The sequence below is a fragment of the Paenibacillus sp. MMS18-CY102 genome, from assembly GCF_009789195.1.
GTDB lineage: Bacteria > Bacillota > Bacilli > Paenibacillales > Paenibacillaceae > Paenibacillus_T.
In genome coordinates this window covers 1-46,775 of the sequence record NZ_WSTC01000042.1, presented here as the reverse complement: position 1 = coordinate 46,775, position 46,775 = coordinate 1, and the positions used below count along the sequence as shown (strand labels likewise).

40 protein-coding genes and 2 pseudogenes are annotated in these 46,775 nt (G+C 48.2%); 15 read left to right on the top strand and 27 right to left on the bottom strand.

Going from position 1 to position 46,775, the window contains the following annotated elements; translation table 11 throughout:
• Window positions 1–185 precede the first annotated feature (185 nt).
• The 3 genes from GON22_RS22930 to GON22_RS22920 all read right to left on the bottom strand — a co-directional run bounded on the left by GON22_RS22930 (window position 186) and on the right by GON22_RS22920 (window position 1,849).
• Complete coding sequence (locus tag GON22_RS22930) at window positions 186–1,106, bottom strand: NAD(P)-dependent alcohol dehydrogenase (protein WP_160398437.1); 921 nt, start codon at window positions 1,104–1,106, stop codon at window positions 186–188.
• A 76-nt stretch (window positions 1,107–1,182) separates the two neighbouring features.
• The gene (locus GON22_RS22925; protein ID WP_160398436.1) at window positions 1,183–1,401 is read right to left on the bottom strand and encodes a helix-turn-helix transcriptional regulator; all 219 of its coding nucleotides are present in this window, start codon (window positions 1,399–1,401) and stop codon (window positions 1,183–1,185) included.
• Window position 1,402: 1 nt separating this feature from the next.
• Entirely contained in the window at window positions 1,403–1,849 is a 447-nt protein-coding gene (locus GON22_RS22920; protein ID WP_160398435.1) for a hypothetical protein, read from the bottom strand.
• A gap of 447 nt (window positions 1,850–2,296) precedes the next feature.
• Here GON22_RS22920 and GON22_RS22915 point away from each other — a divergent pair, with 447 nt between their 5' ends.
• Both GON22_RS22915 and pgmB read left to right on the top strand, forming a co-directional pair.
• On the top strand, window positions 2,297–4,603 hold the full coding sequence (locus GON22_RS22915) for a glycosyl hydrolase family 65 protein (RefSeq protein WP_160398434.1): 2,307 nt from the start codon (window positions 2,297–2,299) through the stop codon (window positions 4,601–4,603).
• A gap of 26 nt (window positions 4,604–4,629) precedes the next feature.
• A complete protein-coding gene (gene pgmB, locus GON22_RS22910) occupies window positions 4,630–5,265 on the top strand; it encodes a beta-phosphoglucomutase (RefSeq protein ID WP_160398433.1) in 636 nt (211 codons plus the stop codon).
• A 50-nt stretch (window positions 5,266–5,315) separates the two neighbouring features.
• On the opposite strand, the gene GON22_RS22905 is transcribed toward pgmB, so the two are convergent.
• The 3 genes from GON22_RS22905 to GON22_RS22895 all read right to left on the bottom strand — a co-directional run bounded on the left by GON22_RS22905 (window position 5,316) and on the right by GON22_RS22895 (window position 9,337).
• On the bottom strand, window positions 5,316–6,314 hold the full coding sequence (locus GON22_RS22905; protein ID WP_160398432.1) for a DUF4179 domain-containing protein: 999 nt from the start codon (window positions 6,312–6,314) through the stop codon (window positions 5,316–5,318).
• Window positions 6,278–6,832, bottom strand: a complete 555-nt coding sequence (locus tag GON22_RS22900; protein ID WP_160398431.1) for a sigma-70 family RNA polymerase sigma factor — start codon at window positions 6,830–6,832, stop codon at window positions 6,278–6,280. Before GON22_RS22900 ends, GON22_RS22905 begins: the two co-directional genes overlap by 37 nt.
• 195 nt (window positions 6,833–7,027) lie before the next feature.
• Entirely contained in the window at window positions 7,028–9,337 is a 2,310-nt protein-coding gene (locus tag GON22_RS22895) for a glycoside hydrolase family 65 protein (RefSeq protein WP_160398430.1), read from the bottom strand.
• Between the two features lie 171 nt (window positions 9,338–9,508).
• Here GON22_RS22895 and GON22_RS22890 point away from each other — a divergent pair, with 171 nt between their 5' ends.
• Window positions 9,509–10,090: a TetR/AcrR family transcriptional regulator gene (locus tag GON22_RS22890; RefSeq protein ID WP_160398429.1), complete on the top strand. Its 582-nt coding sequence runs from the start codon at window positions 9,509–9,511 to the stop codon at window positions 10,088–10,090.
• Window positions 10,091–10,241: 151 nt separating this feature from the next.
• Entirely contained in the window at window positions 10,242–11,090 is an 849-nt protein-coding gene (locus tag GON22_RS22885) for an SDR family NAD(P)-dependent oxidoreductase (protein ID WP_160398428.1), read from the top strand.
• Between the two features lie 76 nt (window positions 11,091–11,166).
• Here GON22_RS22885 and GON22_RS22880 read toward each other — a convergent pair whose 3' ends face one another.
• Entirely contained in the window at window positions 11,167–12,633 is a 1,467-nt protein-coding gene (locus GON22_RS22880; RefSeq protein ID WP_160398427.1) for an MFS transporter, read from the bottom strand.
• Between the two features lie 162 nt (window positions 12,634–12,795).
• Between GON22_RS22880 and GON22_RS22875 the strand changes: the two genes are divergently transcribed.
• From GON22_RS22875 to GON22_RS22860, 4 genes are all read left to right on the top strand, one after another.
• Window positions 12,796–13,686 carry a LysR family transcriptional regulator gene (locus GON22_RS22875; RefSeq protein WP_160398426.1) on the top strand — a complete coding sequence of 297 codons (891 nt, stop codon included), beginning with the start codon at window positions 12,796–12,798 and terminating at the stop codon, window positions 13,684–13,686.
• 167 nt (window positions 13,687–13,853) lie between these two features.
• Window positions 13,854–14,552, top strand: coding sequence for a response regulator transcription factor (locus tag GON22_RS22870; protein ID WP_160398425.1), 699 nt, complete (start codon window positions 13,854–13,856; stop codon window positions 14,550–14,552).
• A complete protein-coding gene (locus tag GON22_RS22865; protein ID WP_160398424.1) occupies window positions 14,545–16,056 on the top strand; it encodes an ATP-binding protein in 1,512 nt (503 codons plus the stop codon). Before GON22_RS22870 ends, GON22_RS22865 begins: the two co-directional genes overlap by 8 nt.
• A gap of 64 nt (window positions 16,057–16,120) precedes the next feature.
• Window positions 16,121–17,299, top strand: coding sequence for a hypothetical protein (locus GON22_RS22860; RefSeq protein WP_160398423.1), 1,179 nt, complete (start codon window positions 16,121–16,123; stop codon window positions 17,297–17,299).
• Between the two features lie 230 nt (window positions 17,300–17,529).
• Here the strand turns inward: GON22_RS22860 and GON22_RS22855 are convergent, their stop codons facing one another.
• The 6 genes from GON22_RS22855 to GON22_RS22830 all read right to left on the bottom strand — a co-directional run bounded on the left by GON22_RS22855 (window position 17,530) and on the right by GON22_RS22830 (window position 22,006).
• Window positions 17,530–18,033 (bottom strand): hypothetical protein, encoded by a 504-nt coding sequence (locus tag GON22_RS22855; RefSeq protein WP_160398422.1) that lies wholly within the window; start codon window positions 18,031–18,033, stop codon window positions 17,530–17,532.
• Between the two features lie 44 nt (window positions 18,034–18,077).
• Window positions 18,078–19,814: an SGNH/GDSL hydrolase family protein gene (locus tag GON22_RS22850; protein WP_160398421.1), complete on the bottom strand. Its 1,737-nt coding sequence runs from the start codon at window positions 19,812–19,814 to the stop codon at window positions 18,078–18,080.
• A gap of 193 nt (window positions 19,815–20,007) precedes the next feature.
• Window positions 20,008–20,232 carry a hypothetical protein gene (locus GON22_RS22845; RefSeq protein WP_160398420.1) on the bottom strand — a complete coding sequence of 75 codons (225 nt, stop codon included), beginning with the start codon at window positions 20,230–20,232 and terminating at the stop codon, window positions 20,008–20,010.
• A gap of 50 nt (window positions 20,233–20,282) precedes the next feature.
• The gene (locus GON22_RS22840; protein ID WP_160398419.1) at window positions 20,283–20,642 is read right to left on the bottom strand and encodes a DUF3139 domain-containing protein; all 360 of its coding nucleotides are present in this window, start codon (window positions 20,640–20,642) and stop codon (window positions 20,283–20,285) included.
• A gap of 82 nt (window positions 20,643–20,724) precedes the next feature.
• Window positions 20,725–21,417 (bottom strand): YjjG family noncanonical pyrimidine nucleotidase, encoded by a 693-nt coding sequence (locus GON22_RS22835; RefSeq protein ID WP_160398418.1) that lies wholly within the window; start codon window positions 21,415–21,417, stop codon window positions 20,725–20,727.
• Between the two features lie 244 nt (window positions 21,418–21,661).
• On the bottom strand, window positions 21,662–22,006 hold the full coding sequence (locus tag GON22_RS22830; protein WP_202113459.1) for a n-acetylglutamate synthase: 345 nt from the start codon (window positions 22,004–22,006) through the stop codon (window positions 21,662–21,664).
• A gap of 181 nt (window positions 22,007–22,187) precedes the next feature.
• Between GON22_RS22830 and GON22_RS22825 the strand changes: the two genes are divergently transcribed.
• Window positions 22,188–22,556, top strand: a complete 369-nt coding sequence (locus GON22_RS22825) for a hypothetical protein (protein ID WP_160398417.1) — start codon at window positions 22,188–22,190, stop codon at window positions 22,554–22,556.
• A 105-nt stretch (window positions 22,557–22,661) separates the two neighbouring features.
• Here the strand turns inward: GON22_RS22825 and GON22_RS26815 are convergent, their stop codons facing one another.
• From GON22_RS26815 to GON22_RS22785, 9 genes and pseudogenes are all read right to left on the bottom strand, one after another.
• On the bottom strand, window positions 22,662–22,760 hold the full coding sequence (locus tag GON22_RS26815; protein ID WP_442954399.1) for a GNAT family N-acetyltransferase: 99 nt from the start codon (window positions 22,758–22,760) through the stop codon (window positions 22,662–22,664).
• Complete coding sequence (locus tag GON22_RS25840) at window positions 22,757–22,951, bottom strand: hypothetical protein (RefSeq protein WP_202113458.1); 195 nt, start codon at window positions 22,949–22,951, stop codon at window positions 22,757–22,759. Before GON22_RS25840 ends, GON22_RS26815 begins: the two co-directional genes overlap by 4 nt.
• Window positions 22,952–22,955: 4 nt before the next feature.
• Entirely contained in the window at window positions 22,956–23,474 is a 519-nt protein-coding gene (locus GON22_RS22815; protein WP_160398416.1) for a hypothetical protein, read from the bottom strand.
• A gap of 63 nt (window positions 23,475–23,537) precedes the next feature.
• On the bottom strand, window positions 23,538–23,717 hold the full coding sequence (locus tag GON22_RS22810) for a hypothetical protein (protein WP_160398415.1): 180 nt from the start codon (window positions 23,715–23,717) through the stop codon (window positions 23,538–23,540).
• Window positions 23,718–23,778: 61 nt separating this feature from the next.
• Window positions 23,779–24,258, bottom strand: a complete 480-nt coding sequence (locus GON22_RS22805) for a hypothetical protein (protein ID WP_160398414.1) — start codon at window positions 24,256–24,258, stop codon at window positions 23,779–23,781.
• A gap of 37 nt (window positions 24,259–24,295) precedes the next feature.
• On the bottom strand, window positions 24,296–24,709 hold the full coding sequence (locus GON22_RS22800; protein ID WP_160398413.1) for a hypothetical protein: 414 nt from the start codon (window positions 24,707–24,709) through the stop codon (window positions 24,296–24,298).
• 636 nt (window positions 24,710–25,345) lie between these two features.
• A pseudogene (locus GON22_RS22795) lies at window positions 25,346–26,705 on the bottom strand (ABC transporter permease); the annotation flags it as partial.
• A 581-nt stretch (window positions 26,706–27,286) separates the two neighbouring features.
• Window positions 27,287–28,666 (bottom strand): S41 family peptidase, encoded by a 1,380-nt coding sequence (locus GON22_RS22790; RefSeq protein ID WP_160398412.1) that lies wholly within the window; start codon window positions 28,664–28,666, stop codon window positions 27,287–27,289.
• A 44-nt stretch (window positions 28,667–28,710) separates the two neighbouring features.
• On the bottom strand, window positions 28,711–30,516 hold the full coding sequence (locus GON22_RS22785) for a serine hydrolase domain-containing protein (protein WP_160398411.1): 1,806 nt from the start codon (window positions 30,514–30,516) through the stop codon (window positions 28,711–28,713).
• Window positions 30,517–30,671: 155 nt separating this feature from the next.
• Between GON22_RS22785 and GON22_RS22780 the strand changes: the two genes are divergently transcribed.
• Complete coding sequence (locus tag GON22_RS22780) at window positions 30,672–31,379, top strand: response regulator transcription factor (protein WP_160398410.1); 708 nt, start codon at window positions 30,672–30,674, stop codon at window positions 31,377–31,379.
• A gap of 1 nt (window position 31,380) precedes the next feature.
• Window positions 31,381–32,718 carry a HAMP domain-containing sensor histidine kinase gene (locus tag GON22_RS22775; protein ID WP_160398409.1) on the top strand — a complete coding sequence of 446 codons (1,338 nt, stop codon included), beginning with the start codon at window positions 31,381–31,383 and terminating at the stop codon, window positions 32,716–32,718.
• A 63-nt stretch (window positions 32,719–32,781) separates the two neighbouring features.
• On the opposite strand, the gene GON22_RS22770 is transcribed toward GON22_RS22775, so the two are convergent.
• Window positions 32,782–37,809, bottom strand: a complete 5,028-nt coding sequence (locus tag GON22_RS22770; protein WP_160398408.1) for a carbohydrate binding domain-containing protein — start codon at window positions 37,807–37,809, stop codon at window positions 32,782–32,784.
• Between the two features lie 341 nt (window positions 37,810–38,150).
• On the opposite strand from GON22_RS22770, the gene GON22_RS22765 reads away from it, so the two are divergent.
• Window positions 38,151–38,852: a response regulator transcription factor gene (locus tag GON22_RS22765; protein ID WP_160398407.1), complete on the top strand. Its 702-nt coding sequence runs from the start codon at window positions 38,151–38,153 to the stop codon at window positions 38,850–38,852.
• 79 nt (window positions 38,853–38,931) lie between these two features.
• On the opposite strand, the gene GON22_RS22760 is transcribed toward GON22_RS22765, so the two are convergent.
• Both GON22_RS22760 and GON22_RS22755 read right to left on the bottom strand, forming a co-directional pair.
• Window positions 38,932–40,014, bottom strand: a complete 1,083-nt coding sequence (locus GON22_RS22760) for a sensor histidine kinase (protein WP_160398406.1) — start codon at window positions 40,012–40,014, stop codon at window positions 38,932–38,934.
• A 1-nt stretch (window position 40,015) separates the two neighbouring features.
• Window positions 40,016–40,711: a response regulator gene (locus tag GON22_RS22755; RefSeq protein WP_160398405.1), complete on the bottom strand. Its 696-nt coding sequence runs from the start codon at window positions 40,709–40,711 to the stop codon at window positions 40,016–40,018.
• Window positions 40,712–40,919: 208 nt separating this feature from the next.
• Between GON22_RS22755 and GON22_RS22750 the strand changes: the two genes are divergently transcribed.
• Window positions 40,920–41,933, top strand: a complete 1,014-nt coding sequence (locus GON22_RS22750) for a DJ-1/PfpI family protein (RefSeq protein WP_160398404.1) — start codon at window positions 40,920–40,922, stop codon at window positions 41,931–41,933.
• Window positions 41,933–42,562, top strand: a complete 630-nt coding sequence (locus tag GON22_RS22745) for a DUF2306 domain-containing protein (protein WP_160398403.1) — start codon at window positions 41,933–41,935, stop codon at window positions 42,560–42,562. The genes GON22_RS22750 and GON22_RS22745 overlap by 1 nt, the downstream gene beginning before the upstream one ends.
• Window positions 42,563–43,276: 714 nt before the next feature.
• On the opposite strand, the gene GON22_RS22740 is transcribed toward GON22_RS22745, so the two are convergent.
• On the bottom strand, window positions 43,277–43,645 hold the full coding sequence (locus GON22_RS22740) for a DoxX family protein (protein ID WP_160398402.1): 369 nt from the start codon (window positions 43,643–43,645) through the stop codon (window positions 43,277–43,279).
• A gap of 176 nt (window positions 43,646–43,821) precedes the next feature.
• Here GON22_RS22740 and GON22_RS22735 point away from each other — a divergent pair, with 176 nt between their 5' ends.
• The gene (locus GON22_RS22735) at window positions 43,822–45,621 is read left to right on the top strand and encodes a diguanylate cyclase (RefSeq protein ID WP_160398401.1); all 1,800 of its coding nucleotides are present in this window, start codon (window positions 43,822–43,824) and stop codon (window positions 45,619–45,621) included.
• Between the two features lie 67 nt (window positions 45,622–45,688).
• Here the strand turns inward: GON22_RS22735 and GON22_RS22730 are convergent.
• A pseudogene (locus GON22_RS22730) lies at window positions 45,689–46,649 on the bottom strand (alpha/beta fold hydrolase).
• Window positions 46,650–46,775: the final 126 nt, after the last annotated feature.

Here is a 46,775-nt window from a genome sequence, read left to right as displayed (position 1 = left end):
CTGGCCGTTGGCCGCAAGGCGCTGGCCGTTGGCCGCAAGGCGCTGGCCGTTGGCCGCAAGGCGCTGGCCGTTGGCCGCAAGGCGCTGGCCGTTGGCCGCAAGGCGCTGGCCGTTGGCCGCAAGGCGCTGGCCGTTGGCCGCAAGGCGCCGGCCGGCAGCCTTCGCGCGTCATGCGCTAGCCTTCGTTACAGGCCTTGCTCCACCATAACAACCACGTTTCCCTTCTTATGCCCCTGCTCCACATACGCATGAGCTTCAACAATTTGCTCCAATGTATAAGTTCTATCGATGACGGACCGGACTTTCCCTGCTTCAATGAGCGAATGGAGCTGAGCGAGGTGTTCGTGCTTGAATGGCATCGAGGATCTAACCGTTACATACTTGCCCTGATTCTTAAGTACGGATTTACAACGTGAATAAGATAGTTTGCCAACCGCGTCGAAAATCAAATCAAACGTCTGGCCACCATTCACAAAATCTTCCTTCGTATAGTCTACAACTCGATCCGCACCGAGCGACTTCACCATTTCGATATTCCCAGTGCTGCACACGCCAGTAACGTCTGCCCCGCAGGACTTGGCGATCTGTACAGCATAGGTGCCTACACTTCCAGAAGCGCCATAGACCAACACCCTCTGCCCTTGTGCGATGCCGCCTTTTCGCAGAAACCCCATTGCAGTCAGTCCCCCGACTGGGACGGTCGCCGCTTCCCCATACGCCATATTAGCGGGCTTCATCGCCACGATTCCTTCTTTGGCCCTCACCCCATCTGCCAACAGGCATACATACTCGGCGTAAGCACCGAAGCCTAGGCCCGTGTAGGCAAAAACGGAGTCTCCCTGCTTGAAACGTGTCACGCCTTCACCCACTTCATCGACTACTCCAGCTAGCTCGAACCCCAATGTCTTGACGCGCTTGGGACGGAAGAGCCCATTAAAAAGCCTTGCAAGAAACGGGTCCGCTTTCCGGATACGCCAATCCGCAGCCGAGACGGACGTCGCATGAACTTTAATTCGAATTTCGCCACGCTTCGGCGCTGGCTTAGCCATTTCGCTCATCGCAAGGACATTCGGCGGCCCGTATCGTTCATACACGATTGCTCTCATGAAATCCCTCCTCATGTTCCTAGCAGAGGCATAAGCTACTCGCCTTCTGCTTCCATCGGCAAATCACGCCTTCGTTCTAGCCTTCTTCCCCATACGTAAAGACGCTCTCGAGCGGCTGATTAAACACCCGTGCAATTCGAAACGCCAACTCCAAGGAAGGCGAATATTTCCCCTTCTCAATGGCTACAATCGTTTGCCTTGTCACCCCAACGAGGTCGGCGAGCTGCTGTTGGGTCATTTCGTTATGGTTGAACCGTAAGCTGCGGATACTATTGTTTATGTGACTTTGGCCCATCTTAAACTCCTTTTCGATAAAGATATAAACGCGTCCCGATGCTGGCTGCCTCAGATAGAAAACCCGAGAGAATTAATGTGGCGAACATGACCGAAACGTTCATTTCCAGCACCAAAGATGCCATCGCAAGCAAAAATCCGAGTATAAAAACAAAATAGGACACACGCATCGCTCTCAATTCAATTTGCTTATCGAACTCATCAGCGAAAGAAGGCTCCACTTCCTTCGTTGCGATCCGGTTAATAATGATGAACACGATCTCGATAACGATTTTAGCTACAATTGTTACCGGAATAAGGATTAAAATGACTGCCCCCCAGAAACGAAATAGCTCCGTCCCCTCCATAATGGCATCTTTATACTTCATATAAACATACAAGCAGTAGGACCCAAAAATCATGATCGAGCTGATGAGCGAAACGATATTTTTCTTCTCCTGATAGGACATGGCAAGGCTCCTTCGGTTTTGGTTTATTTCAAGAATGTAACATTTAACATACATAGTGTCAAACAAATTTGACACATCACCCTCCCAATGCAAATAACCTGCCACCTAATTTCCAGCGACAGGAATGTATGTACAAGCAGGTTCATGCCCCGCGGTGCTTGGCATGTTTGCTTGGCAACCAAGAGCAGATCCAAATGAAATAACAGGTTACCGTTAGTACGGCTGACAAGTAAAATGCCATTTCCCAAAATGCAAAGGTGTGATATTCGATCAATACGAATAAATAGCTTTTCAAAAATAACAAAATGACGGCTAAGCTCCAAACCCGAAACTCGGTATAAATGCACATACATTCATTAGAGTTGAACATTTGTTCCGCGCAGCGATTGCACTAATCTGGATAGGTACTGTATTAGGGGACTCAAATCACTAAAGGAGTGGACTGGCGTGGCAAAAATAGCAGACAAGTATCTCGTCGTAGATACATGGAAGGTCGTTGAGAAGGGCTTCGATCCCGCGCGGAACCGCGTTTCGGAGTCGATCTTCTCCCTAGGCAATGAGTATATGGGCGTGCGCGCTTACCCGGAAGAAGGCTATAGCGGCGATTCCTTGATCGGCAGCTACTTTAACGGCCTCTTCGAAGAAAGCAAAGTTTCCGCTCATTATAAAGGCATCATTCGTTTCCTTCGTTTCATGGTAAACGCAGTCGATTGGCTGCATACCCGCATCAGCGTGAACGGCGAAAAGCTTGACTTGGCAACAAGCCGGTTCAGCGAGTTCAGCCGCGAGCTCGACTTCAAGCGCGGCACCTATCTGCGCAGCTTCATCTGGCAATTGTCCGATGGCAAACGGCTCAAATTAACATTCGAGCGGTTTGTCAGCATGAACGTTTCTAATCTGGGCTGCCAGCGCATCACTTTTGAACCCACTAATTTCTCTGGCGAAGTCGCAGTCCGAACAGGGCTAGATTTCTCCGTCATTCATGAAGATCAAGGCCGCAACTTCTGGCAAAGCATACAGCATGGCCAAGCGAATGGCGTAACAGCGATGATCGGCGAAACGGTCAACACGAAAAACCGCCTCTTCTCCGGCTTTACGACCGACGTACCGAACGCCGTGCAAACGAAACTCGTAGAAGCAGACCGCTTCATCGGCCAAGATATTACGATTAAGCTCGTTCAGGGCGAAGCAACGACCTTCGATAAATTCGTGTACAACTACGCTGAGAAAGAGCTTTCCACGACGACTGAGCAACTGTGGAACAACGCGCTAGAACAGGCGCAAGCGTATGTCGGCGCAAGCTATGACGAGCTGGCGCAGCAGCAAGCGGACTATTGGGACAACGTATGGAAAGAATCTGACATTGTCATTGAAGGCGATCCAGACAACCAACAGGGCATCCGTTTCTGTATTTTCAATTTGTACCAAACGTATCATGGCGACAATCCGGGCTTCAACATCGGCGCTAAAGGGCTTACGGGCGAAGCGTATCGCGGCCTTGCTTTCTGGGACACCGAGTCCTACTGCCTGCCGTTCTATATTTTCAACAACCCGAAAGCTGCCAAAAGCTTGCTCGAGTTCCGTTACAAATCGTTGGACTATGCCCTCGAACGCGCGAAGGATCTGGACTGCGAAGGCGCATTCTATCCAATCGCAACGATCGATGGCACGGAAAGCTGTGACCTATGGCAGCACTCCAACCTCCAGCTTCACGTAGGCACAGCGGTCGCTTACGGCATTCGCCACTACGTGAACATTTCGGGCGACAAGGACTTCCTGTATGACAAAGGGCTGGAAATGCTCATCCAAATTAGCCGCTTCTATGCGACGCGTGGGCAATACGGCCAACAAACCGGCCTGTACGGCTATTTCGGCGTTATGGGACCAGATGAATTCCAGCTCATGGTCAACAACAACTGCTATATCAACCTTATGGCGAAGAAGCTATTTGAATACACGCTTGAAGTGATCGGCGACATGTCTGAACATTCGAGCGAAACGTTCCAAGCGTTAGCGGCGCGGCTCAACTTGACAACTGAGGAGCAAGCCGACTGGGAGAAAAAAGCGGAGCTTATGAAAATTCCGAAGGACGAGAAAACAGGCATCTATGAAGAGCATGACGGCTTCTTCGATATGCCGCATCTCGACATTCATTCGATCCCGGTAACGGAATTCCCGCTCTATTCGCACTGGTCGTACGACCGCCTGTACCGCTACGACATGATCAAGCAGCCAGACGTGCTTATGTTCATGTTCTTGTACAGCGGTGACTATTCGCTTGCTGAGAAAGCAGCCAACTACGAGTACTACGAATCGCGCTGCATTCATGAATCGTCGCTCTCGCCTTCCGTCCACTCCATCTTCGCTGCGGAGATCGGCAAGGAAGAAGAAGCGTACCAATTCTTCGAATTCGCAACGCGCCTGGACTTGGACAACTACAACCGCAATACGCGCGAAGGCTTGCACACAACCTCCATTGCGGCAGCATGGCTGAACATCGTCTATGGCTTCGGCGGCATGCGCTCCGACGGAGATAAGCTCGTCCTCCAACCGACGATTCCAGCACGCTGGGACAGCTACAGCTTCCCGATTTCTTACAAAGAATCGAAGCTGCATGTTGAAGTGAACAAGCAAAGCGCATCCATTAAGGTCGTATCCGGCGAAGCCGTCGAGCTTACGATCTATGGCCAAGCCTACACAGTAGACGCCGCTGGCGTTATGATCAGTCTCGCGAAAGTCGGCATGTCCGTTTAATTTGGAACAATAAAGGAGAATCACACATGTTAGAAAATATGAAAGGCGCCATCTTCGATCTGGACGGCGTCATCGTCGATACGGCTAAATACCACTATCTCGCATGGAAAGCATTAGCGGACCGGCTAGGCTTTGAATTCACCGAAGCGCATAACGAACGGCTCAAAGGCGTTAGCCGCGTGGAATCGCTTCGCATTTTACTCGAAATCGGAGGCGTCGAAGTCGACGAGGCTGCCTTTAATGAAATGGCAGAAAGCAAAAACAACGAGTACGTTGCATCCATAGCGAAGCTTCAGCCAGAAGAGATTTTGCCTGGCGCGCGGGCGTACTTGCAGCAGCTTAGAAGCAAAGGCGTTAAGATCGCGCTCGGGTCTGCAAGCAAAAACGCCGAATTTATTTTGTCCAAGCTGGAAATTACCGACTTGTTCGACGCCGTGATCGATGGCAACAAAGTTTCGAAGGCGAAGCCTGATCCCGAAGTATTCGTATCGGCGAGCGTCGCGCTTGGCCTCGATCCGAAGGATTGCGTCGTATTCGAGGATGCGGAAGCTGGCGTTCAAGCCGGCAAAGCTGCTGGCTCCAAGGTTGTCGGCATTGGCAGCCCGGACATTTTGAAAGAAGCTGACCTCGTAATTTCGGGTCTTGATGTACTAGCTGGATAATAAATAAAACGCTCCCTGCTCACTTTCGTTGAGTACGGGAGCGTTTCTTTCTACGGGTTTATTCGAATCCGAGGGCTGTACGCTCCATCGGTTGGCACGATCTCATACTTCTCTGTGCGCCAATTGATCGCTGGATAACGATAGACCGAGCCCTCAGCCGATGAGCGCCGCTCATCAAAAGGATTGATGATAGCGCCGGATTCGCTAACAAGCAAGAACGAACCAACAGCCCCTTCTGTCCCGTCAAAATAAAGCACAGTAGACACCGGTGTCGCTACCAGTTTCGCAAAATGAATCGATTCCCCGTTACTATTGTGAACAATTCGATCGATAGACACCGTTAAACTGTCTTGCACCAGCCGTTTCGTCGACACGTTAATATCAACCGCCCACGGGGCGTTCGTTGTATCGTCCTTCTCAAAGCTGAACGCGGCACGAAATGAAACAGGTTCGGTCATCTGGGAGGCGTCGATTGGCACCTCATACAAAATAGTAACAGGATCATGCAAAGTTACCGTATACATGGCTAAACCCAACAGGCTGATTTCCTTCCCATTCATCCATACTTCCGCCAATTGCGGAACCTGATAAAATGATGGGCGGGCCTTGGCTGCCACATAAGTAGCACTAAGCAACAATTGGCCGTCATCGATTATCGCCTCATCCAATGTGAACGTACCGTATTTGTCCTTCATTGCCGTTCCGATGGACGTCTTATACGGCGTTAAATCCCCTGCTTTATGGCCAAATAATGCAAGCGACCGCTCGATGACGTTGCCAATAATCGGCACATTAGCAAACGCCATATGGCTAGAGCTTATGGTTATGCCAATAGCAACCATCACAACCGCAGCAGCCCCTGCATATTTCATCCTGCGGGCTGGTTTCTGCGCCTTTAATTTGCTAGCCATTCGCTTCTCCCATTGTTTGCGTTGTGCGCGCGTAAGCTCCTCTTCCGCATATTCGCCCAGATCAATAGGAACGCCATTAAGCTCCCGATAGATTGACATCGCTACACGCCCTTTCCGCCGCCATTGTAATCGATCCATATTTTCCTCAGCTTCTTCCGCCCTCGGGATAGCTTATTATGGACCCACGATTCCTTCGAGTTATATTGCTTCGCAATTTCGCTAGATGGTGTTCCGATTAAATAATAGTTTTCAAAAATGGTGCGTTCTTGCGCAGTAAGCGCCTCTAGCAATTCATCAACCGTTAACGCGGTCTCTCTCAATCCTCCTGCCATCGCCATCGAATCATCAATATCCGCCACCGTCAGCTCCTTCGTTCGGACCCTAATCCGTTTCCTTAGGCAATCAATCGCCTTATATTTGGCAATTGCCGCTAGCCATTGCTTAAACTCGTTAATCTCGGGATTAAAATCATCAATGTGATGCCAAACCGCAAGCAATACATCATCCAAGCATTCCTCGTAATCCTGATGCTCGTGATTCACATGGCGCTTAATAATGGCAGCAATTAACCCGCCATATTGCTGGATGATGAAAGCAATGGCTTTCTCGTTTCGTTGTTGCAGCTCGCTCACAACATTGTCCTCCGTTATGGTCAAATGCGTTCCTCCTTCCCGAATAGCAGCGTCTGCCTTATTATTCGAATGAAATGCGATAAACCTATCATAGCGCAAAAAAATATAAAACCCGAATGATAGGCATGACTCACAATGCCCCATCTTTCGGGTTTCCTGTACACTAATTGAATCAATTCATCTAGCCGCACACAACGCGGTTAGCCATATCTTACTTGTTTATCCAGCAAGGCCGCCACCGCTATTCGCTTCGACCAAGCGAACCGCCAACTGGCTGCCCGGCTCTGCTAGCAGCGTTTCCCCACCGATCTTGAACGGCTGCACCAAGCTGTTGCTGCTGCTTGAATCAATTACCACCTCGTTAGGCGTGATGTGCAGCGAGAACTGCTGGCCCTTAATTAACACGGGAACCGTGATGGAATTCCAGCCTTGCGGCAGCGAAGGCTTCACGGCGATCTCTCCGCCTGTCAGGCGAATGCCTGCGAAGCCGAGAATAGCCGCCATCCAAGCGCCGCCGTTCGCGGCAGGATGCGTTCCGCCAATATACAGCGTGCCAACATACTGCTTGGATTCCCCTGTCAAATCAATCGTCGCCGTCTTCATGAAATACTTATATGCCCAATCCGGCGATCCGATATCTGACGCGACCAACGCGTAAATGCAGGAGCTTAAGCTCGAACCATGCTCCGTGCGCGGCTCGTAATACTGCCAGTTCGCCTTCTTCACTTCCTCCGAATAGCGGTCCTTCAGCAGGTGAAGCATCAGCACGACATCAGCTTGCTTAAGAATTCGCGTCGTCGTCGCCAGGCCGTTGCCCCCGCCCAGATACTCATTTTTGTTCAGAATCCGCGACTTCAATGTTGGCAGGTCAACATCTTCAAGCTTCATATAGCCGTCGAATTGCTCGATGAGCAGTGTCTCTGGATCCGGCTGCGGCACGTACAGCTCTCGATGCATATCGCGCAGATGCTCCAGATCGCCTTCGAACTCCAGCTTAGCCAACAATTCGCTGCAGAACGCCGGATGCTTCGCCTTCAGCAGCTCCACCGTTTCCAGTGCGATCTCAAGCGTCAGGCTAACCATTGCATTCGTAAACGCATTGTTGTTTACACGTTCATGGTATTCGTCCGGTCCGGTTACATCCAACAGCTCATAACGGTTTTTATCTACTTTATAGTAGGAGTAGGAATGGAGGAATCTCGCACACTCCAAAATCACCTCGGCTCCACCTTCCAGCAGCGCGCTTTCGTCGCCAGTGAACCGGTAATACTCCCAAATGCCGTAAGCAGCGTCTGCACTAATATGAATCTGCTTGTCGCGGAAATACGTCCGCATCGGGCGGTTCGTGAACACATCCGTCACGTTGAACAGCGTACAAGCATCGTCGCCGGTTTCTTGGCTTTCCCAAGCAAAATAAGCTCCGCGATAGCCGTACTCCGCCGCTTTTCTCCGTGCGCCATCGAGCGTATGTACCCGGTACATGACGAGATTGCGCGCGATGTCAGGCTGGCTGTACAGGAAAAATGGCAGCATGAACATTTCGGTGTCCCAGAACACCGCTCCCTTATACACCTGGCCGGACAAGCCACGCGCTGGAATCGATACTTGCTCCGAATGCGTCGGCGCAATGATATGCAGCTGGTAAAGGCTATAGCGCAATGCGAACTGCGCTTCGCCGTCGCCGTCGATCTGAACGTCCGACGCTGCCCACTTGCGTTCCCACTCCCGTTCATGATCACTTAACAGCCTTTCGTAACCCGCTTCCATCGCTTCCTTCACGCTGTTTATCGCCGCTTCGGCCGTCTCGGCCTGGTCTTCGCCGAATTGAACGGACACATACTTCGTGAACGAATACGTCCATCCCGCCTGGCAGTGGAACGACACTTTGCGGTAAGCGCTATTCGCCTGCCGAACTGACATCTCTGTGCTATCGATCCCAGACCACACAACGCCTTCCGCTACGCAAACCGTTTGGCGAAGCTCATGCGTGAGCGCCGACAATGCAACAATGCCTGATTGATCCACAGTGGCAAAATCCTCAAGATGAGGGCCGTTAATGTCCCAAACATCCCCATCGATGCCTGTTTCAACCGTTAGCTCGCCGTCTTCCGAGCAGCGAACTTCCACCTGCATGACGATCAGGTCAAGCTTGCGCATACTAATGAACCGGCTCGAGCTTACCTCTACCTTTTTGCCGCCTGACGCCACAAATGTCGTTGCCCGATTGAAGGTCGCGTTGCGCATATTGAGCGTTTGCACATGCGATTCATGCTTTGCCGTTAACAGCCCTAGCTGCTCTCCATCACAGAACCACCGCGTCGACAGCCCGTTCGGCGCATTAATCGGCTCCCTCCATTGGTCGCCGACCTTATCATACAGCCCCGCAGGCGTGCATGCCGTCAATTGTTCTTTTGTAAATTCCTCCAACGTTCCCCTGTAACCGAGAGCACCGTTGCCTTGCATAAATTTGTTGCCATTTATCGTAATTTTGTCCGGATCAAATCCGGATTGTTCCACGATCCAACTCATTGTCATTCCCCTACCTTTGGTTTCGAATATCCTTCCATTGTAAGGGGCGATAAATGTGTGCCGACAGGCGTGATCTTATCATAATGATAGTTGTTTTTATGGTGTTGCACCATTTCATATTTGAACTTTCGTTCCAGAATAGCTATACTACTGGCAAGGAGGCTGAAGGCAATGGTTCGTACTAAAGAATTTGAACCTTCCGCTGCTTTGGAGAAAGCGATGCAGCTATTCTGGCGCAAAGGCTACGAGCGAACATCAATTAACGATCTCGTGTTGGCAATGGGAATAAACCGGGGCAGCATCTACGACACTTTCGGCGATAAACACTCCCTGTACCTCCAATGCCTTGCACGTTATTCAGACATTTATATCTCGCAGACGCTTGCCATTCTTGCTCGGCAATTGCCGGTTTATGCGACGCTAGATCGCTTGTTCTCCAACGTGGTGGAGCTCGTTCACGAAGATGGATGCAATTGGGGCTGCTTCATGACGAATACCTCAACCGAATTAGCCTTGCATGACGAGAAAGTGGCGGAACTGGTTACCCTTAATTTTGAACGGCTGGAGCACGGTTTCACGCAATTTATCGAACACGGGATCCACTCTGGTGAACTCCGTTCAGAGCTTAACCCACAGGCTCTTGGCCGATACTTCACGAACGCTTTCTCGGGGCTTGCTACACTAGCCAAAACAAACCTCCCGCCCCCCTTCTTCAAAGATGCCATTCAAAGCACGTTGTCCATTCTTAAATAGATGGCCTGTCTTCTTCGACAGGTCTCTCTTTTAACCTTTATTTGAATGATCATTCCAATAAGGAGGTGATGCGATCGACAATAAAAACGTTGCACCCGTTATGTCACTATGTCGCCCTCTGCCACAAACGAAATGAGAGGAAGGGATTACGATGTCTAACCATAATCAACAAATCGCCGTTATTACGGCGTCCTACTCTGGCCTTGGCACGGAGCTGTGCAAGCTGCTTGCCCAAGATAGCTATAAGCTCGTCCTCCTAAATAGGGATAAGCTTCGAACGGAGAACCAATTGGATAGCTTACGCCAAGCGTTTCCCGGTCTTGCCGCTGTATCGGTCATTGCCGACTTGTCCGACCATAACGCGATTCGGGAGGCAGCGATGCAAGTTGCTGAACAACATCCCCGTATCGACAAAGTGTTTCACAATGCAGGCATTCTCCAAAACCATTTGGCCTATTCCCCGCAAGGCAACGAAATCCATTTTGAAGTAAATACCGTCGCTCCGGTTCTGCTGACCCATCTGCTCAAGCCTCAACTTGCTGCGTCAGGAAATGCAATCGTGACAGCAGTCGGATCAAGTGCGATGCGAATGGCACGCCAACTCCATCTGGGCAAGCTGCAGAAGCCAATAAAATTCAAAAAGTTCAGCCCTTACGCGCAGAGCAAGCTTGCCACTGCAGCAGCGTTCATCGCGCTGTCCGAATCGTTCGCCAAAGATAATATCCTGCTGCGAGTCGTTGATCCCGGACCGAATAAAACAGCGATGTCCGCAAGCAGCGGCCTGCCTGGCTGGTTTAAGCTGCTTCGTCCATTCTTCAATTCTCCCGATGTTGGAGCAAAGCGGATTTACGAGGCTGCACATGCCGCTGCGTTCAACGGCCAAACGGGCATTTATATCGAGAAGGGCAAAGTTGCTCAGCCTCCCCGCATTGCCCTGAACAGCAAGCTCCAAAACGAGCTGCTGCTGCTATTGCAGGAGATTACGAATTCTACAGCATAAGGCATGCATGAAGGCAGGCTGCCGAGAACTCTCCGGGCAGCCTGCCTGATCATGATGGCTAATGCCAATCTGTTGCTTACTGCCCCACAGCCCTCGCCTGCAAAGCCTTTCGCTTATGCCGGTGAGCTACCGATGCCAGCATGGCAAAAGCAACAACAGCGGCGAAGAAGCATGCGATTGCAGCGAGGAGGAACGTGTCGTACATGCCGCCGGTAAACAAGCTGGCCACACGGCTATCGTGAACCCCAGCTGACAGGCCAGCTTCGGCATGGCGCAGCCGTTCCGATACGAAAGTGCCTGACAACGCGACGCCAAGCACAGCGCTAACTTGCCGGGCTGTATTGGAGACGCCTGATGCCGTTCCCGCCAATTGCAACGGGACAGACGACATGAGCGCAACCGTAGCGGAGGTGCCAGCGAACGAGACGCCGACGCCAATGCCTGCAAGTGCCCATGCATATTGGGAATATGGCGTATCTGGCGCAATCATCATGAGCCAGAGCAAGCTGGCTCCCATAGCCATAAGCCCAACCGGGATCATAATCATCGGCCGGACGCGGCTGGCAAGCGAGCTGCCGACGAAAGAGGCGACCATGATGCTCACATTCAGGGATAAGAACCGTACGCCCGCTTCCGTAGGCGACAATCCATTAATATTTTGAAAATATAAGGCCATTAGAAAGACGACAGCAAACAAGCCGAAAAAGCCGAGGAAATTAACGAGACATGCGACTGCAAAGGCTGGAATCTTGAACAATTGCAGCGGAAGAAGCGGCTCTTTCACCCGTGATTCCCATGCCAAGAAGCCGAGCAGCAACAAGCCGGATGCAGTAAAGCATCCAACAATCGGGAATGAGTTCCATCCTAAAGCATGGCCTTGAATGAGCGCATACGCCAATGTGCCAATTGCAAGAATGAACAGGATTTGCCCCGGAACATCCAATACGCGTTTCGTATTTCGTGCCGTCTCTCTTGTTGATGCAATCATCATAATGGTGACGGCCACACCGATCGGCACGTTAATCCAGAACACGCTCTCCCATTGGAATGTCTCCACCAGCCAACCGCCTGCTAATGGGCCTATCGCCAAAGCTAGCCCGCCAAGCCCTGCCCAAATCCCGATCGCTTTGGCCCGCGCGGCAGGCTCTTCGTATAGATGACGGATAAACGCAAGGGATGAGGGAATCAATAACGCCCCGAAGGTGCCTTGGAGAAACCGGCTAGCAATTAACCATTCCACTGTTTCTGACATCCCGCAACATATTGAAAAGACCGTGAAGCCAGCCATGCCGATTGTAAACATTCGCTTATGCCCCACGATGTCCCCGATTGTTCCGGCTGAAAGCAATAGACAGGCGAATGCAATCGCGTACCCGTCTACCACCCACTGCAAGCCCTCCATTCCGATCCCAAATGACCGTTGCAGCTCCGGGAGCGCAACATTCACAATCGTCGAATCCATATAAACAACAAACACGCCAAGGCACAAGATCGCAAAAAACCACCCTCGCTTGATCCTCTGGTTAGGGACCGTTTCCCTCATATTCTCTCCACTCCATTCTCTCTCCGCTCTAATCTGTCGGATGTTCTATTCCCTACGCCACAATTGTATAATTTGACAATACATAACGTCTAATCTATTGTTTTCATATATATCATAAATATGATTCATGTATTAACCGAAGGAAACGGAGGGAGAAGGCGCATGGAGTTAAACCAGCTAGAGTACTTTTTGACCGTGGCCAGCTTACAGCATGTCACCAAAGCTGCAGAAACATTGTCGATTACGCAACCGGCTTTAAGCCATTCGATCGCTAAGCTAGAGGAGGAATTAGGGGTTCCGTTGTTCGAACGAACGGGGCGAACGGTGCAATTGAACCGATACGGGCACCTCTTTGCCTCACGGGTTACAGATGCGCTTCGCGAAATTCGTATCGCCAAGGAGGAATTGGCTGAGCTGACCGCACCGGAATCAGGCGTCGTATCACTCGCTTTCGGCACGATTTTGGGCACGCATTTTGTCCCCGAGCTTATACAAAAGTTTCATGCCATCTATCCGAACATCCGCTTCGAATTGTTTCAAGGCTCCTGCGCCTACACGCTGCAACTGTTGGAAAGCGGCCAGTGTGATCTCTGCATTACGTCCCCTGCCAGCAGCAAGTCCGGGATTGTCAGGGAATCGCTGCTTACGGCCGAACTATACGCTGTCGTCCCGGCTTCGCACCGATTGGCCCAGTCGGAATCCATATATCTAGAGCAACTGGTGAATGAACCCTTCATTGAAGTGAATCGCACATGCGGGCTTCGGGAAACAATCGACACGGTCTTCCAGTCATCGGGCTTTCATCCTAACGTCAAATATACGGCGGAAGATTTGCACACGGTTGCCGGTTTTGTCGCAGCTGGCCTGGGTGTTTCCCTCTTGCCCCAATCCCGCGGGCTGCGGCTTGAAGGGACGCACTGGATCAAGGTAAATGATCCGGGGTGCACATGCGAGGTCGGCATCGAATGGAAGGAAAAGCATTATCTTACTCCCTCTGCCCGCCTGTTCCGAGCGTTCGCGCAAGAAGTGAGCCAGCAGCGCGATTATATGTAAAATATTAGGAATGCAGAAGCGCGCGAGCCCTCGGCGTGCTTTTACCCGTGCGCGGATGCTTGCGGGGCTGGAATTACGACGCTTTTGTTAATAGGTTGGCAATAACTTTTTTGTATAATGATAGAATCGTTATTTCTCACTTATTACCGACCAGAAGAGGGGTTCCAATGCAGGTACAGAAAAAGCTGCTAATTATAGAGGACGACGAATCAATTCGAGAGATCATAGCATATGCCATGCGGGATGAAGGCTATCTGGTGTTTGAGGCGGATACTGGCAAGCGAGGCTTGCAGCTGCTTGAGCAGGTTGGGCCAGATGCGCTCATCTTGGATGTGAAGCTGCCGGATAGGAACGGATTTGATATATGCAAAGAAGTCTACTCCCGCTTCCCCGTCTCCATCCTCATGCTGACAGCCCGAAGCGATTTTACGGACAAAATGATCGGGTTTGAGCTGGGCGCGGACGACTACTTAACCAAACCGTTCGAGCTGCGCGAGGTGTCCGCCCGAATAAAAGCCCTGCTGCGGCGGAAGGAAAAAGCGGATCACCGCTTGGCAGGCGCTCACGTTACGATCGCCGATGGCGTGGAATTGGACAGAAGCAGGCGGGCTGTGTATAAGGATAATGCAGAAATCAAATTAAAGCCCAAAGAATACGAATTGCTGCTGTTGTTCTGGGAACATCCTGGGCGCGTGTTTTCAAGAGAGGAAATCGTCGATTACGTGTGGGAAATGGACTATGAAGGCGATTTGCGGACGGTCGACGTGCATGTCCAGCGCATTCGCAAGAAGCTTGCCACCGGCTTGATTGAAACGGTATTTAGCATCGGGTATCGCCTTGGCGAAAGGCGGCAGAACGGTGATTAAGAGGTCCATTTACCGGAAGTTTATGGTGGGGTTTATGGCCTTATTTATTGTGGCGGCAGGCTGCTTATACGCCTATATGGATTATATTTTGAACAAACAAGCGATTCAGGCTGTGAAAGAAGACATGAAAAAGCTGCAAATGACGTCTTATGGCTATATTCAGCAATATTTTTTGTTCAACGATACAGATGTTGGCGATTTGAAGGTGCATATCCAACCGCTCCTATTAAGCCTCAGCCGAACAGGCGGGCATCCGACTGCCTTTTACAACAAGGATGGACGATTTATGGGCGAGGCTTATTTGCTAGTGAACGGCAATGCCTTTTTCGAAAAACAGGAATCGGGCCTTTTGCAACAAATCAATCAAGTGCATGCGGCGATTACGCAAAATAACGGCTCCGCCGTTACGATTACCAATGAATACGGCAAGCGCCTTGCACTCATGTCTTTCCCGTTCTACTTTAAGGATTCCTATGCCGGTGTCTTCTGTATTTCCAGCGATTATACGGCTAGATTCAAGCAAAACTCGGCGATTTTGCAAAGCTTCGGGTGGTTTTCAGCCGGCCTTATCCTCGTCGTTTCGTTGTTTGTACACGTCCTAACGAATAAAATATCCCGCCCATTAGCTGCCCTGTCCCATGCCTTACGGGAATTCGGAGCTGGACGAAATGCTGCGAAGGCTGTGCCAGCAATTCGCCGCGAGGATGAAATCGGGCAGTTGGCCGGCAGTTTCCAGCAAATGAAGGACCAGATTGAAGAGCATATGCATCGCATAGCGGCGGAACAAACCAAAGTTGTCGCATTGGAACAGAGCAGGCGCCGTTTCTATCAACATATCACGCACGAATTGAAAACGCCGATTGCCACCATCTCGGGTTATGCGCAGATTATTAGCAAACGGGATTTCAACGATGCTGTGTTTCTAGGCAAAGCAGCTGGAAAAATCAAGCTGGAAAGTGACCGGCTGCATGAGATGATTACGCAAGCGCTAGAGCTGGCCCAGCAGGACGAGGGAGTTCGGGAGCAGGACGCCGAGCCTCTCGATCTTGCAGCGGAAATCGAGGATTGTTGCGAGGATATGGCGATCAAAGCAGCCCGATACGGCATGAAGCTGGAACTGGCGGGAAGTCCGGCAGATTGGACCGTATTCGGCCAACGGGCCGAGCTGCGCAAAGTTTGGATTAATTTGCTAGACAACGGCATCAAATACGGTGCAGTAGGAACGGCCATTCATATTCAAATCCAGCGCCAGGGCAATAATGCAGCCATCCAGTTTAGCAATGAGTTGGACGATGAAACGGCAGTGGACAGCCAGCTCGTATTCGAGCCGTTCTACCAGCATCGTGGAACCGCGCCCAGCGAGAGGGGCAGTATTGGGCTAGGGCTCGCCATATGCAAATCCATTGCGGAGCATCATGGCGGCACGATCACATTTTGCCAAGAGGGCCGCTACGTTAAGGTACGAGTCAAGCTCCCCCTCCGGCCATATGCCGGCAACATCTGACGCGAAGTTGCACATAACTTTTCGTTATACTCCTCGTAACCCGAACGAAAGGAATGATATTGATATGAATCGCAGCCTATTACAACGGACGCTGGCTCGCGCAAGCTGGAATAGGAAACTTCAGGCGCTAGCGCTTATGCTGCTTGCCACCGGGCTCGTCGTTACAGGAGGATGCGGGAACCCAGTAGCCCAAGCGGACACAATGGTATTAAGCAGTGATGTCCGAGCAGACATTCACAGCATGGAGCAGCCCGTGATGACAGGCGCTAAGCTTCCTCTGCCCGAGGGCTTAGTCTACGGTGACATTTTGTGGATTCAGAATGACACTATGCTTTTTAATCGTAAGGATGGCTTGTATACGGCTTCGTTGCAGGAGGAAGGCCGTATGCGCCGATTGCTGGATACACCGGCAGTGGATGTCTCTGCTAATGGCAAGCTAGCGTTGTATAATCGGGGGAAAGTTACGTACCTATACGATACGGAAACAGGCAAGAGCCAAGCGGTGCTGGACAAAGGCCAGAAAGCTTATAAAAAGCTCTTGTGGGATGGCAATAAGGAGCTATTCGCGGATTCAGAAGGACAATATGTTGTATTTACCGGAGAGATTGGCGTTTTGTATGTTGCCGACACGGCTTCTGGGGAACTGTTGACGGTCAAGCTGCACGATTATTTTGAGCTAGACCAAACTTCCTATAGTTATGATGAGGAGATTCAGATTCACGACGATGGGCTATACATTCGGATTGGCGGAACTAAAGTCAAGACAGGTCTCTACAAAATCACTATTCAGGACAAGCTGCCTAAAGCGAAGTTATTAATTGATTCGGAAGGAATCGGGCTCTATCACCCATTACCGAATGGCAGGTTAATTTTTGACGGCGAGTATGATCATAAGAGCGGAATTTTCATCTATAACGAGGCTACCGCGCAGTTCACCACTTTAATTAGCAAACCGGTAGACGAGCAAAATCCAGTAAGAGTAGGCTATTCCTACAGTTTATCCCCGGATGAGCAGCAGCTTCTTGTGCATGATGTCGAACACGAGACGATTAGCCATTGGGAGTTGGAAAGCACTCAGCTGGCGAACCAGAAAATAATCCTGCAAGGATATCCATTATACGCGATCATCCCACAGCTTACGTTTTGGAACAACGATTCTAAAATATTTTATATCCAGCTCATTTACAATAATGGAACCGACACGACTAACGCTGTTCGGGGGTTATCAAAGTATCAATTGTAACGGACCGAGCAGCCCTTATTTTGATCACAATCTGGATTCTTTACATTCTAACGGACCGTACAGCCGCTATTTGACCAATACTGGCCTCCTAAGTCAGCAAAATGGCTAAATAGCGGCCGTGGAGTCCGTTACGTTTGCAAAAGGCACTTTTGGAGGGTTTTAGCGGCTCTGAGGTCCGTTAGACTTGCTCATTTAACGGAACCACAACGTTACAGTGCATCCTTTAGGCATTAAGCATAGCCATGAATCATCAGGTCAAAGTAACGTTCCTTCTTGACATAAAATCTAATCGAGAAGTATCGCGGTCCACCATCCATCACCAGAACCAGATCGTTCTTCCAGTCACTATTATTGTTATCGTCTATTAGCAGGTTGCAATAAACAACCTTTTCCCCTGACTCGATTACGCCAACGTACTGCCGTTTGTATGCATTGAAATGATCGAGAATATAGGTGAAGTTTTCGGCGCTATGGGACGTTGCTTCCAAACCCTCTGCTTCCTTCGATTGTGAGACTAGATACTCCCGAAATCCCTTTTCAAATTGCGCAATATCATCCTCACTCGGCGTCCATTCGCTCATATCGGAATCGGACAAAATAACTCCTTCATACTCCTCGGTATTGTTCATGATTGGAGCGGTGCTCGGTTGCTGAACACCCGCCTCCTCACTCGAAGGATGGCTTGAACAGCCTGCAGACAATATCGCAATTGCCGCCACACAGATGATTAACATACTTCTGCTTATGAAAATATTATCATCTCCATATCAACTAGTATCTACCTTACATAACCGAATCCTAAAATCGTAAACCGCTTGTCTTCTTGGCCGGATTGCATCCTGATTTCAATCGTATGCGCTTGGGCGAATGGCTCATTTAACAAAATCATAGCATTACAATGTGTCCAATTGTTCAAATGCGGGTCCGCGACCTTCGCAAGTTGCCCATCTACTCGAATTTCCGCACTGCCAAAATCTCTGCTCCCAGAATCCTTATATACCAGTATAAGGATTTTACACCGGATCGTCATTATAAAGCTGTCCGTTCCGGATACATGCATCCAGTTATTCGGGAACTGTGGCGTTCCATGCGGTTGGGCATCCATCTCCACCATTTGCAGATCAGCATCGGTCTCACTGAAGCTGCCCGAAGTTATCGTAGCTATGCCTGCAGCGTTGTTGCGATCGAGCAAAAGCGTATCGATAAAATCATTGCCGATAACCGGCGGCCTAGCGAGTGAGATGTCCTCCTGATCCGGCAGGGATCGGTCGGTTTCACGGAATAAATAACCGAGGCAATCCGCCATGACCGTGTGCCCCGCATTCGTCGGATGGTAAATATCGTAGAAATACTGCCTTTTGGAAATGATATTCCCTTCATCCTTCGTTAAGCGAAACTGCTCCACTACGGCATCCTTGACGCTAACCATCGGCAGATCGTAACGCGAGCCTACGGGTGATAGCCGGTCCTGCAGATTCCAATCGTTTATGAACACACTGAATAGCAAAATCACGGCAGGCTCGTTATCTGCGGCGAGGGCTTTCAAAACTAAGCTCTCATAACAGTTGCCTTTCGTTTCATCACCCTCGTCATTGACGGCAAATTCCACGATTACGATATCCGGTTCTGCCGCTCCGTCCCGTAGAACGTCCCTTTCATAACGAATGATTCCGAGCTCCGACGGCGTACCGCCTACGCCGGCTTTGATGAGATGAATATGGCCATTGCTGTCTTGCCCGAACAATTGCTTGAACAGCGCATACGACTGGTAAGCATAACATGCCGAATGGATCGGCTTGGCGCCTGCGCCTTGGGTGATGGAGCCGCCAATGTAGGCAATCGTGACATCCTCGCCCCGCTTTGCTTTCTCGATGGCCGCTTTCAATCGCTTATTGTTGCCACGGCTTACGAGCGATTTCTTAATCATCTCATGGTACGCTGCCGACTCATAGTCAACCGGAGGCTCCGCCGAAATCTCGGGCGCTTGATAACCTTCACGCAGATACAACATAATGCTTGCTGTCGCAAGCGTTCCCGCTCGCTCGAATTCGATAGAAAATTTGCCTGGCATATCATCATCCACGGACCATTCATAGTCATCTAGTGTCAGGAGCGTCTCTGATCCGTCAGCTGGACATGGGATGCCCAGCTTCGTCCCCGTCTCGTATTTGCTCGTTTTCCCCCAATTTTCAAATGTGAAATAAAGTTTCTCATCTGCTTGATCCTGCACTTTCACGGATATCCCGATGCTGTGTACCAACTGCCGAAATCCGTTGGAGCTCCGCAGAAGCCCCAGTATTCTCTCATCCGTGACCCCACCCGTTAGTCTGGCTTTCTCTACGAGCCGTTCCCCTTCCAAGTAAACCTCTTGCGAGAAGCATCCGTCCAGGCGTGCTGTCGCTTCGATAATCGATTCAAACAAAATAAAAAAACCACTGCGTTTTTCCACTGGATCTCGCGGCGCCGCAGGGCCTTCGCTGAAGGAACCTTTTACAAATGAGTGATTGTTGGTCATTGGGAATCCACCTCTTTCGCTAAATTGTCGCGTATCTTCTTTGATTGTAGGGAAGTTAGCGCCGGGACGCATTAGAGAAAGTATAGGGGGGATGGTAGATAGTAAAGTCCATACGGAGAAACAAAAAAACACGCCGATTCGGCGCGTTCATATTGCCATAAAAGCAGATGCGGTTTAAGATCATTTCCTGTATTCACTTCACCCTAATCTTATAATACCTCGTCGCCATTTCATACAACACAGCATCCGCCGCTGCAGTAACATCGATAGCTTCGCCAGTCTCTGCTTCATATCTGTCACAAAGCATTTTCAACAGATTATCTTCTGCTAGTGCATTCGACTCCATCCACTCCATTTCGCCCTCATAAGCGGCACAAAGCTCTTTATCAGTCAACTTAGCGAAGAATTCCAAATCCATGCGTTCATTCCTCCTTAATGCAAAGCAGAGGTTACACCGGACGCAGCCTCCTACTCTGCATGCTTAAAGTTCTTATCTTCCTTTCCTCCCGGAGCGACACCATTCTGATAAACGCCCATGGTTTCTGATTTGTAATCATACTTGTAGTAATACTTCACATCAGGTTCGTCATGGAATTGAACGCTAATCACATATGGATCATAACCAAACAGCTTACTCTTCCAGTGATACTCCACATTAATTTGATAGTCAGTTGCTTTCATTTTTTTATTTGTAAGATGCTCTTCTACTTTGCTTCTTACTGCATCTAAATCTTCATGATTATTCAATTGATTATATGGATAAACGACACCAACTATTAAAACCGTAATAATTAAAAGGATTATTGAGAAAAGACGCTTCTTTTTCAATACCTTTGGCCTCCCATGCATGCATGCTTACTTGCTTGCTACTTTCAATCCTCACACTCCAATTTGCATTAACTCTATCCCGTTATACAAACTGCAATAGCTCTTGTAACTGGTTTATTATGTACTTCGGTTGATGTTCATTGGACAAGGATTGGCCGTTACTATTATAAAAACAAAAGTCCACCGCTGCATTACGAGCGCCGTGATAATCATCAGCCAACGAATCACCAATGAATAGCACTTCATCGTTGGACAGCCCCAGTTCATTTAATGAAATATCGAATATTTCTTTTCGGGGCTTTCTAACACCCGCTTCGTCGGATACAACAATTGAATCAAATAGGCCAAGAATATTCCCCGCATCTAATCTTTTTGTTTGTGCCTTATGAAGGCCATTCGAAATGATGCCAAGCTTATATTGTGGTTTCAAATATTGCAAAACTTCTTCTGCTCCATCCTCAAAAATGCAAGTATTGCAGAAGTACTCCCAATACGTGTTAGATAACAGCTCATGCTGAGAATGATTTGAGTTAAGGGAGTCTCGAAAGGAATGAATTAATACTTCTTCAATCGAATGATGTGATCCCGTCTTATTTACAAAATTCATCCAATGCCTATAATTATGCTGTGTATATGACTTCCAAAACTCTTTCCACTTCTCATCTTCACCAACAAAAACATGATGGTCCTGGAGCGTTCTCTTCATTGAACTGATTTCACTTAGCGAATAATTTAACAACGTATTATCTAAATCAAATAGAATCGCTTTATACACAGGAGTTACCTTCTTTCGCTTAAGAGCATTATTTTAATATGAAATGAAGGAGGCCAGGATCTGCTCGGACGAACGAGAACATAAGTACCGCATCACTACACGTATAACCGATATTCCAGGCTTTCCCCTGCCTACGTGGGAGGATGTTAAGGCTCGGCAGTACGATAAATGGGACCGTACTCCTATCATAATCGACACCGCCCATCAAACCGTGGGCGAAAGCTTGGGGATGTTACGTGATCGGTTATACCTCCTCAATGATGGAACATCCTCTTGAGCGGTCTTTGCACGTCCATTGCCATTCTTCATGCATTTTCAATTTACCGTTTGCTAATACTTCCGGTTTAGACAAACAATTGCCCGTCATTACTTCATTGTTTTCATTGATATGATGATAGCTCATTTCGAGGTTTCCAACTTCATTAATTATGGCTATTAAATGCCCAACAACGATCCCGCCCCCACAATAATCTGCCCAAACCCTATTTTCTTTCTGAAAATATTTAAAAATCGTTTCTTGGTTCACCTCACCATTAGCTGTGTTTTGCACGGTTCTAAATATTCTTCCATTGTAATTAATTGAATGCAATTTCGGGTCTCCTTAACTATTAAATTCCATTACGCATTATTTTCCATTTCCTAGAATTGTACCATCTCTAAACCATTTCATCTAGATAAATGGTGTTCCGAGCTGCCAATTGACAGCGAAGCTAGCTGTGCCTTATCATACTCACCAAAACAACTAAGGATAAACGAAGGAGCGATTGTACATGTCTACAATGGATACCATTCAACAAGCGAATGCGCAAATTGCTGCGCTTAACGCATTAGTAGCCCAGCTTCGGGCAATCTGTCCAGCTGATAGCAATGATGTAGTAGCAGTGCCGCAAGACATTCAAGTTCAGGTGCAGGCAGCGGGCATCACCATCGATACAACGCAAGATATTACGGGAAATATCATCAAATTGTGGATCGAACAACTGAATAACCAAATCGATTCCCTGAACAGTAGCCAACAATTAAATATGATCAAACTTCAGAGTGAAATGAATAAACAAAATGAAGCTTACGAGCTCCTCTCGAATCAAATGAAACAAATGCAAAATGCAACCCAATCGATTATTAACAATATGAGATAAGCGAGAAATCAAACAAAAACCGCACTGCCTCTAATGGCAATGCGGTTTTGGGCTTATTGGGCAATCAACCTTCTTTACACAAATAAATCAATGTGAGCCTCCCATTCACTTCGATTTCCTTAAATTTCTCATAACCCAATCTAATATAAAAATAGCCATCATTAATTGCTTCCCGATTCCTCGGTTTTGAAATGCTGGCTTCACGATAAGCTTGCCGATTGTGCGTCAAACTCTTGCTCCAATTCACTCAAGCTTTGCTTCAGTGGCGGAATCATTACTTGATAAATTTCTGCTTCACTCTGATAAGCCTCGTACTGCAACTTGAGGATATGGGGCAAATCTGCTCTTTCTGCTTTTGCATACGTGATACCTTGTTCATCAAATGACCGAATCAAATGATCACCGCCGGATTTTTTTCATTAATTTCTTTATCGTAAAACCTAACCAAATGAAGAATATAGGCGATAAGTTGATAACAAACGTTATGGAAGAAATTGAAATGCTATATTTATTTAATACGTCCAAAAGTTCTAATCTATTAAAGATAATATACGCAGCGAATAAAAATGATTGATACACCCCATATAGAACCCATATCATTTCGGGCGGAAGGAAAGAGTAATCACTTTTTTCAGTATCAGTAATATCGTAGCTAGCATCATTAAAAGAATCAACAAAACACAAAGCCCAAACGATAATGCCGATCAAGCTAATGACCAAATAGCTCATTGCCCTTCGCGCCGTTGAGTCTTCTTCATTCACGTATTTGTACCCTAGCCCTATATAAACGAGTGGTACGGCAACCAATACAAAGCCAATAAAGTACAAATCCGAATATCGATCGAGTACAAAATAAATAAAGATCGCTATCACACATAATGCGCAATGCACTAAAAATATTTTAATTGTATTGCTCATTTCTTCCCCCAGTTTTATAGGCGTAGATATAAAATAAAGCCGCTTAATCGCGGCTTTTCAATCCTACAGGTCTAACCAGATCAGCTCTGCAACAGCGAGGCATGCTCCCACCGCATTCGCAACGATGAAAAACCACTTCCGTGCCGTTTTGCTTATTGGCTCCAATGATGTAATCAACTGCCATGCTACAATACCATTCAGTACAACGAAAATAATGATCGCTAACCACCAATTTGCTGCCATCTTGATGTCACCCCCGAACCCCATTTTACGCAGTAACGCTATAACTGTCTATCATTGGAAACTAATTTACGATGAATGTATAGGGTTCACTAACGATTTGTTCCGCTTTATTTCCTTCATTCTCTAAACGAAATTCCACTTTCGTTTTGACGGTGTAACGGCCAGGCTTTGCAATCACATATTCATAATATTCTTTACTTCTTTGGCCCTTCCCATTGTTTCGATAGACTTCATCTGGCTGCAATTCCCTCAAATATCCAATATCGTTTCTAGCAAGTATATGATTTTGTGGCGGGATAAGCGTTCCTTCCGCATCAAAGATTTCATAAGTAAATATGTCTGACCCATGGGAAATCTTCACAGTGTGCTTGGAGCTATTTTTCAGAAAACCAATTATTTCAAAGGTTTCGTTAGCTTGAATATCCGAAAGTGTATCAATTCCAACTTCAAAATTATTTTCATGCTGTTGGGCCTCGCTTGCACACCCGAATAAAGCCGCAAATATAAATAGTGAACAAATGATTACGATTACTTTCTTCATTAAGATCCCACACTCCTGATCTGCCAGGATTCCATAACTAATAGCTCTTCCTGCGCAATTTCAAAGTTATTAATTCGATCAAACTAAACACCAATCCACTCATGGCTCCAATGCCATAAAAACTCATCATGTCTTCCGATACAAACATTTCGATAGAATGGTCTGGTTCAGAAACGAACATAAAAATAATGGTAACAACCAAGCCCCCAAGCATGTGAACAAAAACATAACTGCATGTATTCCATAACGTTCTTCTATTCGGATTTATATACTTCGAAATAATCAGTGATACAGGAATGCCGCCTAATAAATACAAAAAACAAAACATGATCGCCCCAAACAGCACCATCCCTATTATTTCGTCAGGGAAAAATACGATAACACATAAGAAAGACATCAGAAACATTGAAATAAACGCTGATAACAGCTTAACTAAAATACTCTCTTTCAAAATTATTCGTCCTTTCCATTACGCCATTCGAGGTTATTAAAACTTTTTCGAAACTCTATAATCAATCTTCGAATGGTTTCTGCCACCAATAAGGAAAAAGTACCAATTGTGATATAGAAAGGAATTGTAAATTCCCATATTCCAAAATCCCAAGAATATAGCCAACTATCCCCTTTTAAATATTGATCATGTATACTAACCACACCAGGCCACGTTGACGCAATAATAAAAACGAGGCTCAACATATAAAACTTCCACCCGGCCATTTTATTCAAATATTTGATCGAGTAGTAGACGGGAACGCAGACAATGAGTTTAAAAGCTATAGTTATACAATTATAGATTGTTTCAGCAGGAATGAATAATACAGGGGGAGCAATACTATAGTAATTACTTACAATGAAATAAATTGAAAGTATTAAGATTATGCTAATTAGTCCCTTCATTTTGCTCACCCCAACCTCAGCAGTTTATCGCAATCACCTTTCAACCTCCAAATTATACCATCAGCAAAACATTTCATCCATATCCAATGCATTGCAGTAAATCTCTTATTATTCATTAACCAAAAGAAAGAAGGCAGCGTCCACGAACACTGCCTTCTTCATCCCTCTGCTTTTTATTTGCTATCCCGCGCTATTCCACACTTTTTAACGACGCAATCATATTAATTTTGGACACTTTCCCCCTAAGCAGCAGGTTTGACAAAATCGTAAGGAAATAGGCAAGTACAGCGGCAGCCATCATAACACCAATATGGATGTGATCCGGAATTTGCTGATGCGTGCTCGATAATGCCTTAATAATCCACGCAAAAACATAGCCGCTTATCGGGAATGCGACAATGACTGCAAATGTGGTAATTACGATATTTTCAAAAAAGATGAACCGGTTTATTTTTTGTTTCGGATAACCCAACACTTTAAGCGTTGCAAGCTCACGGCTTTTCGCTCATAAATATTAATAGAGGAGATCGTATAGATAGCACCAAACGATAGGATGGCTGCACATATCATAAACATAATGAAGACAAAGCTATTCTGCTTCAAAATATATTGCGCGGACTTCTTAAGGTCGTTCTTGTCCGCAATCGTATCCACATGCTGCTCCTGTTCAAAGAAGTGACGAACATCGCTAAGCTGTGCCGAGCTATCCGCTTTAATTACAAGTGAGCTAGGGCTGTAGGCGATCCCCAAGCGCTCTAAATAAGCCGGCGTGCAATAAAATGAAGGATTCGAATATTGCGAGGATATTGTTGAAACCTTCATCTCGACTGTTTTATTGTTCAGCTCCGGCGCTGTAAACGTTAATTGGACGACATCCCCCTCTGTTATGCCGTATTCGTCAGCATAAGATTGTGGCACAAGCACCCCTTCATCTGCGAGCTGTATTCGATTGTCATTATCGTAGAAGAAATGAATGAGATTGTTGTCTTTTTCAGTAACGATTAAAGTGGCCTTTTCATGCTTATCTGCCTTTATGAATTCGACGGGAAAGTCAGATAACGAATAGCTTTGTTTAATGCCAGAGGGAAGCTTGGCCAAATTCGAAGAAGATGTTCCTGCCGCATAGTTTAGCAGGGACGTTTGCGTACCGAATGCCGTTATCAATAAAACTGTGCTTACAACAACACCGACTGAGCTTGCGAACGCTTTTTGTTTATTTAACAAGATATTTCTCACGATGAGTTTGTGCCGGTACGGAATACGGCCCCAAATTCGTAATCGCTCGATACACAGCTGTTTTATCTTCTTCGGCTTCCATTGTTTTGGATCGTCTCATTTATTTTCGAATAATTGAACGACCGCTCCTTCCTTGCTTGCCCCAACATAGTGAGCGATTTGGAATTTTCTTTAATCGATTGGCCTATTTTGTCCATATCGTAGCCTGCAGCTGCATCGACCATGATTTCGTTATAATAAAATCCGCCTAAGATTGCTGGTATTGACGCGTCGTTAACTTACGCTACCCCATAGGATTTATGGTCTTGGATGTCGTATAATCCATCTGATTATCCCAGTTATGATTCGGATTCAGCATCCCTCTGCAGGCTGCACGCATGCTAGACTAAAAGCCTGGCTGAATCTATACAAAAAAAGCCCAGGACATCCGTCCCGGGCTAGTTGTGCTTATTCAAATTATCCCTTATTTCCCGCAAAACCGTATCTATTCCTTCCATTCGCTTAATGATGGAATATTGATTTCCGATTACCCCATACAATCCAATGAAAAGAATAATAATAATTAAGATCTCCATATTCGCCTCCATAATTAAATTGATTAGATAACGAATAGTTTACCATTATTTCTTTTATATTAAAATAATGGTCATAGTAAGGTGTTCGATCTCTTTCAAGACAGCGTTGAAGGAGAAGCTTGCCCTAATCCACAAGAAAGGCATTGTCCCCATGCTCACGAACACGGAATGTGAATGCAGCACACAGCAAAATGTTCGAATGTTTCACTACACCAAGCCGCAGGCGCTGACGATTACGTTAGGCTGGTAATAGAGCTACATCCCTTACCCTTGCGCGCCGCAAGAGTAAGGGGTGTTTTTGGCATGCCGAAATATCTGCTTTACTGTTGCAGAAGCTTAATCGCCCGCTCTAAAACCGGGTCTGTGCGGCTTTCTATATCTTGCGTGCCAATGGCAATCGCCTCATCCGGCGCAAGCCCTTGCTGCTCGTACGAGACGCCATCTGCCGACGTATACCATTCCGCACTCAGGGTGACAATCCAGCCGTTCGGCAGCATATTAAACAACATGTCGGAGAATACGCCATACGTTTTCTCCCCTAAGAACACAGCATCCCCTATCCCCCGCAAGGCCATAGCAGCCGTTTCTCCCGCGCTTGCGGTGTAGGGGCTAGTCAAAACAATCAGCTTCTGCGCCCTTATGCTCGTTGAGGCAGGCACGACATAGATGGGTGCCGGCTCAGACAGCTCCCGGGACACCCCGGTTCGCACTTGTTTGTAATATGCCAATGAACGCGCCTCGGCAAGCCGGCTTGCTGCAGCAATGCCGAAGGCATCCGACCCGCCGCCGTTAAATCGCAAGTCTACGACAATTGCCGAACAGCCGGATAGCTTCCTAACGGCTTCATCCAGTGCCTTCGAATACTGCTCCTTCTCATAACGGTCAAACCCGTTCAGCGCAAGATAGCCCATGCCATCCCGAAGCCTCCCGGCCTGAATTAGCCCATCCATGCTGCTATGCTTCTCCCCTTGGATGTAGGATAAGGCATTCTTCATCAGCCGTTTCCGGTTATCCATATAGAAATGAAGCCGCTGCGGCTCATCTTCCATCGGTTTGGACGGAATGCTAGATAAGCCCATTCCCTTCAAAATTTGCGTATGCCCATCATGAAGAAGCTCGATCATCTCTTGCATCACCTTTTGCAGCTCTTTATTCGACGTATCGGAAGAAATTTTGGCCCTTTCTTTGGAATACAACGCTTGCCAGTCTGTCTTCGTAAGCCCGAATAAAACATAATTTTCGTTGAAAATTTGCCAGAAGGCCTCGAAGTTAGCGACCGGATCATCCGTGAATTTGCTAATCTTCACCTCAGGCAATGCATCGATTTGGGTAAAAAACTTCTGGTACCCGATATCATCCGTGAGCGTACCTTGTTCAAACTTGCCCATCGGAAGCCGTTTCCACAGCATGGCGTTCAGCAAAGCATGGCCGTGCAGCTTATCGATATACAAGTTATGGTCCTTCTCGATATGCCCGTACGCGAGCGGAATCAGGCTATCTTTAGTGTAATTATAAAACACAACAGCTTCCCCGTCGGTCTCGATTACATAGTTGTAAGCATCCGATTTCCAGTAGGCTGTTTTGTCAGGATCCAGATGCGGGCGAACGCCCTTGTGGAGCTGAAGATACACCAGTCCGGCAATTAAGCCGGCAAGAGCTAGAAGGCTAGCCAGAATCGCTATTTTCTTTACTCTCCTCATCTTATTCCCTCCTCCTCGTTATTCGCCTCACATTCACATGCACGCTAGATCTGGAAGAAATCCCACGCATAGAGGTAGGCAACATAAGCCACAGAAGCAGCCGTGAACACGTATTGCAGCCAAGCCACCTTCCGTTTGTTTATAAGCATAATGCCTATTCCGGCCACTTGGGCAAATACAAATAAGTAGGGCAGATGCATAGCCCAGCCCGCCCACCACGGGATAGCGTTGATGAACAATTCAACAGTAGACGCAATAAAAACAAAGTATCCGATAAACGCTAAGGATACGAGCGCGTCGAGCCATTGAAACCCGCCCGGCTTGCGCCTCATTTTTCGGATCAACCAACCGATGGCTGCAAGGAATAGCCGTGCAGGATAAACAAGCGCCAGCACCAAGAAGAGGGCAAGGTGCAAGAGCGGGCTGTACAACGGAGAGTTTTGGCGTTCATACATCATCGTAGGAATGGCACTCCTTGCTAAAACACGATGCTCAGTATCGATAAACAGCCGCTGGCCTTTATCGCTCTCCTTATAAAAGTAATTCGGGGCAATCGCCTTATACCGGTCGTTACCTACCATTAGAACCCCATCTGCAACGGCCTTCACGTGAATGGCTGACAAGTTTTGGGTAAAGTTGAGCGATCCCTTCATATGTGCCCGATTCGGGATATAATAGCCTTGCAATTTCATGAGATCCTCAAGAGATGGAACCGCCCCTTTGCCTTCAATTTCATGCTGCTTGGGATAAAATCGTTTCAGATACTCGTTAATCAATTGCTCGGCCGCATCCGTTCCCCCGCTAGCATTAGTTGCGATGAAGAGCCCTGTATTTTCCGAAGGAATGAGATACATATAGGCCGCAAAATTATCAATGCCCCCATCATGCTCAATTAACCTAAGCCCATTCTGATAACGTTCGAAGAACCCATACGCCATTCCTGGCATTCGCTTATCGACCGTAAACTGTGTCGCGTGCATCAATCGCGCCGTTTTCTCTGACAAAATGCGGCTGCCTTCGAAACTGCCCAGTTGCAGGTGGGCGATCATATAATGAGCCATATCCACTGCCGTTGCATTCATTGCCCCAGCAGGCAGATGATGAATATACGAATAAGGGGCAGCCGTATATTCCCCCTTTGAATACGAATAGCTCTTGGCTAAATTGGGATCTGCCTCAACCAAATGAAAGCTTGAACTCACCATCTTAAGCGGCTTGAATATGTTGTCCCTTACGTAGTCTTCATAGGGGCGATTCGAAACCCTCTCCACCAGATAACCTGCCAATGACATCCCTTGATTGCTATACGCAACCTGCTCGCCCTGCTGGCGGCAGAAAGCAGGCATATGGCTTCGTATCGCTTCCGCAAGCGTCACTTGCTTGCTCTTGTCGCGCCCAACCGCAAAGACCGATTCACAAAATCCGGCAGTATGGGTAAGCAACTCATGCGCCGTTATCGGCTGTTTGTTCCCGCCGCCCAAATCAAGTTCAGGGATATATGGTTTAATATCCGCATGAAGATCGATCTTGCCCGCTTCTTGAAGCTGCATGACAGCGGTAGCGGTTACGGTCTTCGAAATCGAGCCCAGACGAAAAATAGTCCGATTTGGATCAGTGGCAATTTTCTGTTCAAGATTCGCATATCCATATCCCTTTAACACTTGTGGCTTGCCGTCGCGCACAATCGCAACAGCCGCCCCGGGAATATGGTCCTCTTTCATTTTGCGTGCCATAAACGCATCAATAAATGCCTCTGCTTCACTAACTTGCGGAGCGCTTGCTTGAATCGAACCGGGCATAACGATACACGCCAATAATACGCAGGCTATTAGGCGAAACCATTTGGACATTAAACATTCCCTCCCCACTCATTTTCCTTATATGCAGTTTAGCAGCCCCTCCTTTCTCCCAACTGTCTGCAACCTTACTTTTACCTTACATGGAAGGAAACAAATGGTTTGAAGCGAAATGTAATGCTAAGATCACGCAGAGAGGAACATCCAGTATGGACATGACGATTCTGATCGCAGATGACGAGATTGAAATTGCAGAGCTGCTTCAGCTTTTTTTGGAGAAAGAAGGCTATCAGGCCATTGTAGCTTATAACGGAAGCGAAGCTTGGCAGCTGCTCCAGCATCGCTGCATCGATCTCGCGATTCTTGATATTAACATGCCGTTGATGGACGGCTACACCTTACTCAAACATATAAGAACGATTCACACCTTTCCGGTGATCGTCATTTCTGCGCGAAACAGCGACTATGACAAAATATTAGGGCTCGGGCTTGGAGCCGATGATTTCATCGCAAAACCGTTCAATCCTCTTGAAGTGGTCGCACGAGTACAAGCCCAGCTGCGGCGTGCGAACGAATTTAATAAGCCAAGCGTTCCGGAACAGCCTGCAGATACAACAACACTGGGCCATTTGGTTTTGAACCATTCATCTTGCACCTTGCTTCGGGGAGATGAGCCTATTTCTCTCACTTCATTGGAGTACAGGCTGCTAAAAACGTTCATGCTTTCACCCGGCAAAATTTTTACGAAGCAGCACTTATTTGAGCTTGTTTGGTCAGATCTGTACTTAGGGGACGATAACGCGATTATGGTTCAAATCTCGCGCCTGCGGGAGAAGATCGAGGAGCTGCCTAAACAGCCAAGGCATATCCTGACGGTGAGGGGGCTCGGTTACAAATTCCAAGCAAAGGAGGATTAGCTTGAAGCACAAACAAAGGCGGCTATTTGCCACCTTGACCAAATCTTATGTCCTATTTGGCATCACGGTCATGCTCTTGTATTCGACGCTTGGTTTCCTCATCCGTGAAGGGTTGGATCTAGGCAGAAGCCATGAGATTACGGCCGGCACGCTCGTTCGCCCTGATTATGAGCGCATTCCTTATGACAAAGTCGAAGGTGCTTCAGGCGCTATTCAAATCTTGGATGAACGCAAACATGTGGTTTATGCCAGAGGAGAAGTTAACGGGACGAAAGCGGATCGTTATTCCTCGGAAGAGCTGCTGCAATTGCTTGAAGACGGAACCGGTCGCCCTTATAAAACAACATTGGCTTCCTTCCCAAGCGAGTCTGGCCAAACCTACTATCTGCTTGCAATGATGCCTAAGCGCGGCGCTTATGTTCATCTCTATATTAATTTCGCCCTGCTGCTATCGTTTCTATTAGCTGTCTATCTGTTCAGCAGATGGACAGCAAATCGGATTACAGGCCCACTTGAGAAAATAGTGCGCGGAATTCGGAGAATGAGAGACGGCAAGTACCAAGAGCGCCTCTCCTATAAGTCCAATTATGAATTCGCGCAAATACAAGAGCATTTCAACCAAATGGCTGCAGCTCTAGAGCATGCCGAGCGAGAAATGAAAGAGCTCGAAGCGATCAAACAAAGAATGATGCTGGACCTGTCGCATGACCTGAAGACTCCAACTACGACAATCCAAGGCTACGCCAAAGCGCTGCAGCTAGGGATGGCAGACAATCCGGAGCGGCAGCAGCAATATTTGGACATTATTTATCGAAAGTCCCAAACCGTTACCTCGCTCATTGAAGATATGGTTCAGTTAGCCATGCTGGAGAGCCCCGACTATCCCTTTGCTTCAGAGCAGTGCGACCTTGCTGAGCTGCTGCGAAATCTAGCGATTGAATTTTATGATATATTCGAGAACAAAGGTTTTCAGATTGAAATCCACATTCCCGAAACACAGCTGTTTGTGCCCATGAACGAAAAGCTGCTGTATCGCGCGCTTTCCAATCTGCTTGCAAACGCCTTGCAGCATAATATCGAAGGGACGCAAGTTTCGATTCGATTGGAAGAAACTACGAATGCAGCACGCATCCTAGTATGCGATAATGGCGCCGGCATTCCTTCGGAACTGAGGGATACCTTATTTCAGCCTTTCGTGAAAGGGCCGATGACCCAAAGGACAGGAGGAACAGGGCTTGGCTTAGCCATCGCCCACCGGACAGTGGAGCTGCATCAAGGCTCTCTCCGATTATCGGATGAAGCTGCGCAAACCGTATTCGAGATTATTTTGCCGAAGTAAAATAGATCCCCAAGCTGCTTCATCGCGGCTTGGGGATCTTCACGTAATGCTGCTTATTGCGGATTACCTGCCAATTCGAGCGAAAGGAACCGTTAATAAGTCAATGTCTGCCCATTCCAGAGGGGAGTTGGACTCCGAAACGCCAGGCGTATTCGAGGTTGCTGGATCATTAGGCAATGTATCCATCGGCGAGAATTCGCCTTGGTGCAGCATAACGCCGATGCCATTCGCCTCAATGTTAGGATTGCCAATGGCGCTCAGCGGAATTTTCGCCTCATAGAACGTATCGCGATTGACATTGTGGCCTAGTGCGATGAAATCGACCAACGCGCTCGCTTTTGCCACATCATCAGCATCCTTAACGCCCCACAGCGTGCTTGATCCGTTGCCAGCCGCGAATTTCACTTCGATGCCGGCTTGCGCACCCGTCTTATAGTTTATGCCGCCGTCATCAACCGGGAAGACGCCGTTAATCGCTTTGGAGAGATAGCCCGTATGATACATCTTCGAAGCAATGTTAAACTGGTAATCCGGCAGGTTTGTGCCTCCCCAGATCGGTTTTCCGCCATTTTTCTTCCACATATCAATGGATGCGCCTGCGCCTGCAATCGTGTCGATCGCTATCGTTTGCGGCAAATCCATGGAGCGGATTGGCGTTCCGCCCGATGAACCCGCATTCGCCGGATCAATAATGTCAGTCACATCTACGTACTGCCATGCCAAGTATAAATTCTGGTCATCCCATGCGGCCCACAGATGCGTCAGGTCCATCGGCGTTTCGTGCATCGCCCAGTTGCTGCCAAGGGAACGCGGGTCGTCGCCGGCCATATCGATTGCGATAAGCATATCGCTAGTCCATTGTCCGCCATTCACCCCGTCGATGACCATCGGCGTAGATACTCGTTTGCCAAAGGTAGGGTTCGTCGAGTAGGGCTTGCTGCCGCCAGGTTGTACAACCGGCTGTTTCGGCGTTACGGCCGTAATCGCATCGCTTGCATCGGATAGGTTGCCAGCCAGGTCATACGCTTTGACCGTATAAATGTAAGACGTTTCTGGCGTAAGTCCCGTATCTGTATACGAAACTGTAGCAGAGGTTCCCTTCTTAACGCCGTCCCTATAAATCTCGTATCCCGTTACGCCGACAGCATCCGTCGAAGCTGTCCAATTCAGTGCAACCGATGTTGGAGCAGGCGTACCCGCCACTCCCGTAGGTTTCGTAGGGGCAACCGTGTCCACTACGCTATCTCCAAGAATGATGGCCGTTGCTGCTGCGCTGTACGAGGAGACGTTGCCTGCAGCATCCAAAGCACGCACTTGATACTGGTACGTTTTGCCAACTACAACCGTACTGTCCGTATACGTCAGTACGTTCCCGACAGTGAATTTAACGGGAGCATCCGTGCCCGAAGTGCGGAGGATTTCATAGCCTACCACTGCGAGATTGTCGTTAGATGCGCTCCAAGTAAGCGTTACGGACTTCGGCGTGCCGGTGTTTACGGCAGCATTTACACTGCCCGGTACTGAAGGAGGCGTGGTGTCTCCAGGAGCAACCCCGAGCTCCACTTTCCCCGGAGCATTGTTCGCGCCCGGCGTGTAGGTGTTGTTGCCTACATTGAAGAAGTAATTTTTGGCCGCATTGTTATCCCAAGTGCCGCTGCCGTTATTGAAGCAAGCTTCCAGTCTTGTCGCAGATCCGATATCGATCGTAATCTTGCTGTAGCCAACGTTAGCCGGGTCATTCTCCATCTTCACGCCCGGAACCGCTGTCCATGTGCCGCCTTCAGGGCGGTAGTGAATATTGGCTGGATTGAACCCTTGCTTGTAGTAAACCGTTACTTTGTTGCCTACTGGAGGAAGGCCAGGCTTGCCCGGTGTCACTGTGCCTGCTGCTCCATTCGCACCTGGGACGAATGTGTTGTCTCCGATAGCAAAGAAGTAGTTTTTCGACGAATTGCTATCCCAGCTTCCGCTGCCGTTATTGAAGCAAGCTTCCATTCTTGTAGCTGTGCCGATGTCGATCGTAATTTTGCTATAGCCCGGGTTAGCCGCATCGTTCTCCATCTTCACGCCTGGCGAAGTTGTCCACGCGCCGCCTTCTGGACGATAGTGGATGTAACCTGGATTAAACCCTTGCTTGTAATAAACCGTTACTTTATTGCCTTCAGGCGGAAGGCCTGGTTTACCCGCAACTATAGTGCCCGCGGCACCATTCGCGCCTGGCGTGTACGTGTTGTCCCCTTGATTGAAGAAATAGTTTTTCGTTGCATTGCTGTCCCAGCTTCCGCTGCCGTTATTGAAAGCCGCCTCCACTCGGGATGTCGTGTTAATGGTGAATTTGGCGTAACCGGCAATTTCGGAATCGGCCATTTTGGCGCCAGGAGCTGTCGTCCACGTGCCGCCTTCAACACGATAATGGATATAAGGCGTTGCAAATCCTTTTTTGTAATAGATGGTTACCGCGCTTTCTGTTCCGCCCTGCAGGGTTGTTACGCTTAGTTCATTACTAGGATCCGAGGATCCCCCCGACGAGTTCTTCGCGATTACTTTATACAAGTACTGCGTTGCCTGCGTTAAGCCAGTATCTGAATAAGTTGTGCCACTAGCCGTGCCCACCTTGACTTGATTGCGATAGACGTCATAGCCCGAGATCGGAACGCTATCTGTCGATGCCGTCCATGTTAAAGATACTGTCGTTGCGGTCTTGGCAGAAGCAGTCAAGTTAGCAGGTGCCGTCGGCTTCGTGATCTGTCCGCGCGGATCCGTGTCACTCCATGTGCTGCCATCGAACCAGCCAGTCGACGTTCTTGTGAAGCCTGCCAGATTTTTCGCTGGGAGCTGTTTATTCGTGCTGTCTTTGAAAATAATCGTCGCCTTCTCGGCAGTGTCGAACGTATAAACATACCAGTCTCCGCCGGCACTCTCCATCGCAGGGGCAGAAGCCCACAGCGGCTCGGTTTGTTTCGGCAGCGTTTCATAGAAGTATACTTGCGGCGTTCCCCAGTCAGCAGGCTTCTTGAAATAGACCTGCAGCTTGGCGTTCGGATCAGCTTTGGTGAACGTATAGGACGTTTTGTTCGTGCCCTTGTCATTCTCGGCATACAAGCGCAGCGTCAACGTATCGTTAAACGCCATATTCGCACCGATGGTGATCGAATCGCCATTAGCGAATGCCGTGCCCGTAGCAGGGTCGCTGCCGTCCAGCGTATATTTGCCGGTGGTCGCGCCAGTCACTTGCAGCGTTATCGACTGCGTATCCGTCTTAAACTTGCCGCCAGCTGGCGTTGCGCTTAGTTGCGGCAAGCCGACAACCATTCCCTTCACGCTTTCAATCAAAATGAGCCCGTTCGTGCCTGCCGTAAATCTTGCTTTGCCGCCGGCTACGACGGTTTCTGCACCGGTATAAGCATCACGGACCGCTTCACCGTCCTCGAAAATCCCCGCTACCGTTACATCAACCGTGCCTGATGCTCCTGCAGCAACAACAACTTTATCCATTAACCCATCCTTCTCATACGTACGAGCGAAGGTGTATGGGCCATCCGCTAGCTTCTTATGGGCTCCTGCCCCTACAGCAATATGATTATTTCTGAATTTCCCGATTTTCTGCCAATGGGACAGAACGTTTTGGTTGATACTGTTCCAATTCATGTCAGAACGTGTTCCCTGCTGCGGATCGGAGCCACCGTTACCGAGCTGTCTTGCCGTTTCATCCCCATAGAACGTCTGCACGCCGCCAGGCAGCAGCAGCATGGCTGTCCCTGCTTGGATCAGATTGTTGCGATCATACAAAGACGTATCATGCGAGGACAGATAGCTCAGCATATTGTAGTTCGGCGTACTGCCGTTCAATTCCGTTGCATACCTGGAGAACAGGCCCTCCAAATCCGTCATCGTCGAAGTTTGGAAGGAGAAGTTGATGACCGAATCAAACCCGTTGTCAAAATAGCTGCTTCTGCCAAGGCCATGTCCGAATACTTCAGCCGTCATCCAGAAGTTGTCCTTCCATTGCGCACCTGGCTTAGTCGGATTATTCTGTCTCCACTTCTGGAGTGCCGCGCTCGCTTCTGTCTTCAGCTGCGCCCAACGGTTCGTTTCGATATGCTTGGCCGTATCGGCACGGAAACCGTCGATGCCGAATTCCTCAACCCAAGAGGATAACCATTTCACCATATAGTCTTTAGGCGCGATGTTCAAATCTTTACGGTATTGCTTCGCCGCTGGGACGATCCAATTGTCAAAGCCTGTGCTTTCCGCCGCCCACTTGTTCTTCAACAATGGAGGAAGCGCTACGCCGCCCGTCGACTCTGTCTTAATGTCAGGCAGGAATCCGACGCACATCGTAAGATCGCCGCCGCCGCAGTTATCGTAACCTGCTATGTTCGACGCACGAATCCAGTCTTTGCCCCACCACGAAGCCCAAGCTGTAGCATTTTGCGTATTCATGATTTCGTTGTGGGTATGGAAGTTTTGCCCCTTGCTCTTATCCGGTGCCCAAGTTCCAGTTAATCCGCCCATGTCGCCGTAATGGAAATCGGCCATATCCTTTAGCGTCGGATAAGCGGTATGGTTCATGATCACATCGAGGATAACCCGAATCCCCTTCGTATGCGCGAGGTCGACGAACTCCCGCATTTCCTCGATCGTTCCCATGTTTTTATCCATCGATGTGAAATCTAGCCCATAGTAGCCATGATAGCCGTAATGGGCGAAGTCTCCGTCTTTACCGCCAACCCAGCCATGCATCTGCTCCCATGGCGCTGAGATCCAGATCGCATTCGTGCCGAGCTCAGTAAAGTAGCCTTCTTGCAGCTTTTTCGTCAAACCTTTAATATCGCCGCCATGGAAGGTACCGACATCAGTCCCCCATGCATCCTTGCTCGTCCTGCCGTACGAATTGTCATTGCTCGTATTGCCATTGTTAAAGCGGTCCGTAAGCACAAAATAAACGTTGGCATTATCCCAGCTGAACGGCTTATCCTGCAGTTCGGCAGCTTCTGCCCGCTGAACAGACGTGAAAGACAATGTGCCTATTACGGATATGAAGAGCATTAGACTAAGAAAAGCATGAAAAGAGCGTTTTACCTTAACCATTTTTGATTAATTCCTCCTAAATCGATCATCGTATTGCCAGGACCAAACGGATTCGGCCTGTTAGCAAACTAATAAACCTCGCACCCCTCCTATCGCGATAACGCTTTCATCGCAAACATCAGTATCGTATCAGCCCAACTTAAAGCGCTGTTAAACTTTTCGAATTTATATTCCGAAGTCAATATTTTTCACCTTTTCGTTCAATATTCTCCAATGTCATTATGTGAGATTGAATCCTATAATGAAGTTGGACAGAACAGGAAAGCGGTTTCCTTCGTTGGTTGTATTGGAGATCCACACCTGTTTGTGAAAACGTTTGCACAAAAAGGGTGGTGCGTTCCTTGCGAGAGAAAATTATTGTCATCGACGAAAATCGTGAAATCTGTCATCATGTTGCCCGCTATTTAACTAGCCATGGATTTGAAGTCATCTGCGAATCGTACAACAATCCCCTTCTATCCAACGTATTTCATCAACATAAAGCAGACCTGCTCCTGCTCGATCTCAAAATGCCTTATTTGGCCGGGATCGAATTATGCTTGGAGCTCCGCAAGTCTACTGACACGCCCCTTCTCTTTATAAGCAGCCATCATGAGGATCATCTGAAAATTCGGGCGCTCATGTCAGGTGGCGATGATATTATGACGAGACCGTACAACCTGGATGTCCTGCTCGCCCGCATTAAGGCCCATATTCGACGAAACCAACGTGCGTTTCCGGTTCACCAGCAGCATCTGCTTGTCTTGCCCGATCTGGAGGTCGATTTATTCAGCCAACGCGTTCTTGTTCATGGAAGCGAGGTGAATCTCTCTTCCAAAGAATTTGGCCTTCTCGCCATATTGGCGAAAAACCCTAACCGCATTTATTCCGTCGAAACGCTATACGATCTATTATGGACCGAGGGCCGGATGAGCAGTTTGCAGACGGTGATGGTACATATTTACAAGCTACGCCGCAAAATTGAAGCCGATCCGCATAATCCGCGATACATCCATACGGTGAGAGGTTCCGGCTACAAGTTTCAAGTGTATACAAATTTGTAATATAGGGCGTGACATTGCCAATATGCAAAAAATGACCGTTTCCAAAGCACTTCATGTGCTTGAAACGGTCACTTTGTAGTTAACCCTCATTATTTATTGCAGCTATCCAGCCCGATATCCGCGACCCGCCATCGGAATGATTTTCAACAGCTAGCTCGCCCCCGTGCCGCCTTATCACTCGCCTCGCAATTGTTAGTCCCAGCCCGGCTCCACCCGTTGTCCGATTTCTTGACTCCTCGCCACGATACAGCGGTTCGAATGCACGATGCAAGCCCTCTGATGAGAAGCCCGGCCCTGTATCCTGAATGGAAAAGGTTATCCTGCCGCCTTCCTTGCCGCATTGCACAACAATCTGCCCTTGGGCTGGCGTATGCCTAGCGGCATTGTCCAATAGGTTGTTCATGGCACGCTCCAATAAGTGCGCATCGCCAGCTATAGTGGCATCGCATTCCACGAAATTCGTGATGACGGATAAGTGTTTCTCACGAGCTAACGGGCTAAAGCTTTCTACGGATTTCTGCAGGATGTGCTTAAAATCAATCTTCTGGCATTGAAGCTCCGCTTCCATATATTCGACCTTCGTAAACGTGAACAGATCCTCGACGAGCATATCCAGCTGCACCGACTTCTCCTTGCAAACGGCCAAATATTTGGCTAGTTTTTCCGGTGAATTCGCAATTCCTTGCTCCATCCCGTCCAAATAACCCCGTAATGCGAATAACGGTGTCCGCAAATCATGGGCGACCGCCGCGATGACAAACCGCCGCTCCGCCTCCAGCTCCACTTGTTTCTCATTTGATGCTTGGAGCCCCTTCGCCATCACGTTGAAGCTGTCTCGTACCTCGTCGATTTCTTTGATTTTGGACCGTGGCAGCTGCAAGCCCCATTCTCCCCCGGCAATTTGGCGAGCGGCGGCGCTCATTTGCTCAAGCGGGTGAAGCAACCTCCTTCGCATAGCCACGCCAACCATGGCGAAAGCGAGCAGCAATCCGGCAACAGCGGCAATGATCGGAACGATCATGCTATCCCCTGAGGAATGGTTGCTCCCAAAACGTACCGTTCCCGTTACGGCAAAATGTGCTGCAACATAAAACAACCACGGCAACGTTAGGATCAGGTACAAGCTAGATAAGGTGAATGTACGAATGCGTACCGTTCTCATATTACCCTCCCTCAAATCGATACCCTACGCCCCATACGTTGATTAGATATTGGGGCTGTGCCGGGTCCAATTCGATTTTATCCCGCAGCCGGCTAAGATGAACGCGAACGGTATGCTTATCGCCGACGCCTTCCCATAAACGGTCAAGCAATTGGCCATAGGTGAAAACCTGCCTCGGGTTCTCAACAAACAATTGCAGCAGCTCAAATTCCCTTGGGGTGAGCGAGATGCTTTGCCCGGCTACGAATACTTCGCGTGTGGGCAGATTGATCTGCAGGCGTCCGTAATCCAGCACTGCTTGGCTCAGTTGCTGCTGCGCCTGCTGAGTATCGGTTCGCCGCAATACGGCCTTGACTCTGGCGATGATTTCGCCCGGCGAAGCCGTTTTGACGATGTAATCGTCGCCGCCAAGCGTCAGGCCTCGAATCTTGTCTACATCATCGCTGCGCGCACTTAAGAACAGGATCGGAACGCTGCTCTCCGAGCGAATGGCCCGGCACAATTCGAAGCCGTTTTGCCCCGGCATCATAATATCCAGCACAATGCAATGAATCGGTTCCCGCTGAAATATGGCGAGCGCTTGCGCCGCATCACAGGCTGTTTGGACATGAAAGTTCTCATACTCCAGAAAGTCCCTTAATAGCTCGACGATGCTCGGGTCATCGTCCACCACTAGAATCGTTCTCCACTCACTCACGACTATTCCACCTATCCCTAATTGCGCCGTTGCCGCATTCTGATCTTGCGATATGCATCTTAGTCTATCATTATTGCTGCAAGAAATAACATCGCCAAACATGTTCTGTGATCTTTTGTTTATTATTTTGTGACGGTTGTAACGCTTCGTTTGTGAACTTCAATCGTTATGATGGCATGAGAAATCAGCTCATTAGGAGGATTTGCCCATGCTAAATGTTCAAATCGTATTATTTGATGGCTTTGACCTGCTGGATGCTATAGCGCCCTACGAAGTGTTTTTCGCTGCTGAAATGTCTGTTCCTGGTTCGCTTAGTGTCTCATTCGTCACCGCCGAAGGGCCGAGATCCGTAGCCAGCGGGGTTAATGGCGTCAAGCTTGAAGCGAGTAGCAGGCTGGACCCCGATTGTGCAGGCATCATTATCGTGCCCGGCGCTTGCGGTACACTTGATGGGGACGGTCCCGATTCCATTCCAGCTATTCTGGCCCGGGTAAATACAGAATTGGCCGGCTTGCTCCAACAAGCGCTCGGGCAACCCGATCTCATTGTGGGGACGGTATGCGGCGGTTCTCTCGTGCTGGCTATGGGAGGCTTGATTGAAGGGAGGCCCGCTGTTACCAACCATCTGGGCATGGAATTGCTCGCGGCGACAGGAGCGATTCCCATTCATGCACGCGTCGTAGACGACGGCGATTTGGTTACAGCAGGCGGCGTTACCGCGGGGCTGGATCTTGCGCTATATCTTGTGGAACGCGAGCTTGGGCCGCAGATCGCTCTCGCAGTTGAACAGTTATTCGAATATGAACGAAGGGGAACGGTGTGGCGTGCGCAAGGAATGGCCCCTAGCCCTTCTAAGCTGATGGCTGGCGGAGAGCCGGAACATCCAGCTAGCGAAAGCCAACAAGATAATGGAGCAAAGCCATCCGCCTTCGACGGCGAGTGGGACACGAGCATCGCTACACCTGTTGGGAAAATGCTGGTCAAGCTGCGGATATCGACAAGCAATGGAACGATTCAAGGCACGGCAACGCAAGGGGACGATGTGATCGATTTTATAAATGCTGAACTTAGGGGCAGCCAGCTTTGCTGGTCGCTTCGCATTACGAAGCCGATGCGCTTGAACCTCAAGTTCGAAGTGAGCGTGGATGGCGGCCAGATGAGCGGCATCGCCAAAGCCGGGTTGCTGCCTGCATCCAAATTAACCGGCGTTCGGATTTCCTGATGAATAATAATCACAAACGGTTATATGCGCTTATGGCATGCGTCACCGTGTTATTTATCCTTTATGCCTTAGTGAACAACTATATCATCGATCCCGGAGCCGAACATTTCCTGAGCCACAAGGCTGGATTGAAACGCCAGCCTAAGCTGCCAATCTGGCTAAACGTGATGTACATTCATGTTGCCTTCGCTTGCGTCGCCATGGCGGCGGGATTGCTCAATTTCTCTGAGCGCCTCCGCGAGAGCAGCCGCAAGTTCCATCGCATCAACGGCTATGTTTATGCAGGGGCCGTCCTTCTCGTTGTGCTCACATCCGGATACATGGCGCCTTATGCCACGGGAGGGAAGATCAGCAGCATGGGCTTCAATGCGCTTAATCTCATCTGGATATTTGTCACAATAACGGCCATTGTCCAGATTAAAAGAAAACGAATCATCCAGCACCGCCATTGGATGATTCGCAGCTACGCCTTTTGTTTCACCAATCTGCTCATTCATCTGCTTACTGCGATCTTGCAGCAAGGGTTCGGGCTCGATTATGTGGCCAGCTACACGATTAGCATTTATGGCGCTATTGCGCTGCTGCTTGTTGTGCCGAGCTTTTGGATAAGGGTATTCAAGCTGGGCTAGTGGAGATGTGCGGAAATAAAAATAGTGGCAGCTTTGGGTTGAAATAATAAGTCCCGGCTGCCACTGTTTTTATTTTCTAATAGTGAAATTCATCCGGTTTAAGCCCTGATGCATCGTATCCCAGCTTACTGAGCACTTCCAACCCATCATGAAACGCGATGCGATTTGCTCCATTCCATCCATTCTCCAATCCATACAAAATGAATTGCCTAACTATTCTTGGATGATGCAAATTGAATTTCTCAACATTACCCGATACGATTTGGTTTAAGTAAACACCAACTAATAGAGGGCTTCCCGAAATGGGGTCCTCCCAAGTATGAAAGTGGAATACACAAGGCGTGTTCTTCAGTGCTCTTAGTGATATGGAAAGGGTAACTTCGCTAATAGCATTACGGTACTTTGAGTGAATCAAATATACGGTCTGCACCTAGTTTAGATTCCAAAATGTATGATGAATTGATTATTGCGTGAAGTTTTAGCCAACAAGCTAATCAACTTTTCTAATTCATTTTGTAAAAGTCCCGTTGCAGCCTATTTCTCGTCTGCTCCCAGTAACCTTCTCCGTTCTCTTCTTCTTTCCAAACCAATTCTCTTCGTAAAACTAAATGTATCAGGCGCTTCTTCGATTAAATTAAGCCACTTTTCTAGTATTTTGATAGCACATAATGGAAGGAGATTGAACTTTCACAGCTGCACCTTCCCGGTTGTTAATTACCCAACCAGAAACGCCAGTTCATCTGCATATAAAACAACAACTGCCGCTGCAATAACAAGGTTCAATAAAGCCGGCACTACTTTACCGATCGGATGTTTGACTCTGATATGCGAGAAGTATGCTACCAGCATCATGATGCCTATGCAAATGGCTGTCCATGCTGCAATCTCCGGATACCAGTAGCCGATAATGAGCCCTATACAACCAGCAATTTGAACGTAGCCCGTCCAGACCCGAAACCATTGTGGAAGTTTAACGGAATCAAACAATTCGATCTGATGTTTGGCCCCTGCAAGTTTGCTTCCGCCGAAGAAAGCCATGGAGAATAGCAGCCAGCTTTGAAGAATGATCGTTAATATGTGCATTTGAAATCCCCTTTTCTGTTTCTTATTTTAAACCGACACCATTCGGTGTCCTATTTAATAATATAACACCTTTTGGTGTCCTGTAAAGCCTTTTTGAAAAAAGGAATTGCGCATTTTTTGTCGAATCTAGTAGTTTGTCGTTTGAACCTTACAATACAAATAAAGGTGGATTTGGAATGGCTGAGCTGCCCCGATCTAAAGACAGTTCACTTCAGCATAAGTTTAGCATCAAGCATCTAATCATCACGGCGTTCTGTATCATTATTGGGATGGTTCTGTTCATTGGCGCTAGCGCTTATTACGGAATGAACCGATTAAATAGCGTCAACGAACGCAATAACAACTCTAATACGGTACTGCTACATATGAATGGAATCGAATCAGCCATTAAAGATGCTGAAGACACCCTAACCTACTATTATTCGGGCAACGGCTGGAAAACGTATGTGGACAATGGAACCGGAGGGTCCGCTTACTTCGATATGTCGGAAGGCCAGCTGAAGACGAATGTGAACTATAGCGGCTCTCAATTTTGGACGATCCAAATTATGCAAGGGTCCTTCGAGCTGATCCACGGGAACACCTACACGCTTACCTTCGATGCTAGCTCGACGATTGATCGAAATATGGCCGTCCTGCTCGAGAATAGCGTTAACTATAACAAACATCTCGTGCAACAATTCCGCTTGACCAAAGAGAAAAAGACGTTCAGCATAACGTTCCACATGGATAATGCCACGGATAAGTTGGCTCATATCGTATTTGCCCTAGGGAACGTGGATGGCACTGCTGTTGGTTTGCCGGACCATAATGTTTCCTTAAGCCGCGTGTCTCTCATCCATACGGATGAAGGCCAGGATTTGATCAACAATGGCCAGTTTATTCGCGAAGACGTTAGCGGCGTTCTTGCTGATGTAAAGATGAAGTTTGATCAAGCAACGAATGCTTCGCGGACACTGGCAGCCGATAGCCTAGAACAAACAAAATCGTTAACCAAGCTTGCCGAGCTGGAGCAGAAGTGGCTCGAAAAAATGCAAAGCATGATGACGGATTTGGATTATAAATTAAAAATTTCCGGCGTGACGAACGCCGATACAGAGCTGCAATCGCATGAATCCAATCGGGATATTGAAACGGCGATGAAATCGGTTATCAACCAAATTAAACAAACGGAATCTGCCCGGCTGGAAGTTAGGAAGCAGGAGTCACACAATATCACCCAGTTGATCTACACTGCTTTCGGTATCGTCATTGGGCTCTCTGTTGCGTTATCAGCAGCCATCTATGTCTACTTCAACAAAGCGATTACAAGACCGATCATTCGCACCTCCATCCTGCTGAAAGAGATGGCAGAAGGCGACCTGTCCCGCAGCATGGGACTGAAAATCAAGCAAGAGCAGGTTTCGTTAGCCATACAGGAAGTGAGCCAGTTATATACGCATATTGTCGAGGTTCACCAATCCTTCCAGACACAAGCTTGGCATGATGGATTAACGGGGCTCTTCAATCGCAGGACGTTCGATAACGTAATCCAAGAGTGGATCGATCGGCGGCAGCCCTTCTCCCTGCTCTTGCTGGATATCGACAACTTCAAGTCGATTAACGATACGTACGGGCATCTAGCCGGAGATGAAGTGCTCAAAAAACTGGCGAGATTCATGCAGGCCGCAGCGCGGGAAGAGGATATTTGTTTCCGCTACGGAGGCGAAGAGTTCGGCATTCTGATGCAATGCGAAACGGCGGATGAATTGTATGCGCTTGCGGAGCAGCTGCGCGAAGGTGCCCACAAGTTGCATGGTCCAGATTTGCCGCCCATTACGGTCTCTATTGGCATCTCCAGCTTGCAGGAGCAAGATGAGGACCCGTCTTCTGTAATTGAGAGAGCGGATACTGCATTATATGAGTCGAAGGCTGGCGGGAAAGATCGGACGACTATGGCGCAAGCGAGCAGCAAAAGCCGTTCATCCTTGGCATAAGGATGAACGGCTTTTGTTCGATTGCTTTGCTGCAATAAGGCAGGACGTTATCCATGTCGCATTCCAGCTACCGCCGAACGCTCGGAGCCAGCTCTCTCCATTTCGTGTTTAACCATTCCGCGAAAAGCTCTTTTTCCTCGAACTGGGGATAATGAGCCGAATTTTTGAACACAACAAATTCCTTCTTAGGCGCTTCCAGCACATCAAAATAATCGTTTGCCGCATTAGTGGATGTCATATAATCATATTGCCCCATGACCATGTACAAAGGAAACATCAAGCAAATTATATTCCCGATTAAATAGAAAGCCTGTGTAATAATCCCTGTTATCGTTAATTAATCGGGCTGCTCCGCCGTATTTTCGAATCATGTCTCTAGGAGTGGATTGTTCCCCCCGTTTGATCGGACCCCTCAGAAGCTCTAATCGCTCCGCATCTTTTACATGGCCAGCTCGCTTAGCTTGGCCGATGGCATAATCCAAACTGTCCAATTCGCTCTGCACTTGATTAGCAACCTGCCCAATGCCAATGTAAGCCACAAATTTCTCCGGTGCTTTGGCCGCGGCTTTCATCCCAATGTATGTGCCAAAAGAATGGCCGATTAGCAGCACTTTCTCTTGCCCCAGCATCTCTTTCACGTAATCTGTAAGCTCTAATAAATCATCGACGAGCAAGCCTGTTGATAAATTGGAATAGTCCTCAAAGAAATGATAGGATTTCCCGCTGCCTCGTTGGTCGTAATGTACAATCGTAAAATTTTTCTCAAGCAAATCTTGATATTTCCGTACATACGGAATTTCGGAACACCCCGGTCCGCCATGCACAAAAATGATGATCGGATTGCGCCGGTCGCTCCCTCTGATCATTACTTCATGCCCTGCGCCGTTGATCTCGATCTGCTCCAACATGCTTATGCTGTTTTCACCTTTGATGGCAGGCGTCCATGTAGGAAACACCAACCCAGTCAGCACTAACAGAACAACGATCAGCAAACTTATCTTTGTTATTTTGATAGCTTTTCTCTTCACATGACTTATGCAGTTCGCCCCAACAACTGTAAGGACAAAAGTTCAATAGATTTCTAGCTAAAAACAAGATAAAACACTTGACAAATAGAAGTCGCCTAAATAATTGCGAAGGATACCTTTTTAACG

What these genes read in the sequence shown, in the direction of transcription:
- GON22_RS22930 (WP_160398437.1), bottom strand. Translation starts at nt 1,106, where the DNA reads ATGAGAGCAATCGTGTATGAACGATACGGGCCGCCGAATGTCCTTGCG.
- GON22_RS22925 (WP_160398436.1), bottom strand. Translation starts at nt 1,401, where the DNA reads ATGGGCCAAAGTCACATAAACAATAGTATCCGCAGCTTACGGTTCAAC.
- GON22_RS22920 (WP_160398435.1), bottom strand. Translation starts at nt 1,849, where the DNA reads ATGTCCTATCAGGAGAAGAAAAATATCGTTTCGCTCATCAGCTCGATC.
- pgmB (WP_160398433.1), top strand. Translation starts at nt 4,630, where the DNA reads ATGTTAGAAAATATGAAAGGCGCCATCTTCGATCTGGACGGCGTCATC.
- GON22_RS22905 (WP_160398432.1), bottom strand. Translation starts at nt 6,314, where the DNA reads ATGGATCGATTACAATGGCGGCGGAAAGGGCGTGTAGCGATGTCAATC.
- GON22_RS22895 (WP_160398430.1), bottom strand. Translation starts at nt 9,337, where the DNA reads ATGAGTTGGATCGTGGAACAATCCGGATTTGATCCGGACAAAATTACG.
- GON22_RS22890 (WP_160398429.1), top strand. Translation starts at nt 9,509, where the DNA reads ATGGTTCGTACTAAAGAATTTGAACCTTCCGCTGCTTTGGAGAAAGCG.
- GON22_RS22885 (WP_160398428.1), top strand. Translation starts at nt 10,242, where the DNA reads ATGTCTAACCATAATCAACAAATCGCCGTTATTACGGCGTCCTACTCT.
- GON22_RS22880 (WP_160398427.1), bottom strand. Translation starts at nt 12,633, where the DNA reads ATGAGGGAAACGGTCCCTAACCAGAGGATCAAGCGAGGGTGGTTTTTT.
- GON22_RS22875 (WP_160398426.1), top strand. Translation starts at nt 12,796, where the DNA reads ATGGAGTTAAACCAGCTAGAGTACTTTTTGACCGTGGCCAGCTTACAG.
- GON22_RS22870 (WP_160398425.1), top strand. Translation starts at nt 13,854, where the DNA reads ATGCAGGTACAGAAAAAGCTGCTAATTATAGAGGACGACGAATCAATT.
- GON22_RS22860 (WP_160398423.1), top strand. Translation starts at nt 16,121, where the DNA reads ATGAATCGCAGCCTATTACAACGGACGCTGGCTCGCGCAAGCTGGAAT.
- GON22_RS22855 (WP_160398422.1), bottom strand. Translation starts at nt 18,033, where the DNA reads ATGTTAATCATCTGTGTGGCGGCAATTGCGATATTGTCTGCAGGCTGT.
- GON22_RS22850 (WP_160398421.1), bottom strand. Translation starts at nt 19,814, where the DNA reads ATGACCAACAATCACTCATTTGTAAAAGGTTCCTTCAGCGAAGGCCCT.
- GON22_RS22845 (WP_160398420.1), bottom strand. Translation starts at nt 20,232, where the DNA reads ATGGATTTGGAATTCTTCGCTAAGTTGACTGATAAAGAGCTTTGTGCC.
- GON22_RS22825 (WP_160398417.1), top strand. Translation starts at nt 22,188, where the DNA reads ATGTCTACAATGGATACCATTCAACAAGCGAATGCGCAAATTGCTGCG.
- GON22_RS22815 (WP_160398416.1), bottom strand. Translation starts at nt 23,474, where the DNA reads ATGAGCAATACAATTAAAATATTTTTAGTGCATTGCGCATTATGTGTG.
- GON22_RS22810 (WP_160398415.1), bottom strand. Translation starts at nt 23,717, where the DNA reads ATGGCAGCAAATTGGTGGTTAGCGATCATTATTTTCGTTGTACTGAAT.
- GON22_RS22805 (WP_160398414.1), bottom strand. Translation starts at nt 24,258, where the DNA reads ATGAAGAAAGTAATCGTAATCATTTGTTCACTATTTATATTTGCGGCT.
- GON22_RS22790 (WP_160398412.1), bottom strand. Translation starts at nt 28,666, where the DNA reads ATGAGGAGAGTAAAGAAAATAGCGATTCTGGCTAGCCTTCTAGCTCTT.
- GON22_RS22785 (WP_160398411.1), bottom strand. Translation starts at nt 30,516, where the DNA reads ATGTCCAAATGGTTTCGCCTAATAGCCTGCGTATTATTGGCGTGTATC.
- GON22_RS22780 (WP_160398410.1), top strand. Translation starts at nt 30,672, where the DNA reads ATGGACATGACGATTCTGATCGCAGATGACGAGATTGAAATTGCAGAG.
- GON22_RS22770 (WP_160398408.1), bottom strand. Translation starts at nt 37,809, where the DNA reads ATGGTTAAGGTAAAACGCTCTTTTCATGCTTTTCTTAGTCTAATGCTC.
- GON22_RS22760 (WP_160398406.1), bottom strand. Translation starts at nt 40,014, where the DNA reads ATGAGAACGGTACGCATTCGTACATTCACCTTATCTAGCTTGTACCTG.
- GON22_RS22750 (WP_160398404.1), top strand. Translation starts at nt 40,920, where the DNA reads ATGCTAAATGTTCAAATCGTATTATTTGATGGCTTTGACCTGCTGGAT.
- GON22_RS22745 (WP_160398403.1), top strand. Translation starts at nt 41,933, where the DNA reads ATGAATAATAATCACAAACGGTTATATGCGCTTATGGCATGCGTCACC.
- GON22_RS22740 (WP_160398402.1), bottom strand. Translation starts at nt 43,645, where the DNA reads ATGCACATATTAACGATCATTCTTCAAAGCTGGCTGCTATTCTCCATG.
- GON22_RS22735 (WP_160398401.1), top strand. Translation starts at nt 43,822, where the DNA reads ATGGCTGAGCTGCCCCGATCTAAAGACAGTTCACTTCAGCATAAGTTT.